This is a genomic window from Streptomyces sp. NPDC111516, from assembly GCF_055635345.1.
Map to the genome: position 1 here is coordinate 168,374 of NZ_JBVKBV010000003.1, position 56,091 is coordinate 224,464.

The 56,091-nt window shown below is 69.5% G+C and carries 53 protein-coding genes and 2 tRNA genes (1 of these 55 running past the window's edge); 25 read left to right on the forward strand and 30 right to left on the reverse strand.

Annotation, left to right across the window (positions count from 1 at the left end; translation table 11 throughout):
- A protein-coding gene (pdhA, locus tag ACZ7L9_RS08725; protein WP_471413751.1) for a pyruvate dehydrogenase (acetyl-transferring) E1 component subunit alpha crosses the window boundary here: on the reverse strand, nt 1–146 show its start. Its footprint begins 1,018 nt before the window's first position; only the first 146 of its 1,164 coding nucleotides appear in the window; the start codon lies at nt 144–146; its stop codon lies off the left edge, out of view.
- A gap of 263 nt (nt 147–409) precedes the next feature.
- Here pdhA and ACZ7L9_RS08730 point away from each other — a divergent pair, with 263 nt between their 5' ends.
- Nucleotides 410–916 carry an Lrp/AsnC family transcriptional regulator gene (locus ACZ7L9_RS08730; protein WP_389985144.1) on the forward strand — a complete coding sequence of 169 codons (507 nt, stop codon included), beginning with the start codon at nt 410–412 and terminating at the stop codon, nt 914–916.
- 146 nt (nt 917–1,062) lie between these two features.
- Here the strand turns inward: ACZ7L9_RS08730 and ACZ7L9_RS08735 are convergent, their stop codons facing one another.
- On the reverse strand, nt 1,063–1,656 hold the full coding sequence (locus ACZ7L9_RS08735; RefSeq protein WP_471413753.1) for a TetR/AcrR family transcriptional regulator: 594 nt from the start codon (nt 1,654–1,656) through the stop codon (nt 1,063–1,065).
- A gap of 123 nt (nt 1,657–1,779) precedes the next feature.
- Between ACZ7L9_RS08735 and paaN the strand changes: the two genes are divergently transcribed.
- Nucleotides 1,780–3,480 (forward strand): phenylacetic acid degradation protein PaaN, encoded by a 1,701-nt coding sequence (gene paaN, locus ACZ7L9_RS08740; protein WP_471413755.1) that lies wholly within the window; start codon nt 1,780–1,782, stop codon nt 3,478–3,480.
- A 255-nt stretch (nt 3,481–3,735) separates the two neighbouring features.
- On the opposite strand, the gene ACZ7L9_RS08745 is transcribed toward paaN, so the two are convergent.
- The 3 genes from ACZ7L9_RS08745 to ACZ7L9_RS08755 form a co-directional block, all read right to left on the reverse strand.
- Nucleotides 3,736–4,374 carry a TrmH family RNA methyltransferase gene (locus ACZ7L9_RS08745; RefSeq protein WP_471414117.1) on the reverse strand — a complete coding sequence of 213 codons (639 nt, stop codon included), beginning with the start codon at nt 4,372–4,374 and terminating at the stop codon, nt 3,736–3,738.
- A 140-nt stretch (nt 4,375–4,514) separates the two neighbouring features.
- Complete coding sequence (locus ACZ7L9_RS08750) at nt 4,515–5,804, reverse strand: HTTM domain-containing protein (RefSeq protein ID WP_471413757.1); 1,290 nt, start codon at nt 5,802–5,804, stop codon at nt 4,515–4,517.
- A complete protein-coding gene (locus tag ACZ7L9_RS08755) occupies nt 5,801–6,544 on the reverse strand; it encodes a DUF5819 family protein (RefSeq protein ID WP_471413758.1) in 744 nt (247 codons plus the stop codon). The genes ACZ7L9_RS08750 and ACZ7L9_RS08755 overlap by 4 nt, the downstream gene beginning before the upstream one ends.
- A gap of 119 nt (nt 6,545–6,663) precedes the next feature.
- Here ACZ7L9_RS08755 and paaA point away from each other — a divergent pair, with 119 nt between their 5' ends.
- From paaA to ACZ7L9_RS08785, 6 genes are all read left to right on the forward strand, one after another.
- Nucleotides 6,664–7,668, forward strand: coding sequence for a 1,2-phenylacetyl-CoA epoxidase subunit PaaA (gene paaA, locus ACZ7L9_RS08760; protein ID WP_471413760.1), 1,005 nt, complete (start codon nt 6,664–6,666; stop codon nt 7,666–7,668).
- Nucleotides 7,665–7,955, forward strand: coding sequence for a 1,2-phenylacetyl-CoA epoxidase subunit PaaB (gene paaB / locus ACZ7L9_RS08765; protein ID WP_471413762.1), 291 nt, complete (start codon nt 7,665–7,667; stop codon nt 7,953–7,955). The genes paaA and paaB overlap by 4 nt, the downstream gene beginning before the upstream one ends.
- On the forward strand, nt 7,952–8,653 hold the full coding sequence (gene paaC / locus ACZ7L9_RS08770) for a 1,2-phenylacetyl-CoA epoxidase subunit PaaC (protein ID WP_471413764.1): 702 nt from the start codon (nt 7,952–7,954) through the stop codon (nt 8,651–8,653). The genes paaB and paaC overlap by 4 nt, the downstream gene beginning before the upstream one ends.
- Nucleotides 8,647–9,153, forward strand: a complete 507-nt coding sequence (gene paaD, locus ACZ7L9_RS08775) for a 1,2-phenylacetyl-CoA epoxidase subunit PaaD (protein ID WP_471413766.1) — start codon at nt 8,647–8,649, stop codon at nt 9,151–9,153. Before paaC ends, paaD begins: the two co-directional genes overlap by 7 nt.
- Nucleotides 9,154–10,212 carry a 2Fe-2S iron-sulfur cluster-binding protein gene (locus ACZ7L9_RS08780; RefSeq protein WP_471413767.1) on the forward strand — a complete coding sequence of 353 codons (1,059 nt, stop codon included), beginning with the start codon at nt 9,154–9,156 and terminating at the stop codon, nt 10,210–10,212.
- Between the two features lie 184 nt (nt 10,213–10,396).
- Nucleotides 10,397–11,632 (forward strand): acyl-CoA dehydrogenase family protein, encoded by a 1,236-nt coding sequence (locus ACZ7L9_RS08785; protein ID WP_471413769.1) that lies wholly within the window; start codon nt 10,397–10,399, stop codon nt 11,630–11,632.
- Nucleotides 11,633–11,730: 98 nt separating this feature from the next.
- Here the strand turns inward: ACZ7L9_RS08785 and ACZ7L9_RS08790 are convergent, their stop codons facing one another.
- From ACZ7L9_RS08790 to ACZ7L9_RS08815, 6 genes are all read right to left on the reverse strand, one after another.
- Complete coding sequence (locus tag ACZ7L9_RS08790) at nt 11,731–12,075, reverse strand: rhodanese-like domain-containing protein (protein ID WP_471413771.1); 345 nt, start codon at nt 12,073–12,075, stop codon at nt 11,731–11,733.
- A gap of 46 nt (nt 12,076–12,121) precedes the next feature.
- Entirely contained in the window at nt 12,122–13,087 is a 966-nt protein-coding gene (locus tag ACZ7L9_RS08795; RefSeq protein WP_471413772.1) for a J domain-containing protein, read from the reverse strand.
- 58 nt (nt 13,088–13,145) lie between these two features.
- Nucleotides 13,146–14,606 carry a DUF2252 domain-containing protein gene (locus tag ACZ7L9_RS08800; RefSeq protein WP_471413774.1) on the reverse strand — a complete coding sequence of 487 codons (1,461 nt, stop codon included), beginning with the start codon at nt 14,604–14,606 and terminating at the stop codon, nt 13,146–13,148.
- Between the two features lie 565 nt (nt 14,607–15,171).
- A complete protein-coding gene (locus ACZ7L9_RS08805; protein ID WP_471413776.1) occupies nt 15,172–15,831 on the reverse strand; it encodes a response regulator transcription factor in 660 nt (219 codons plus the stop codon).
- Between the two features lie 28 nt (nt 15,832–15,859).
- On the reverse strand, nt 15,860–17,581 hold the full coding sequence (locus tag ACZ7L9_RS08810; RefSeq protein ID WP_471413777.1) for a sensor histidine kinase: 1,722 nt from the start codon (nt 17,579–17,581) through the stop codon (nt 15,860–15,862).
- Between the two features lie 153 nt (nt 17,582–17,734).
- Nucleotides 17,735–17,817: transfer RNA gene (locus ACZ7L9_RS08815), tRNA-Leu, on the reverse strand.
- 317 nt (nt 17,818–18,134) lie between these two features.
- Here ACZ7L9_RS08815 and ACZ7L9_RS08820 point away from each other — a divergent pair.
- The 7 genes from ACZ7L9_RS08820 (at nt 18,135) to ACZ7L9_RS08850 (ending at nt 27,426) form a co-directional block, all read left to right on the forward strand.
- Entirely contained in the window at nt 18,135–19,007 is an 873-nt protein-coding gene (locus tag ACZ7L9_RS08820) for an FhaA domain-containing protein (protein ID WP_471413778.1), read from the forward strand.
- Nucleotides 19,008–19,017: 10 nt separating this feature from the next.
- The gene (locus ACZ7L9_RS08825) at nt 19,018–19,533 is read left to right on the forward strand and encodes an FHA domain-containing protein FhaB/FipA (RefSeq protein ID WP_093895021.1); all 516 of its coding nucleotides are present in this window, start codon (nt 19,018–19,020) and stop codon (nt 19,531–19,533) included.
- 129 nt (nt 19,534–19,662) lie between these two features.
- On the forward strand, nt 19,663–21,159 hold the full coding sequence (locus ACZ7L9_RS08830) for a Stp1/IreP family PP2C-type Ser/Thr phosphatase (protein WP_471413780.1): 1,497 nt from the start codon (nt 19,663–19,665) through the stop codon (nt 21,157–21,159).
- Nucleotides 21,160–21,182: 23 nt separating this feature from the next.
- Nucleotides 21,183–22,583, forward strand: a complete 1,401-nt coding sequence (locus ACZ7L9_RS08835; RefSeq protein ID WP_471413781.1) for an FtsW/RodA/SpoVE family cell cycle protein — start codon at nt 21,183–21,185, stop codon at nt 22,581–22,583.
- On the forward strand, nt 22,580–24,037 hold the full coding sequence (locus tag ACZ7L9_RS08840) for a penicillin-binding transpeptidase domain-containing protein (RefSeq protein ID WP_471413783.1): 1,458 nt from the start codon (nt 22,580–22,582) through the stop codon (nt 24,035–24,037). The genes ACZ7L9_RS08835 and ACZ7L9_RS08840 overlap by 4 nt, the downstream gene beginning before the upstream one ends.
- 167 nt (nt 24,038–24,204) lie before the next feature.
- Nucleotides 24,205–26,175 (forward strand): Stk1 family PASTA domain-containing Ser/Thr kinase, encoded by a 1,971-nt coding sequence (pknB, locus tag ACZ7L9_RS08845; protein WP_471413784.1) that lies wholly within the window; start codon nt 24,205–24,207, stop codon nt 26,173–26,175.
- Between the two features lie 213 nt (nt 26,176–26,388).
- Nucleotides 26,389–27,426: a restriction endonuclease gene (locus tag ACZ7L9_RS08850; RefSeq protein WP_471413786.1), complete on the forward strand. Its 1,038-nt coding sequence runs from the start codon at nt 26,389–26,391 to the stop codon at nt 27,424–27,426.
- Nucleotides 27,427–27,530: 104 nt separating this feature from the next.
- Here the strand turns inward: ACZ7L9_RS08850 and ACZ7L9_RS08855 are convergent, their stop codons facing one another.
- Genes ACZ7L9_RS08855 through ACZ7L9_RS08880 form a run of 6 tightly spaced genes read right to left on the reverse strand, consistent with a single transcriptional unit; the run spans nt 27,531 to nt 32,068 of the window.
- Nucleotides 27,531–28,259: a class E sortase gene (locus tag ACZ7L9_RS08855; RefSeq protein ID WP_471413788.1), complete on the reverse strand. Its 729-nt coding sequence runs from the start codon at nt 28,257–28,259 to the stop codon at nt 27,531–27,533.
- 27 nt (nt 28,260–28,286) lie between these two features.
- The gene (locus ACZ7L9_RS08860) at nt 28,287–29,669 is read right to left on the reverse strand and encodes a class E sortase (RefSeq protein WP_471413790.1); all 1,383 of its coding nucleotides are present in this window, start codon (nt 29,667–29,669) and stop codon (nt 28,287–28,289) included.
- Entirely contained in the window at nt 29,666–30,304 is a 639-nt protein-coding gene (locus ACZ7L9_RS08865) for an aminodeoxychorismate/anthranilate synthase component II (RefSeq protein WP_471413791.1), read from the reverse strand. Before ACZ7L9_RS08865 ends, ACZ7L9_RS08860 begins: the two co-directional genes overlap by 4 nt.
- Nucleotides 30,301–30,483, reverse strand: a complete 183-nt coding sequence (locus tag ACZ7L9_RS08870) for a hypothetical protein (protein WP_266747294.1) — start codon at nt 30,481–30,483, stop codon at nt 30,301–30,303. Before ACZ7L9_RS08870 ends, ACZ7L9_RS08865 begins: the two co-directional genes overlap by 4 nt.
- Before the next feature lie 56 nt (nt 30,484–30,539).
- The gene (locus tag ACZ7L9_RS08875) at nt 30,540–31,274 is read right to left on the reverse strand and encodes a class E sortase (RefSeq protein ID WP_471413792.1); all 735 of its coding nucleotides are present in this window, start codon (nt 31,272–31,274) and stop codon (nt 30,540–30,542) included.
- Nucleotides 31,275–31,300: 26 nt separating this feature from the next.
- Entirely contained in the window at nt 31,301–32,068 is a 768-nt protein-coding gene (locus tag ACZ7L9_RS08880; RefSeq protein WP_471413794.1) for a DUF881 domain-containing protein, read from the reverse strand.
- A 141-nt stretch (nt 32,069–32,209) separates the two neighbouring features.
- On the opposite strand from ACZ7L9_RS08880, the gene crgA reads away from it, so the two are divergent.
- Complete coding sequence (crgA, locus tag ACZ7L9_RS08885) at nt 32,210–32,464, forward strand: cell division protein CrgA (protein WP_471413795.1); 255 nt, start codon at nt 32,210–32,212, stop codon at nt 32,462–32,464.
- Between the two features lie 321 nt (nt 32,465–32,785).
- Here the strand turns inward: crgA and ACZ7L9_RS08890 are convergent, their stop codons facing one another.
- Both ACZ7L9_RS08890 and ACZ7L9_RS08895 read right to left on the reverse strand, forming a co-directional pair.
- The gene (locus ACZ7L9_RS08890) at nt 32,786–33,685 is read right to left on the reverse strand and encodes a rhomboid family intramembrane serine protease (RefSeq protein WP_471413797.1); all 900 of its coding nucleotides are present in this window, start codon (nt 33,683–33,685) and stop codon (nt 32,786–32,788) included.
- Nucleotides 33,686–33,839: 154 nt separating this feature from the next.
- The gene (locus ACZ7L9_RS08895) at nt 33,840–34,367 is read right to left on the reverse strand and encodes a peptidylprolyl isomerase (protein WP_471413799.1); all 528 of its coding nucleotides are present in this window, start codon (nt 34,365–34,367) and stop codon (nt 33,840–33,842) included.
- Nucleotides 34,368–34,808: 441 nt separating this feature from the next.
- Here ACZ7L9_RS08895 and ACZ7L9_RS08900 point away from each other — a divergent pair, with 441 nt between their 5' ends.
- On the forward strand, nt 34,809–35,528 hold the full coding sequence (locus ACZ7L9_RS08900; protein WP_471414119.1) for a DUF5324 family protein: 720 nt from the start codon (nt 34,809–34,811) through the stop codon (nt 35,526–35,528).
- Between the two features lie 122 nt (nt 35,529–35,650).
- Here ACZ7L9_RS08900 and ACZ7L9_RS08905 read toward each other — a convergent pair whose 3' ends face one another.
- Nucleotides 35,651–36,424 (reverse strand): IclR family transcriptional regulator, encoded by a 774-nt coding sequence (locus ACZ7L9_RS08905; protein ID WP_471413801.1) that lies wholly within the window; start codon nt 36,422–36,424, stop codon nt 35,651–35,653.
- A 138-nt stretch (nt 36,425–36,562) separates the two neighbouring features.
- On the opposite strand from ACZ7L9_RS08905, the gene hutH reads away from it, so the two are divergent.
- Nucleotides 36,563–38,098, forward strand: coding sequence for a histidine ammonia-lyase (hutH, locus tag ACZ7L9_RS08910; protein WP_471413802.1), 1,536 nt, complete (start codon nt 36,563–36,565; stop codon nt 38,096–38,098).
- A gap of 121 nt (nt 38,099–38,219) precedes the next feature.
- Here hutH and hutG read toward each other — a convergent pair whose 3' ends face one another.
- Both hutG and hutU read right to left on the reverse strand, forming a co-directional pair.
- Entirely contained in the window at nt 38,220–39,209 is a 990-nt protein-coding gene (gene hutG / locus ACZ7L9_RS08915) for a formimidoylglutamase (RefSeq protein WP_471413804.1), read from the reverse strand.
- Between the two features lie 11 nt (nt 39,210–39,220).
- Entirely contained in the window at nt 39,221–40,906 is a 1,686-nt protein-coding gene (gene hutU / locus ACZ7L9_RS08920) for a urocanate hydratase (RefSeq protein ID WP_471413805.1), read from the reverse strand.
- Nucleotides 40,907–41,127: 221 nt separating this feature from the next.
- Here hutU and hutC point away from each other — a divergent pair, with 221 nt between their 5' ends.
- Entirely contained in the window at nt 41,128–41,895 is a 768-nt protein-coding gene (hutC, locus tag ACZ7L9_RS08925) for a histidine utilization repressor (protein WP_471413806.1), read from the forward strand.
- A 13-nt stretch (nt 41,896–41,908) separates the two neighbouring features.
- Here the strand turns inward: hutC and ACZ7L9_RS08930 are convergent, their stop codons facing one another.
- The gene (locus tag ACZ7L9_RS08930) at nt 41,909–42,715 is read right to left on the reverse strand and encodes an IclR family transcriptional regulator (RefSeq protein ID WP_471413808.1); all 807 of its coding nucleotides are present in this window, start codon (nt 42,713–42,715) and stop codon (nt 41,909–41,911) included.
- 153 nt (nt 42,716–42,868) lie between these two features.
- Between ACZ7L9_RS08930 and ACZ7L9_RS08935 the strand changes: the two genes are divergently transcribed.
- Nucleotides 42,869–44,302, forward strand: coding sequence for an amino acid permease (locus tag ACZ7L9_RS08935; protein ID WP_471413810.1), 1,434 nt, complete (start codon nt 42,869–42,871; stop codon nt 44,300–44,302).
- Between the two features lie 46 nt (nt 44,303–44,348).
- On the opposite strand, the gene ACZ7L9_RS08940 is transcribed toward ACZ7L9_RS08935, so the two are convergent.
- The 3 genes from ACZ7L9_RS08940 to ACZ7L9_RS08950 all read right to left on the reverse strand — a co-directional run bounded on the left by ACZ7L9_RS08940 (nt 44,349) and on the right by ACZ7L9_RS08950 (nt 47,175).
- Nucleotides 44,349–45,290, reverse strand: coding sequence for a tellurite resistance/C4-dicarboxylate transporter family protein (locus ACZ7L9_RS08940; protein ID WP_471413811.1), 942 nt, complete (start codon nt 45,288–45,290; stop codon nt 44,349–44,351).
- Between the two features lie 116 nt (nt 45,291–45,406).
- Nucleotides 45,407–46,090: an ABC transporter ATP-binding protein gene (locus ACZ7L9_RS08945; RefSeq protein ID WP_471413813.1), complete on the reverse strand. Its 684-nt coding sequence runs from the start codon at nt 46,088–46,090 to the stop codon at nt 45,407–45,409.
- Entirely contained in the window at nt 46,087–47,175 is a 1,089-nt protein-coding gene (locus ACZ7L9_RS08950) for an ABC transporter permease (protein ID WP_471413816.1), read from the reverse strand. Before ACZ7L9_RS08950 ends, ACZ7L9_RS08945 begins: the two co-directional genes overlap by 4 nt.
- A gap of 171 nt (nt 47,176–47,346) precedes the next feature.
- On the opposite strand from ACZ7L9_RS08950, the gene ACZ7L9_RS08955 reads away from it, so the two are divergent.
- Nucleotides 47,347–48,555, forward strand: coding sequence for a sensor histidine kinase (locus tag ACZ7L9_RS08955; protein ID WP_471413818.1), 1,209 nt, complete (start codon nt 47,347–47,349; stop codon nt 48,553–48,555).
- The gene (locus ACZ7L9_RS08960) at nt 48,552–49,187 is read left to right on the forward strand and encodes a response regulator (RefSeq protein WP_471413819.1); all 636 of its coding nucleotides are present in this window, start codon (nt 48,552–48,554) and stop codon (nt 49,185–49,187) included. The genes ACZ7L9_RS08955 and ACZ7L9_RS08960 overlap by 4 nt, the downstream gene beginning before the upstream one ends.
- Before the next feature lie 145 nt (nt 49,188–49,332).
- Here the strand turns inward: ACZ7L9_RS08960 and ACZ7L9_RS08965 are convergent.
- Nucleotides 49,333–49,405: transfer RNA gene (locus tag ACZ7L9_RS08965), tRNA-Ala, on the reverse strand.
- Nucleotides 49,406–49,577: 172 nt separating this feature from the next.
- On the opposite strand from ACZ7L9_RS08965, the gene ACZ7L9_RS08970 reads away from it, so the two are divergent.
- Together ACZ7L9_RS08970 and ACZ7L9_RS08975 are read left to right on the forward strand one after the other, a co-directional pair.
- Entirely contained in the window at nt 49,578–50,126 is a 549-nt protein-coding gene (locus ACZ7L9_RS08970; RefSeq protein WP_471413822.1) for a helix-turn-helix domain-containing protein, read from the forward strand.
- A gap of 81 nt (nt 50,127–50,207) precedes the next feature.
- The gene (locus ACZ7L9_RS08975) at nt 50,208–51,584 is read left to right on the forward strand and encodes a serine/threonine protein kinase (RefSeq protein ID WP_471413823.1); all 1,377 of its coding nucleotides are present in this window, start codon (nt 50,208–50,210) and stop codon (nt 51,582–51,584) included.
- 51 nt (nt 51,585–51,635) lie between these two features.
- Here the strand turns inward: ACZ7L9_RS08975 and ACZ7L9_RS08980 are convergent, their stop codons facing one another.
- The 3 genes from ACZ7L9_RS08980 to ACZ7L9_RS08990 all read right to left on the reverse strand — a co-directional run bounded on the left by ACZ7L9_RS08980 (nt 51,636) and on the right by ACZ7L9_RS08990 (nt 55,261).
- Nucleotides 51,636–53,060: a hypothetical protein gene (locus ACZ7L9_RS08980; RefSeq protein WP_471413825.1), complete on the reverse strand. Its 1,425-nt coding sequence runs from the start codon at nt 53,058–53,060 to the stop codon at nt 51,636–51,638.
- Nucleotides 53,060–54,895: a vWA domain-containing protein gene (locus ACZ7L9_RS08985; protein WP_471414120.1), complete on the reverse strand. Its 1,836-nt coding sequence runs from the start codon at nt 54,893–54,895 to the stop codon at nt 53,060–53,062. Before ACZ7L9_RS08985 ends, ACZ7L9_RS08980 begins: the two co-directional genes overlap by 1 nt.
- A 231-nt stretch (nt 54,896–55,126) precedes the next feature.
- Nucleotides 55,127–55,261, reverse strand: coding sequence for a DLW-39 family protein (locus ACZ7L9_RS08990; protein WP_003958712.1), 135 nt, complete (start codon nt 55,259–55,261; stop codon nt 55,127–55,129).
- A 306-nt stretch (nt 55,262–55,567) separates the two neighbouring features.
- On the opposite strand from ACZ7L9_RS08990, the gene ACZ7L9_RS08995 reads away from it, so the two are divergent.
- Nucleotides 55,568–55,939 (forward strand): DUF6344 domain-containing protein, encoded by a 372-nt coding sequence (locus tag ACZ7L9_RS08995; RefSeq protein WP_471413826.1) that lies wholly within the window; start codon nt 55,568–55,570, stop codon nt 55,937–55,939.
- Nucleotides 55,940–56,091 lie beyond the last annotated feature (152 nt).

Genomic DNA, 56,091 nt, shown 5'->3' on the forward strand with positions numbered 1-56,091 from the left:
GGGTCGGCATCGGCCACGGCGTCCGTACCGAGCACGCGGTACGGCTCGGGGTCCGGGAGCAGCGGCGCGGGATCGGTGAGCGGCTTCCAGGCCGGGGGCGGCGTGGGCCGGTAAGCGGCCGCGCCGGGCAGCTCTTGGACCGTCATGACAAGCACCTCCTGGCGTCGAGGGGTTTCGAGCGGCGTCTGTCGGCATCGGGGATCGTCCGATGCCGAGGGGTGTCGAAATACATCGAAATGTCGAGCGCTGTCCGAGGCGCGGATGCGCCGTGCCTCACCTACCGATTGTTCGGTCGCGAGCGCATTTTGGCTACAGGCGCCTTCAGCCTGTGGACAAACGGTTCTCCACAGCCTGGGATAGGGGCAGGTCGTCCAGGACAGGGAGGCGCGGGCACATGTCAGCTGAACAAATGGCCGACGGGGGCGAGGAACCCGGCCAGGTTCCGCCCGCGCGCCCGCTGGACGCCGTCGACCGCGACATCCTGCGGTTGCTCCAGACGGACGGCCGTGCCTCGATACGGTCGGTGGCCGATCGCGTCCATGTCTCCCGGGCCAACGCCTACGCCCGGATCAACCGGCTCATCGACGACGGTGTGATCCGCGGTTTCAGCGCGCGCGTGAACCATGAGCGGGCGGGGCAGGGTGCCTCCGCGTACATCACGCTCAAGATCGTCCAAAATTCCTGGCGCACCGTGCGCGAGCAGCTCCAGGCGCTGCCCGGGGCCACTCACATAGCGCTCGTCAGCGGCGACTTCGACGTCCTGCTGCTGGTGCACACCCCGGACAACCGGTCGCTGCGCGAACTGGTCCTGACCAGGATCCAGGCCATCCCGGAGGTGCTCTCCACCCGCACACTTCTGGTGTTCGAGGAGACGGACCTGGCCCCGGGCCCGGCCAGACCCACCGAGCTCACGTAACGGGACCCAGTGGACGGAATGCGGACTCCGAGCCGGAGACGGAGCTCCCCGCCCCCGTTCACACCGCCCAAGGAAGCGGTCACACCGAAGGCACGGTGTCCCAGGCCTGCCCGCTCGTCAACGTTTCCGCTCAGCGGGTGATCCGCTCAACGACTGGACCGCATCCCCTCGAAGGCCACCAGGACGAGCGTGTCCGCCAGCCGTTCCCCGTCGACGCCGCCGTCCGGCTGCGGCCGGTACCACTCCACCAGCGAGTTGACCATCCCGAAGAGCAGCCGCGTCACCAGCCGTATGTCCACGTCGGAGCGGAGATCGCCGTCCGCGACCGCCGCTCTGAGGAGCTCGGTCACCCGGTGGTCGAACTCGCGCCGCCGCTCCATGGCCCAGCGCTCGGTCTTCGTGTTGCCCCGCACGCGCAGCAGCAACGTGACGTAGGGCAGTTCGGCTATCAGCACATCGACGGTGCGACGGGTGACGTACTCGACCTGCTCGATCGCACGCCCCTGCGTCGCCCCCGGCTCGTCGAGAATGCCGAAGAGCCCGTCCAGCGCCCGGCTCACCGCACGGCGGAGCAGCTCCTCCTTGCCCGCGACATGGTGATAGATGGACGACTTGGAGATGCCCGCAGCCCGGGAGAGATGCTCCATGGACGTGCCGTCGTAGCCGCGCTCGTTGAAGACACGGACAGCGACGGTGAGGAGAGTCTCCGGGGTGTACGTGTCCCGCTTGGCCGTGGTCATGTCCGCGATCCTCCCCTACGAGTTGTCCACAGGTTTGGCGGGCCCCCTTGTCCCGACCGATCGTTCGGTTACTCTAACTCTGTCCGCCCGTCCCTGCCCAGCTCGATGAGGAGTTGGTCCGTCATGGCCGCCGAGCTCTCCCCACACCTGTTGTCCGAGAAGCACCGCCACACGCTCGACCAAGCCCTTGACGCGATCCGCACGCGCGCCTACTGGTCTCCGCACCCCGAGCATCCGAAGGCATACGGCGAGGGCGGCGCCCCTGGCAGCCTGAGCGCCGCCGAGGGCAAGGCCGCGTTCGACGCCGTGCTGCACACCCGGCTCGACCTCGGCCAGCCGGGCACAGACGGCTGGACGGGCGGAGAGATCTCTCCGTACGGGCCGGAGCTGGGAGTCGAATATCCGCACGCCGACCTGGATGTCCTGCTGCCGGCGATGCGTACGGGCATGGCCGCCTGGCGTGCGGCGGGCCCCGAGACCAGGGCCCTGGTCTGTCTGGAGATCCTCGCGCGGATCAGCGCCAGGACCCATGAGTTCAGCCACGCAGTGATGCACACCAGCGGCCAGGCCTTCATGATGGCGTTCCAGGCGGGCGGCCCGCACGCCCAGGACCGCGGCCTGGAAGCCGTGGCGTACGCGTACGCGGAGCAGATCCGCACCCCGCAGAGCGCCGACTGGTCCAAGCCGCAGGGCAAGCGCGACCCGCTCCAGCTGCACAAGTCGTTCAGCGCGGCGCCCCGCGGTATCTCGCTCCTGATCGGCTGCAACACGTTTCCCACGTGGAACGGCTATCCGGGCCTCTTCGCCTCCCTGGCCACCGGCAATCCCGTCCTGGTCAAGCCGCACCCGCGCGCCGTGCTTCCACTCGCGCTCACGGTGCAGCTGGCCCGCGAGGTGCTTGTCGAGGCGGGCTTCGACGCCAACCTGATCGCCCTGGCCGCCGAACGGCCGGGCGAGGGCATCGCGAAGTCTCTCGCGGTGCGCCCGGAAATCAAGATCATCGACTACACCGGATCCACCGCCTTCGGCGACTGGCTGGAGACCAACGCCCGCCAGGCCCAGGTGTACACGGAGAAGGCCGGCGTCAACACCATCGTCCTCGACTCCACGGACGACTACCGAGGGATGCTTGCCAACCTGGCGTTCTCCCTCTCGCTGTACAGCGGCCAGATGTGCACCACTCCGCAGAACCTGCTGATCCCCCGGGACGGCATCACGACCGACGACGGCAACAAGTCGTACGACGAAGTGGTCGACGACATCGCCGCCGCGGTGAACGGGCTGCTGGGCGACGACGCCCGGGCGAACGCACTGCTCGGCGCCCTGGTCAACCCCGATGTGAAGGCCCGCCTGGAGGCGGCAGCGGAGCTGGGTGAAGTCGCCCTGCCCTCGCGCGAGGTGGCCAACCCGGAATTCCCCGACGCCGTGGTCCGCACCCCGGTCGTCGTCAAACTGGACGGCACCAAGCCGGACGACGAGGACCACTACCTGTCGGAGTGCTTCGGCCCGGTCTCCTTCGCCGTAGCGGTCGACTCGACAGCCGACGCCGTGGAGCTGCTCCGCCGCACGATCCGCGACAAGGGCGCGATGACCGTCGGCGCGTACACCACCTCACCGAAGGTGGAACGCGCGGTGGAGGACGTCTGCCTGGACGAGTCGGCCCAGCTCTCGCTGAACCTGACCGGCGGGGTGTACGTCAACCAGACCGCGGCGTTCTCCGACTTCCACGGCTCGGGCGGCAACCCGGCAGCGAACGCGGCCCTGTGCGACGGAGCGTTCGTAGCAAACCGCTTCCGCACAGTGGAAGTCCGCCGCCAGGCATAACCGCCGCCTCGCCCTCCCGTTCTTCCCGGCCCTCGCGAACTCGTCCGCTCCGCCCCTTTTTGAGGAGCGGGGCGGTACGGGTGCGGAGCACCGGTTACGGGGAGAGGCCCGCAGAAGGAGCGGGAAGAGGAACAAGCCCGCTGCAAGGCGTTCAACCCCACAGGCACCGACACCCGCACTCGCCTCACCTACCCCAGAACCCCAGCCCACGCCGGCCCCGCCTCGGCCCCGGTCACGGCCCGCCAGCGGCCTCGCCTACCGCGCTGCCCCCGGAATATCCGCATACCGCTGCACCCACGCATGCATGGCAATCGCAGCCGCGGCCCCGGCGTTGATCGACCGCGTCGACCCGAACTGCGCGATGGAGCACACCATCGCCGCGTGCTTGCGGGCCTCTTCCGTCAGCCCGGGCCCCTCCTGCCCGAAGAGCAGCACACACCGCCGCGGCAGCTCGGTCCGCTCCAGCGGCACCGCCCCCGGCAAATTGTCGATCCCGATGATCGGCAGGCCCTCCGCCGCCGCCCACGCGGTCAGCGACTCCGTGTCGGGGTGATGCCGCACGTGCTGGTACCGGTCGGTGACCATCGCACCGCGCCGGTTCCAGCGCCGCCGCCCCACGATATGGATCTCCTTGGCGAGGAAGGCGTTCGCGGTACGCACCACGGAGCCGATATTGAAGTCGTGGCCCCAGTTCTCAACCGCCACGTGGAAGTCGTGCCGCCGGAGATCAAGATCGGCGACGATCGCTTCCCGCGTCCAGTACCGGTAGGCGTCACCCACGTTGCGCCGGTCGCCGTGAGCGAGCAGCTCGGGGTCGTACCGCTCGTCCGCGGGCCAGGGCAGCGGGTGCGGCCCGACGCCGATCTCCGTTCCGAACCCGTCGTCGTACTGCATCGGTTCCGCGGCCGGACCGGGTTCTGCCGCCGGTACGGACGCGCCGGACTGCTCCAGTCCCGGGGACACCTCGATCAGCGATTTGCCACCGGTACTGCCGGTGCCACCAATGCCGTCGATGCTGCTGCCGCTCTCACTACTCACCCGACGAGCGTATGGCCCCCGTCGTCGCTGCGCTGCGGGGCCTCCTCGTCATCTGCGGCACGCCGCGGCCTCGGCACCTTGCCCCTGCGCGAGAACAGCAGCTCCCGCCCGAGCGTCACGCGGCCGCCGAGCCACACCAGGAACACGGTCGGCAGGAAGACGGAGTCGGCGGCGATCATCGCCATCGAGAAGAAGGGCAGCCCGAGCAGCAACGCGATGCCGACGTGCTCACACATCATGGCGATGAGCAGGACATTCTTGACCCGCCGGTTGAACAGGGCGAAGGGAAAAGCGACCTGAACGATGACCGTGCCGTACGTCAGCAGCATCACCATCACACCGTTGGACGCGAGGATGTCCGACAGCCCGGGCCAGGGCGTGAAGTAATCGAGCTTGAGCGGGTAGTACAGCGCCGTGCCGTCCTGCCACCGCGATCCCTGGATCTTGTACCACCCTGCCGTCGCGTAGATCACACAGACCTCGGCCGCGATCACGACGAGGCTCGCGTTGTGGGCGAGGTTGGCGATGACATCGAGCAGGGTGCGCGCTTCACTGTCCGGCGCGCGACGATTCACGACCCACCAGGCACCGTGGCCGACCCAGAGGAGCCAGAAGAGAACCGGCAGCCACCAGGTGCCGCCGAGACCGTCTGTCACGGTGGCCACCATCAGAACCAGGCCGAGCACCACCCAGAGAACCGGACCGGCCACATCCCCCCGCACCGAACGCCGAGGACCATCGACGTCCGCATCCGCATCCACATCCGCATCAGACCGCAGTCCCGGAGTGCGGGCCAGACGGCCCGCACGAGCAGCACGCCGGGCATCCAACGACCAGACCTGCCCGCAACGCGTCAGTACGAGATAGATCGCCATCAGGTGGATGACGTTGTCGCCGCCGTCGCCCATGAAGATGCTGCGGTTCTGCAGGGAGAGCACACCGACCATGAAGAGGACCGACGCGGCGCGGGTGTGCCAGCCGACCATGAGCAGCGCGGCTGAGAGCAGAGCCACCGCGTACACGACCTCGAACCAGACCGTGCTGTCCGACCACATGAGCGTGGTGAAGGCTTGATTGCCGGATATGAGCTGCTGCGCCATGTCCCAGCGCCATGGGGCGTCGGGGCCGTACATCTCGTGGCGATGTGGGAGTTCGCGCAGCAGGAACAGCAGGTAGGTGGTGGAGAAACCGATCCGGATTACGGCGCTCTGGTACGGGCCGAGGGCCGTGGAGGTGATGCGCTGGATGCCGCGGGCGAGCCTGCGATCGAGTGCGGACGTACTCACTTGTCGGCCCCCTCGGCGCTCTCGGGGAGGTCGGCGGGGGTTACGGTCCACCACGGCAGCACCCGGTAGGACGGCTTCGTGCTGATCCTCTCCTTGCTCCAGCCGGGCGCCGCGACGGACCGCACCTCGGAACGGATCTGGATGCGCTCGACGGTGCCGCCGTAGTCGTGCTCACCGAGGCGCCGCACCGCGATGCGGCGGATGTAGCGCTCGGAGAGCTCACCGCGCAGGCCGTTCGCCCGGTTCTCGTTGTCGTGGGTACCGACGTAGAAGTCCCAGCTGCGGCGCAGCTCGTTCTGATGGATGTGGCTGGGGAGAAGATTGCCGCGTATCGCCTTGCCGTCCTCATCGGAAAGGCTCATCCAGGGGGTGGTGCGGCGGCCGTCGGCGCCGGCTATCTCGGCGCGTACGTGAACGGCCACGTTCTGCTGGAGCGGGTTCGGAGCGAAGAGCTTCCAGTTCTGTTCGAACTCGGGATAGATCCAGTCGTCGACCGCTTCGCCGTGCTGCTTGGTCAGCGTGTTGGAGGGTGCGACATGCAGAAACACCATGGCCAGCTGGCCGCATGCGAACAGCCCTATGACGGACAGCGCGATCGCGGCAACGATCTGGTACGGAAGGGACAGGGCAGCTATGCCGCCACGGGGGCCTGAACCCGGCTCCTGACCGGCGCCGGACGGCGCGTCCTCGCCCGGCCCCGGCCCCGCGCTTCCGACACCCCTGTCGTCGTACGAATCCATCCCGCCCCGATCCCCGTCGATCCCCGGTCAGTTATCCACAGGGTTGACACCCTACGGGCCACCGACTCACCATTGAAGGCAATGAACCGAACGATCGGTCGGTCGGTAGGGAGTCCGGGATGACGGCAGTGACTGCGGACCAAGCGGCGCAGGCGGGAGCAGGCAGGCCCGAAGGGGCCGACGTGGCTCTGGAAGCGGCCTTCGACGCCGCAGTGGCGGCGGACGAGCGCATCGAGCCGCGCGACTGGATGCCGGATGCGTACCGCGCCTCGCTGGTCAGGCAAATGGCTCAGCACGCCCACTCCGAAATCATCGGCATGCAACCGGAGGCCAACTGGATCTCGCGAGCGCCCTCTCTGCGCCGCAAGGCCATCCTGATGGCCAAGGTGCAGGACGAGGCCGGGCACGGCCTCTATCTGTACAGCGCCGCGGAGACCCTCGGCACCGGCCGTGAGGAGTTGCTCGACAAGCTCCACGCGGGGCGCCAGAGGTATTCATCGATCTTCAATTACCCGACGCTGACCTGGGCGGACGTCGGCGCGATCGGCTGGCTCGTGGACGGCGCCGCGATCACCAACCAGGTGCCGCTCTGCCGCTGCTCCTACGGCCCGTACGCCCGGGCGATGGTCCGCATCTGCAAGGAGGAGTCCTTCCACCAGCGTCAGGGGTACGAGCTGCTGCTCACCCTCAGCCGCGGCACGCCGGCGCAGCACGAGATGGCTCAGGACGCGGTGAACCGCTGGTGGTGGCCGTCCCTGATGATGTTCGGCCCGCCGGACGACGCATCGGCCCACTCGGCGCAGTCGATGACCTGGAAGATCAAACGGCACTCCAACGACGAGCTGCGGCAGCGCTTCGTGGACATCTGCGTCCCCCAGGCCGAAGCGCTGGGACTCACCCTTCCGGACCCCGACCTCCAATGGAACGAGGAGCGTGGAAAACACGACTTCGGGGAGATCGACTGGAAGGAGTTCCAGGAAGTCCTCAAGGGCAATGGCCCGTGCAACGAGCAGCGCCTCAGCCAGCGCCGACGGGCACACGAGGAGGGCTCCTGGGTCCGGGACGCGGCAGTCGCGTACGCGGAGAAGCACACAGGAGTACGGAACGAGGAGGCGACGGCATGAGCAGCTCGACCGAATGGCCGCTGTGGGAGGTGTTCGTGCGTTCGCGCCGCGGGCTGTCCCACACCCACGCGGGCAGCCTGCACGCCCCGGACGCGGAAATGGCCCTGCGCAACGCGCGCGATCTGTACACACGCCGCTCCGAGGGCGTCTCCATCTGGGTGGTCCCGTCCGCACAGGTCACGGCCTCCTCGCCGGACGAGAAGGACTCCTTCTTCGAGCCGGCCGGTGACAAGCCGTACCGGCACCCGACGTTCTACGAGATCCCGGATGGGGTGAAGCACCTGTGACTGCGGCCCTCGCCCTGGGCGACGACGCGCTGGTGCTCTCGCACCGGCTGGGGGAGTGGGCCGGCCACGCCCCCGTGCTGGAAGAGGAAGTGGCCCTGGCCAACATCGCCCTGGACCTGTTGGGACAGGCCCGGGTGCTGCTCTCCCTCGCCGGGGACGAGGACGAGCTGGCGTATCTGCGCGAGGAACGCGCATTCCGCAACGTCCAGCTGGTCGAGCAGCCGAACGGCGACTTCGCCCACACCATCGCCCGCCAGCTCTACTTCTCCGCCTACCAGCGCCCCCTGTACGAACAGCTGGCGGCCGGTGAGAGCCGGTTCGCCGGGCTGGCGGCGAAGGCGGTCAAAGAGGTCGCGTACCACCAGGACCACGCGGAGCACTGGACGCTGCGGCTCGGCGACGGCACGGACGAGAGCCATGAGCGGATGCAGCGCGCGGTGGACGCCCTGTGGCGGTTCACCGGAGAGCTGTTCCAGCCCGTCGAGGGTGTCGAGATCGACTGGCAGTCGCTGCGCAACGGCTGGCTGGAAACCGTCACCGCGGTGCTGGAGAAGTCCACGCTGACCGTGCCGACCGGTCCGCAGTCCGGGGCGTGGACGGCGGGAGCGGGCCGCCAGGGCATCCACACCGAACCCTTCGGCCGGATGATCGCCGAGATGCAGCATCTGCATCGCAGCCACCCGGGGGCGTCATGGTGACCGAGACCCTCCTGGAGGAAGAGCTGTACCGGCTCGCAGGCTCTGTGCCCGATCCCGAACTGCCCGTGCTCACCCTGGACGAGCTGGGAGTGCTCCGGGGTGTGGACGTACTCGCGCCCGGCAAGGTCACCGTGCGTCTCACCCCGACCTACACGGGCTGCCCGGCGATCGAGGCCATGTGCTCCGACATCGAGCGGGTGCTGCATGACCACGGCATACCGGAGGTTTCCGTGGTCACCGTGCTCTCGCCGGCCTGGTCGACGGACGACATCAGTGCGGAAGGGCGGCGCAAGCTGGCCGAGTTCGGCATCGCACCCCCGCGCCCGCACGATGCCACGGCCCCCGCAGGCGGCCCGGTGCCGCTCACGCTCTCGGTGCGCTGTCCGCACTGCGGCTCGACCGATACGGAGCTGCTGAGCAGGTTTTCCTCCACCGCCTGCAAGGCGCTGCGCCGGTGTGTGGCATGTCGCGAACCGTTCGACCACTTCAAGGAGTTGTAGATGTTCCATCCGCTCCGGGTCCGCGCGATCGAACGGCTCACGGACGATTCGGTGGCCGTCACCCTCGCCGTGCCGCCCGAGTTGCGCGAGACCTTCCGCCACCAACCCGGTCAGCACCTCAATGTGCGCTACACCGTCGATGGCGAAGAGATCCGTCGCTCGTACTCGATTTGCTCCCCGGCCACCGCGGAACCGGCCGATCCGGTGCTGCGCGTGGGCATTCGGCTCGTGGACGGCGGCGCGTTCTCCACGTACGCGCTGAAGGAACTCGCCGTCGGTGACCTGGTCGAGGCGATGCCTCCGATGGGCCGCTTCGTGCTCACGCCCCGCGCCGGACATTTCGCGGCGATCGTCGGGGGCAGCGGGATCACCCCGGTGCTGTCGATCGCGGCGACACTGCTGGCACGCGAGCCCGACGCCAGTTTCTGCCTGATCCGCAGCGACCGGACGGCGGTCTCGACGATGTTCCTGGACGAGGTCGCCGACCTCAAGGACCGCTACCCCGACCGGTTTCATCTGGTCACCGCTCTCTCCCGGGAGGAGCAGCAGGCAGGCCTTCCGTCCGGTCGGCTGGACCGGGATCGGCTCACCGACCTGCTGCCCGCGCTGCTTCCGGTGGCGGAGGTGGACGGCTGGTATCTGTGCGGGCCGTTCGGGCTGGTACTGGCGGCCGAAAGCGCGCTGCACGGCCTGGGCGTCGACCGGTCCCGTATCCACCAGGAGATCTTCCACGTGGACGAGGCCCCGAACGCGCCTGCCCTCCCCCGGGCCGAAACGCCTGCTCACAGCAGACTCACCGCGACCCTGGACGGCCGCTCCGGCACCTGGCCGGTAGAGGATGGTGAATCGCTGCTGGAGACCGTGCTGCGCAGCCGCTCCGACGCGCCGTACGCCTGCAAGGGCGGTGTGTGCGGGACCTGCCGGGCGTTCCTGGTCTCGGGCGAAGTGCGAATGGACCGCAACTTCGCGCTGGAACCCGAAGAGACGGGAGCGGGCTATGTGCTGGCGTGCCAGTCGCATCCGGTCACTCCGGAAGTGGAACTCGACTTCGACCGTTGACCGCCGACCGGCCAGCGCCGGCCACACCCCACTTCGCCCGCCCCCTCACCTCCCGTTCATCCGTCCACCCCATCTCCCACGCCTCCTCCTGACCTCCTTCTGTTCCCTTCTCGTAGAACCTGTTCTATCTTGACGCCACGTCAGGTCCGGTTACGGGAGCAGCGGTTCACGGGAGGCCAGGGCAGTGGACTTCACCTTCACCGAGGAACAGCAGGCAGCCACCGAAGCGGCGAGAGCGGTCTTTTCGGGCGTAGCGCCCGACGGGGTTCCCAGCCCCGCTCTCGTGCCGGGCGCGGTGGCCGAGGACATCGACCGGCCCCTGTGGGCCGGGCTCGCCGCAGGCGACCTGCTGGGCCTGACGCTGTCGCCGGAGCACGGCGGGGCGGGGCTCGATCTTGTCGCGCTCTGTCTGGTGCTGCGCGAGTCCGCCAAGGTGCTTGCGCGGGTGCCACTGCTGGAGACGTGCGCGGTCGCGATGGCGCTCCAGCGCTACGGCGACCCGGGGCTGGCGGCCGAGTTGCTTCCCCTCGTCGGCCGCGGCGAGCTGGTCCTCACCGTCGGGGCCAACGGCCGCTCCGGCCACGACCCGGCCGAGCTCGCCGTCACCGCGCACCGCGAAGTCCCCGCGGGGAGCGACCGGCCCGCTAACGCATCTGGCAAAGGGCCTGGCGAGGTTCCCGACGAGATCCTTGGCAATTCGACCGGAAGTGCCGATGGTGGCGCCGCGGGCTGGGTACTCGACGGGGTGCAGTCAGGAGTGCCCTGGGCGCAGGCTGCGGACTGGGTCGCGATCCCCGCCCACACGGGGGAGGGCCGGGCCGTTCTCGCCCTGATCCGGACCGCCCACGAAGGCGTCACCCTGGCCGAGCAGGTCTCCACCAGCGGTGAGCTGTTCGCCGAGGTCCGGCTGGATTCGGTAAGGATCGACAGCCGGGCGTTGATCGAGACCGCCGGGGCCTGGGAGTGGCTGCGCGCGCTGCTCACCACCGGGACGTGCGCGCTCGCGCTCGGTCTGGGCGAGGCCGTGCTCGCCATGACGAGCGAATACACCGGCAAACGCGAGCAGTTCGGCTTTCCGGTCGCGACCTTCCAGTCCGTTGCCGTGCAGGCCGCAGACCGTTACATCGACCTGCGGGCCATGGAAGTGACGCTCTGGCAAGCGGCCTGGCGGATCTCCACCGGGGCCGACAGTGCGCTGCCCCCCGAGGGCGACATCGCCGTGGCGAAGATCTGGGCGTCGGACGGCGTCCGCCGGGTCGTGCAGACCGCACAGCATCTGCACGGTGGCTTCGGCGCTGACACCGACTACCCGCTGCACCGCTTCCACGCCTGGGCGAAGCAGATCGAGCTCTCCCTCGGCCCGGCTGCGGCGCACGAGGGGGCACTGGGCGACCTCCTGGCCGCACACCTCCTCGGCTGACCCCCGGCCCGACCCCTCGACCGACGCCGCCCGAGCCGCCGAGCAGCCGCGCGGGCCGGCGGCCCAGCGACCGGGCAACCGAGCTGATGCCACCCGGCTCAGAGCACGAAAGCCGGGGTGCCGTTGTCGGTGACCATCGGACGCCCGGCACCGTCCCAGGCAAGCATCCCGCCGTCGATGTTCACCGCGTCGATGCCCTGCTGCACCAGGTACTGGGTGACCTGGGCGGACCGGCCGCCGACCCGGCACATCACATGCACGCGCTGCCCACCCTCAGCCGCTTCGGTCAGCTCACCGAAGCGACCCACGAAGTCACTCATCGGAATGTGCAGGGCGCCTTCGACATGCCCGGCCGCCCATTCGTCGTTCTCCCGGACATCCAGCACAAAGCCTTCCGACGGAACCGCCGCAACATCCACCGAGGGCAGCGGGGCGAAATTCATGGGTCATGCCTTCTCTCGTATGTACGCTCCAGAGTCACCAGGAACGCTACTGCACCAGCCCCGCCAGCTCCGCCTCGCGCTGAGCGACCTCGCCCAGCAGCTGATCGGCGATCTCGTCGAGCAGCCGGTCCGGATCGTCGGGCGCCATCCGCAGCATGGCCCCGATAGCGCTCTCCTCAAGCTCCTGAGCGAGCACGGTCAGGAGTTCCTTGCGCTGGGTCAGCCAGTTCAGCCGGGCGTAGAGCTCCTCGCTCTCGCTGAGCTCCGTCTCCGGCGCCACCGGCCCCGCCGCCCACTCCTGCGCCAGCTCGATCAGCAGTGCCTCGTCACCACGCCCGTAAGCAGCGTTGACGCGGGTGATGAACTCGTCCCTGCGCGCCCGCTCCGTCTCGTCCTGCGCCAGGTCCGGGTGGGCCTTGCGCGCCAGCTCGCGGTAGAGCTTGCGCGCCTCCTCGGTCGGCCGGACCCGCTTGGGCGGCCGGACCGTCTGCTCGGTCAGCATCGCCGCCGCCTCGGGGGACAGTCCGTCGGAGTCGATCCAGTCGTGGAAGAGCTCGTCGACGCCCGGCATCGGCATCACGATCGCCCGGGCCTCCTGCGCCTTGCGAAGGTCGTCGGGATCACCGGTCCTGGCAGCCCGGGCCTCCGCGATCTGCGCATCGAGCTCATCGAGGCGGGCGTACATCGGCCCGAGTTTCTGGTGGTGCAGCCGGGAGAAGTTCTCGACCTCGACCCGGAAGGTCTCCACCGCGATCTCGAACTCGATCAACGCCTGCTCCGCCGCCCGTACCGCCTTGGCGAGCCGAGCCTCCGGCCGAGCCCCCTCCGCATGCCCGCCGGCGGATCCACCGGTTCCATCAGCAGCACCTGCGCCCTCACCAGCACCGACACCGGCTGACCGGCCGTCCGGCGCATCCGGCGCATGCGGCGCATGCTGATCGTGCTGCCGGTCGTTGTCCTGCCGGTCATCGTCGTTCCGGGTGGTCGGCACCCCGGCGGCTTCGTGGGTCACCCGTCCAGCGTATGGCCACCTCCCGCGCCCCGATGACGCGCGGTCGGCTCAATACCCCTCACACACCCCGTTCGGCGGCTATTCGCCCCGACCCGATGGCCCGTACCAGCTCCGCGTGGTCCGCCTCCGTACGGTCCGCGTACGCCACCGCGAACGCCGCCACCGCCTCGTCCAGCTCATCGTTCTTGCCGCAGTAGCCCGCGATCAGCCGCGGATCGGCGCTGTGCGCATGGGCCCGCGCCAGCAGCGCCCCGGTCATCCGGCCGTAGTCGTCGACCTGATCGGCTGCCAGGGCCGCCGGGTCCACGCTGCCCTTGCGGTTCCGGAACTGCCGCACCTGGAAGGGACGCCCGCTTACGCTGGCCCACCCCAGCAGGATGTCGCTGACTACCTGCATCCGCTTCTGCCCGAGCACCACCCTGCGCCCCTCGTGCGCCACCTCCGGCACATCGAACCCGGCAGCCTGCAGATACGGCGCCAGCACGGAGGGCCGCGCCTCCTTCACCTGCAGTACCAAGGGCTCGCCACGGTGATCGAGCAGGAGCACCACATACGACCGGGTGCCGACGCTCCCCGTGCCGACCACCCGGAACGCCACGTCGTGGATCGCGTACCTGGCGAGGAGCGGCACCAGGTCCTCCGAGATCGTGCCCGGATAGTCGCCGAGTCCCGCCGCCACCGCCGCGGCCTCGTCGTCCGGCACCCGCCGCAGCACCGGTGGCGCGTCGATGAAACGACGTCCGCCGTCCCCGGAATCCTCGGTGGATTTGGCCGCGAAACGGGCGCTGGTGTTGTTACGGGCTTTTTCCGAGACCCGCTTCAGAGTGCCGAGCAGATCCCGCGCATCGGTGTGCGAGACCAATTCCTCGTCCGCGATGGCATTCCAGGCATCGAGCGCGGGCATTTTGGCCAGCAGCCGCATCGTCCGCCGGTAGGCGCCCACCGTGTCGTAGGCACCCTGGCGGCAGGTGTCCTCGTCCGCCCCGGCCTCCCGCCCGGCGAGCACCAGCGAGGTGGCGAGGCGCTTGAGGTCCCATTCCCAGGGGCCGAACACGGTCTCGTCGAAATCGTTCAGATCGATGACCAGGCTGCCGCGCGCATCGCCGTACAGCCCGAAATTGGCCGCGTGCGCATCGCCACAGAGCTGAGCGCCCACCCCGCTGACGGGCGTGCCCGCCAGGTCATGGGCCATCAGCCCGGCCGAGCCCCGCAGAAAGGCGAACGGTGTGGCCGCCATCCGACCCACCCGGATCGGGGCGAGCCCGGGCACCCGGCCGCGGCTCGACTCCTCGACCGCCTGCACGGCATCGGGCCGCCCGGCCGGAAGCTCCAGAGAGGAGTGAGAAGCCCTGGACACCCTCTCCCGCAAGGCCTTGCCCACATCCCTGGGCGACAGCGGCGCGCTCCTGCCCGTCGCGGCCGCCCCATCCGCCCGGTGAGCGAATCCGGGCACGACCGGAATGCGTGGATTCCTCTGCTCAGCCCGCTGAACCGGCACTGTCGCTTCGTTTTCGCCCATGGCGCGCGGCCTCCCCCACCCTCGCCCTGCGCTCCTGGCCCGACGCCCTGTCGCAGATCAATTGCGATGAAGGTACCGCCGTCCGCCGAAAGCCATCTGCCCCTGTGGAAAACTCACGTTCCGGCCTGTGGACAACACCCGTGGGCAACGCTCTGTCCTGGTCAGACGCCGACGGCCTCTTCCAGCTCCTCTTCGAGCTCTTCCTCATGGTTCACCTCGGTCCGGGATTCGGCCCTGCCGTGCCGCCCCCGCCCCTAGTGCAGCGCACCGAAGAAGCCGGGCTGCAGCTCCGGCCGGAAGATGCCATCGGAGCTGGTGAAGTTGAGCATCACGAAGGGCACCAGGCACCGTAACTCGCCTGTGTCTTCAGGTGGTTCACCGCCACTGCGCGATCGGGGACCGTGTACACACTCAGCGCACCGTCGCCCTTGTCCTGCAGCGGCTGCGCAAGCACCTGCGCGCTCGGCCCCGACCTGACCACGCCCACCCGAGAACGTCCACAATCGGGTGTTTCACGTGAAACACAGCCCAACCATCCCGACCTCACCCGCGCCCCGTGGCTGTACTACAGGCCCGCATCCCTCGCCAACAACGCAGCCTGCACCCGGTTCTCGCATCCCAGCTTCGCCAGGATCCGGCTCACATACGTCTTCACCGTCGCCTCACTCATGTACAACCGCCTACCCGCGTCCGCGTTGGAGAGCCCCTCCCCGAGCAGCGCCAGCACCTCACGTTCCCGCCCGCTGAGCGCCGCCACCCGCTGTCGCGCCTCCTCGCCCCGCACCGCCGTCCGGCCCAGGGTCAGCTGATCCACCACATGCCGGGTGGCACCGGGTGAGAGATAGGCGTCCCCGGCCGCCGCTGCCCGCACCGCCCGGATCAGTTCGGCCGGAGCCGTGTCCTTGAGCAGGAAACCGGCACCCCCCTGCTCCAGCGCCCGCAGCACGTTCTCCCGCTCGCCGAACGTCGTGAGCACAATCACACGTACCGCCGGAGCGGCCGTGCGCAGCTCCGCCAACGCCGTGAGCCCGTCCATCACCGGCATCTGAATGTCGAGCAGCACCACATCAGCGGCATGGGCACGGACCAGCTCTACGGCCTCTCGCCCGTTCGCAGCCTCCGCGACCACCTCGATGGAACGGTCCGAGGTGAGGATCATCCGTATCCCGGCCCGGATGAGAGGCTCGTCGTCAGCGATGACAACCCTGATCAGCTGGCCCGTCACTCGTACCCCCGCGCTCGTCCTGGGCGCCTCATCTGCTGGCGACCTCGTAGGACTTCTTCTCGATCAGCTTGCCGTCCCGGAAGCAGAACCGGAACACCGGCTCGGTGTCGAAGCTGTCGCCCAGCTCGGAGGACATCAGGACGAGGCACCTCGCCCCGGCCGGCTTCCTGGGTCCCTCACCGTCCAGTCCGGTCGTCATGAATGTATCCCCGGCAGGCAGTTCCTCCCGTACCTTGTCCTCCGCCGTACCGATCTTGATCGACCGGTACTGACTCGGATCGATCATCGCCTTGTCCGCCTCCGCCGCCAAGAAGTACAGGCCGAAACCGCAGGCCAGCATCAACAGCACCAGGGCTCCGGCTCCTATCCCGCAGCCCAGCGCGACCCCGCTGCCCGTACTTCTTCTGCTGCCGCTCATCGCCAACTCCCGTTCGGAAACCGTCCAGTCCATGACCGGACCACCGTTCCCCTTCGGGGCCATCCGGGACTGCTGCCGGAAGTCGTCCTCCGCATCAACCATCGGCGCGCCCGCCGCACCGCCGGGCATGCCCTCGGCGCCGTAGGGCAGCACCCCGGCCACCCGGAAGCCGCCGTCCTGGGTCCGGCCGGCGTGCACCATGCCGCCGACCAGCCGGGCCCGCTCATGCAGACCGGGCAGCCCCTGCCCGCCGCTGACCACCTCACCCGCAGACCGCGCATGCGGTCGTGGACCATTGACGATCTCGACGACGAAGGAATCCGGCTCGTAACGCAGCTCGACCGTGATCGCCGCACCCGGCGCATGCTTGTACGCGTTGGTCAATGCTTCCTGGACGACGCGGTACGCCGCATGGTCCGAGGCTGCGGCGAGCACCCGGACCCTTCCTGTACGGCGAAGCTCCACGGCGCTTCCGGCAGCCCGCGCCGCCGCCGTCAGCTCCTCGATGCCGGCGGTCCCCCGCGCCGTCGGCTGTCCGCCCTCGCCGCCCTGCGCCGGTCCCTCGACACCGTCCCGGAGAATACCGACGACCTCGCGCAGCTCATGCATCGCGTGGACCGATGCGTCCCGCAGGACCCCGACCACTTCCCGCTGCCGTGCCGTCAGGTCTCGGTCGACCTCCAGCGCTCCCGTATGAACGGAGATGAGCGCCAGTCGGTGACCGAGGCTGTCGTGCATGTCCTGGGCGATCCGCTGGCGTTCCATGAGCCGCGCCTGCCCCACGATCATGGCCCGCTCCCTGATGAGCTGCGCATTGCGCTCCTGCAGGGCGTGCAACAGGGTCCGGCGCTGCGTCCAGTACCGGCTGGCGAGGCCGGGCACGAGTGTCGTCGCCAGGAAGTAAAGGGTGGTGAACAACACCTGGGTCAGCGGCCGCATCGCCGACCAGTTCACCGCGACGGTCAGCCCCACATAGAACGCGTACGAGGCGGTGAAGGCCCCCAGAGCCCGCCCCGCCCCGGCGATCCGGCGCCCGGAACTCCAGGCCACCACCATCAGCAGCAGCGCGAATCCGCCGGACAGCCCGGCCAGGGCGGCCGTCACCACCAGCACGGTCACCGGTATCCGGCGCCTCATCAAGGACAGCGCCACGACGGCTGCCGACACCGTCCACAACCGCAGCTCTCCGCTGCGCAGCAGTTCTTCCGTCCCGGCCGAGAGCAGCCCGAGCACCGCGGCCAGCACGGCCTCCCCGGCCGTCCTGCGCCGGGACCACAGTTCCGGCGCCGCACACCACTGCCATCCGGCCCGGAACTTCGATATCGCGTACACGCCCCGCACCCTAGGCAGCCCCGCACACCCGCGACGCCTCACTTTCGTCGCACCCGCCCACGACGAAAGTTGCCACACCCGGTCCCGGCCGACGAGCACCGACGGGAACGAAGAAGCCCCACAGACCGTTTGGCCTGTGGGGCTTCTCTCTTGTGCGCGAGGGGGGATTTGAACCCCCACGTCCCTAAGGACACTGGCACCTGAAGCCAGCGCGTCTGCCGTTCCGCCACTCGCGCAAGAGTGGTGTTTCCAGACTCTCTCTCACCGTTTGGTGCGAGCGCCTGGCGACATCCGGAAGATTAGCACGCTGGACAGGGTGGATTCACATCCGTTGTTTCACCGAACGCCTGGCGGGAAGCGGGAACGCCCAGTGGCTGCCCCCACTCCTCCTCAGTGCGCCCCTCGTGCGGGACACTGTGAGGAGGCCGCCTCTACGATCCGTGTGAGAGGTGACACTCATCCACAGGGCAGACAAGGGGAACCAGCCGATTTCCCGACGCGTGGATACGATCAGTAAGCAGTACAGGGACGACTACAACGGAGGAGGTGCCCCATGGGAGTCATGAAGCGTTTCGAGCAGCGTCTCGAAGGTCTGGTCAATGGCACCTTCGCCAAGGTCTTCAAGTCCGAGGTCCAGCCGGTCGAGATCGCGGGAGCCCTCCAGCGCGAGTGCGACAACAACGCAACGATCTGGAACCGTGAGCGGACTGTCGTCCCCAACGACTTCATCGTCGAGCTCAGCACCCCCGACTACGAGCGGCTCAGCCCGTACTCCGGACAGTTGGGCGACGAACTCTCCGGCCTGGTCCGCGACTACGCCAAGCAGCAGCGGTACACCTTCATGGGCCCCATCAAGGTCCATCTGGAGAAGGCCGACGACCTCGACACCGGGCTCTACCGGGTGCGCAGCCGCACCCTGGCGTCGAGTTCGTCACAGCAGCAGGACCCCCAGGGCAGGCCAGGACAGCACGGCCAGCCCCCCTACCCGGGCACGGGGCGTCCCCCGCAGCCCACCGGCGGTTACGGCTATCCGCCCAGTTCCGCCCCGCCCATGCCCGCGGCGCCGCCGCCGGGCGCAGGCAGGCCCGGAGCGCCCAGTACCGACCGGCACCCGCCGGCCGGACCCAGCCCCCTGCCGAGCGCGCAGGTGCGGCGCTGGATCGAGATCAACGGCACCCGCCATCAGATCTCCCGCCCGACGCTGGTGCTGGGACGCAGCACCGACGCCGACGTGCGGATCGACGACCCCGGCGTATCGCGTCGGCACTGTGAGATCCGGACCGGAACGCCCTCGACGATCCAGGATCTCGGGTCCACCAACGGCATCGTGGTGGACGGGCAGCACACAACCCGCGCTACGCTCCGCGACGGCTCGCGGATCGTCGTGGGCAGCACCACCATCGTTTACCGGCAAGCCGAAGGGTGAAGCGGGGGCAATGTCAGAGCTGACCCTGACGGTCATGCGGCTAGGATTCCTGGCTGTTCTGTGGCTGTTCGTAATCGTGGCCGTCCAGGTCATCCGCAGCGACCTGTTCGGAACGCGCGTCACGCAGCGCGGCTCACGCCGCACCGCGACCGACGCACGACCGCCACAGGCACGCCAGAATGCCGCGGCACCGCCGCAGCAACGCCAACAGCCCGGCCGCCAGCGCCGGGGGGCACCCACAAAGCTGGTCGTCTCCGAGGGCACCCTCACCGGCACCACGGTGGCGCTCCAGGGGCAGACCATCACGCTGGGCCGTGCCCACGACTCAACGATCGTGCTGGACGACGACTACGCGTCCAGCAGGCATGCCAGGATCTACCCCGACCGTGACGGCCAGTGGATCGTCGAGGATCTCGGGTCCACCAACGGCACATATCTCGACCGGACCCGACTCACCACCCCGACGCCTGTTCCGCTGGGCGCGCCGATCCGGATCGGCAAGACCGTCATCGAGCTGCGGAAGTAGTACGACAATGAGCGAGCGGAGCGAGCGAGCCGCGACGGCCCGGGCAACGGACCCGGCCCGGCTCCCGACCGGAGGGTGGGCAGTGTGGCTCGAGACCGGCTGTACCCCGAGCCGACGGGCGAGGTGCGCATGAGTCTTTCCCTGCGCTTCGCCGCCGGATCGCACAAGGGCATGATCCGGGAAGGCAACGAGGACTCCGGCTACGCCGGTCCGCGCCTTCTCGCCATCGCCGACGGCATGGGTGGCCAGGCAGCCGGCGAGGTCGCCAGCTCCGAGGTGATCTCCACGCTCGTCCAGCTCGACGACGACGTCCCGGGCTCGGACATCCTCACTTCGCTCGGTACGGCGGTCCAGCGGGCCAATGACCAGCTGCGCATGATGGTCGAGGAGGACCCCCAGCTGGAGGGCATGGGCACCACGCTCACCGCCCTGCTCTGGACCGGCCAGCGCCTCGGCCTCGTCCACGTCGGCGACTCCCGCGCGTACCTGCTGCGTGACGGCGTACTCACCCAGATCACCCAGGACCACACCTGGGTGCAGCGGCTGGTCGACGAGGGCCGGATCACCGAGGAAGAGGCCACCACCCACCCGCAGCGCGCTCTTCTGATGCGTGCGCTGGGCAGTGGCGACCACGTCGAACCCGATCTCTCCATCCGTGAGGTCCGGGCCGGCGACCGCTATCTGATCTGCTCCGACGGGCTCTCCGGTGTCGTCTCCCACCAGACGATGGAAGAGACCCTCGCCAGTTACCAGGGCCCTCAGGAGACCATCCAGGAGCTGATCCAGCTCGCTCTGCGCGGCGGCGGCCCGGACAACATCACCTGCATCGTCGCCGACGTACTCGACGTCGACAACAACGACACCCTTGCCGGACAGCTCAACGACACCCCGGTCATCGTCGGCGCGGTCGCCGAGAACCAGGCCGCCCAGCAGAACGACGGCGGCGCCATGCAGACACCCGCCGGACGAGCGGCCGGCCTCGGCCGCCCCGTCCCGCCGCCCGCGGGCGGCTTCGGCCCGCCCGGCAGCGGCGACGACGTCGGCTACGGCGGAATGCCGGACGGCTCCTTCGACGCGTACACCGACGACGACTTCGTCAAGCCCCGCGGCGGCCGCAAGTGGCTCAAGCGGTCCTTCTTCATCGTGCTCGCGCTCGCCGTCGTCGGCGGCGGTCTCTACGGCGGCTACCGCTGGACCCAGAACCAGTTCTATGTCGGCGCGAAGAACGAACACGTCGCGCTGTTCCGCGGCATCAGCCAGGACCTGGCGTGGGTCTCGCTCTCGAAGGTCGAGAAGGAGCACCCCGAGATCGAACTCAAGTACCTCCCGCCCTACCAGCGCAAGCAGGTCGAGGCGACGATCGCCGAGGGCAACCTCACCGCCGCACGCGACAAGATCGGCGAACTCTCTGTCCAGGCATCCGCCTGCAAGAAGGACGCCCAGCGACGCGCGGCCGCGAAGGCCGGCTCCGACGAGGGCCAAGCCAGTGGCACGGACTCCGACGCCACCAAGACATCCGGCACCTCCGACGCCACCAAGACCAAGCCGACCGCAGCGACTCCCACTCCTGGTCCCAGCCTCTCGGAGGAAGAGAAAAAGCTGGTCCCGCAGTGCGGTAAGCAGTAAAGCCGTAGGGAGCCTTCAGCACCATGAGCGTTGTCACCAACACGACCACGATCGGCGCGATCGACGCACCGAGCCGTCGCAACACCGAACTGATGATGATGGTCTTCGCCGTCGCCATCTCGGTGTTCGCGTACGCCAACGTGGGCCTCGCCCTCAATGGCAAACTGCCCGTCGGCATGCTCGGATACGGACTCGGGCTCGCCCTGCTCGCTGCCGTTGCGCATCTCGCTGTGCGCAGATTCGCGCCGTACGCGGACCCGCTGCTGCTGCCGTGCGCCACCCTGCTCAACGGCCTGGGCCTGGCCTTCATCTGGCGTCTGGACCAGTCCGAGAGGTTCCAGGCGCTGAAGACCTTCGCGCCTGCCGCATCCAAGCAACTGGTGTTCTCCGCGGTCGGCGTCGGGCTGCTCGTCGTTGTACTGGTGGCCCTCAAGGATCACCGCATCCTGCAGCGCTACACCTACATCTCCATGGTCGTCGCGCTGTTCCTGCTGGTCCTGCCGATGTTCTTCCCCGCCGTGAACGGCGCCAAGATCTGGATCAGCATCCCGGGGGTCGGCACCATCCAGCCCGGCGAGTTCGCCAAGATCATCATCGCCGTCTTCTTCGCGGGCTATCTGATGGTCAAGCGCGATGCACTCGCTCTGGCCAGCCGCCGATTCATGGGGCTGTACCTGCCGCGTGGCCGTGACCTCGGACCGATCCTCATGGTCTGGGCCTTCTCGATCCTGATCCTGGTCTTCGAAACCGACCTGGGCTCCTCCCTGCTGTTCTTCGGCATGTTCGTCGTGATGCTGTACGTCGCCACCGAGCGCACCAGCTGGATCGTCTTCGGCCTGCTGATGTCCGCGGTCGGCGCCATCGGTGTCGCCTCGTTCGAACCGCACGTCCAGCAGCGCGTCACCGCCTGGCTCGACCCCTTCGCAGGCTGGGGCACGGAGGCCGCGAGCGAGCAGATGGCCAAGTCCCTGATGGCCTTCGGCTCCGGCGGCACGCTCGGCACCGGACTCGGCCAGGGCAACTCCGACCTGATCGGCTTCGCCGCCAACTCCGACTTCATCCTCGCCACCGTCGGCGAGGAGCTCGGCCTCGCCGGAATGATGGCGATTCTCCTCATCTACGGTCTGATCGTCGAGCGCGGCGTCCGCACCGCCCTCGGAGCCCGCGACCCCTTCGGCAAGCTCCTCGCGATCGGGCTCTCCGGCTCCTTCGCCATTCAGGTCTTCGTCGTCGCCGGCGGTGTCATGGGACTCATCCCGCTCACAGGTATGACCATGCCGTTCCTCGCGCAGGGCGGATCGTCAGTGATCGCCAACTGGGCCCTGATCGGAATCCTGCTCCGTATCAGCGACACCGCGCGCCGCCCCGCGCCGGCCCCAGCCCCATCACCCGACGCCGAGATGACCCAGGTGGTCCGACCGTGAACAAGCCCCTTCGCAGGATCGCGATCTTCTGCGGGCTGCTCGTCCTCGCCCTCCTGGTCCGTGTCAACTGGCTCCAGTACGTACGTGCCGACGAACTGAACGCGAATGAGCACAACCGCCGCGTCCAGATCGAGCGGTACGCACACGAGCGCGGCAACATCATCGTCGACGGAAACCCCGTCACCGGGTCCGTCGAGACCTCGGGCAGCGACTTCAAGTACAAGAGGGTCTGGAAGAACGGCCCCATGTGGGCGCCCGTGACCGGCTACTCCTCGCAGGCGTTCGACGCATCACAGTTGGAGAGCATCGAGGACGGAATCCTCACCGGCAACAGCGACCAGCTGTTCTTCGACCGCACGCTGTCTCTCTTCACCGGTGAGAAGAAGACCGGCGGCAACATCGTCACCACCCTCAACGCCGCCGCTCAGAAGGCCGCCTTCAAGGGGCTCGGCGACAAGAAGGGCGCCGTGGCCGCGATCGACCCGCAGACCGGTGCCATCCTGGCCCTCGTCAGCACCCCCTCGTACGACCCCTCGGTCTTCGCGGGCAATTCCCTCAAGGACGCGGAAGCCCGGCAGCAGCTCCTGAAGGACAAGGACAAGCCGATGCTCAACCGGGCATTGCGCGAGACCTACCCCCCGGGCTCGACCTTCAAGGTCGTCACCGCCGCCGCCGCGCTGGAGAACGGGCTGTACACCAGCATCGACGAGCACACCAGGTCGCCACTGCCCTACCGGCTCCCGCAGACCACCGGCAACCTGGAGAACGAGGGCAACATCCCGTGTGAGAACGCCTCGCTCCGGGAAGCGCTGCGGTGGTCCTGCAACACCGTCTTCGGCAAGATCAGCGATGACCTCGGCAACCAGAAGATGATCGACGAGGCCAACAAGTTCGGCTTCAACAAGGAGATCTTCACCCCGGTACGGGCCGACGCCAGCGTCTACCCCAAGGACAACCGGCCGCAGAACGCCATGGCCGGGATCGGCCAGGCGTCCAACCGCGCCACCCCGCTGCAGATGGCGATGGTCGCCGCCGCGGTCGCCAACGACGGCAAGCTGATGCAGCCGTACATGGTCGCCCAGCGCCAGGCCCCCAACCTCGACGTGATCTACACCCACGAGAAGGAGCAGCTCAGCCAGCCCCTCTCGGGTGAGAACGCCCAGAAGCTCCAGCAGATGATGGAGACCGTCGTCCAGAACGGCACGGGGACGAACGCCAAGATCCCCGGCGTCACCGTCGGCGGCAAGACGGGTACGGCACAGCACGGCCTCAACAACAGCGAGAAGCCGTACGCCTGGTTCATCTCGTACGCCAAGACCGACAAGGGCTCCCCGGTCGCCGTCGCCGTGGTCGTCGAGGACAGCCAGGCCAACCGCGACGATGTCTCCGGTGGCGGTCTGGCCGCCCCGATCGCACGGGATGTGATGAAGGCGGTAATCGACAGCAGAAGGTGATGCCCATCACATCGGGTGCCATACCTGCACATTGGGATACCGGTCAGATATCAGGTCCGGACTCCGGGCCGATCAGGTAGTGCACGGCCGGTAGCGTATGCGCGAGCAGCACACCGCCGGACCACACACCGGTGCGGTCGGGACTGACGGAGAGGGCTGGAACAGTTATGGAAGAGCCGCGTCGCCTCGGCGGCCGGTACGAGCTGGGCTCGGTGCTCGGCCGTGGTGGCATGGCCGAGGTCTACCTCGCACACGACACCCGGCTCGGCCGCACCGTAGCTGTGAAGACGCTGCGAGCCGATCTGGCCCGCGACCCGTCCTTCCAGGCCCGGTTCCGCCGTGAGGCCCAGTCCGCCGCCTCGCTCAATCACCCGGCGATCGTCGCGGTCTACGACACCGGCGAGGATTACGTCGACGGGGTCTCCATCCCGTACATCGTCATGGAGTACGTTGACGGGTCGACGCTCAGGGAACTTCTGCACTCCGGCCGCAAGCTACTGCCCGAGCGCACCCTTGAGATGACCGTCGGCATCCTCCAGGCACTGGAGTACTCGCACCGCGCGGGCATCGTCCACCGCGACATCAAGCCGGCGAACGTCATGCTGACGCGCACCGGCCAGGTCAAGGTCATGGACTTCGGCATCGCCCGCGCCATGGGCGACTCCGGCATGACAATGACCCAGACCTCGGCCGTCATCGGCACCGCCCAGTACCTCTCCCCGGAGCAGGCCAAGGGCGAGCAGGTCGACGCCCGCTCCGACCTGTACTCGACCGGCTGCCTGCTCTACGAGCTGCTGACGGTCCGACCGCCGTTCATCGGGGACTCACCCGTCGCGGTCGCTTACCAGCACGTACGGGAAGAGCCGCAGCCGCCGAGCAACTTCGACCCCGAGATCACGCCCGCGATGGACGCGATCGTGTTGAAGGCCCTGACCAAGGACCCCGACTACCGCTACCAGTCGGCCGACGAGATGCGCGCCGACATCGAGGCCTGCCTCGACGGCCAGCCGGTCGCCGCCACCGCGGCGATGGGCGCACCCGGTTACGGCGGCTACGACGGATACGGCAACGACCAGCCGACCACCGCACTGCATGCCGCGGACCAGAACGGCGCAGCCACGTCCATGCTGCCCCCGGTCAACCCGGACGACGACGGCTACGACGACCGACCGGACCGCAGGCGCCAGAAGAAGAGCAACACCTCGACGATCCTGCTGATCGTCGCGGGCGTCCTGGTGCTGATCGGCGCGATCCTGATCGGCCAGTCGGTGTTCAGCGACAAGGCCGACAGCGGCGAGATCAATGTGCCGAACATGGTCGGCTCGACCGTGGACGAAGCACAGGGCCTTGCGAGAAATGCCGACGTCGTCCTCAAGGTCGGCTCGAGCGAACCCTGCGAGGACCAGCCCAAGGGCAAGATCTGCAGCCAGACCCCGACCGCCGACGGCAAGATGGTGAAGAAGGAGATCGTCACGGTCGTCGTCTCCACCGGCGCGCCGAAGGTGGAGGTCCCGGACGTCACGGAGAAGTCCGAGGAGAACGCCCGCAAGTATCTCGAGGAGAAGGGCTTCACGGTGAACGTCACCACCGTCGAGTCCGAGAAGACCCCGGGCACGGTCATCAAGCAGGCCCCCGAGGGTGGCGCGAAGGCCGAGAAGAACTCCGAGGTCACGATCACGGTCGCCAAGCAGGCCCTGCTGGACCTCCCCGACGTTCGCACCCGTTCGTACCAGGATGCAGAGGCCCAGCTCAGGGGCATCGGGTTCACAACCATCTCGCGTGTCGACATCGACTCGCCCCAGCCGGTGGACACCGTGGTCGAGCAGTCCCCCGGAGTCGGCAAGCAGGCCAAGGACGTCCCGATCGTCCTGAAGGTGTCGAAGGGCCCGCAGCAGCCGGAGCAGACCACCGTTCCCGACCTGCAGAACACGACCCTTGGCGACGCGAAGGCCCGGCTGGCCCAGGCGGGCCTGCAGATCCAGGTGGTGGGACCGAATGACGACAACGCGAAGGTCGTCGCCTTCCAGCCCGGCGCGAACCAGCAGGTCGACAAGAACAGCGTGGTCAATGTCCAGACCCTGCCGGGCGGCGGAGACGGCAACTTCTTCGGCGGCCCGTCCGGCTCACGTCGGCACTGACCCCGAATCGCACCGCCCATCGGGCCCCGGTCACCGCAATGGTGACCGGGGCCCTTTGCTGTGCCCTGCCACGATGCCTCCGGCCCGGCATACCGCACATGCAGCCGTAAATCGATCGTGTCTTCATATGTGCTGATTCGTTAGATCGATGGGGTGGCGTGGGGGTCAGACCCCAACCAGCTCGAACCGACATCCGAGACGAGCCGAGAGGCCATGAACGTGATCAACGATGCAGTACTGCTGGAGTCGAGGTCTCTGCGCAATGACGTCGCCGGCCGGACCGAGGTGATCGACAAGGTCAGGTCACTCTCGCTGCTGCCGGACGGCATGCACGTGACCACGGCGATGGTCGCAGCGTATTTCGAGGTGACCGTGAAGACCCTTGAGTCCGTTATGGAGGACCACAGGGAGGAGCTGGACTCCAACGGCCTCCAGGTTCTGACAGGCACGCGACTGGCCCTCTTCAAGGGGGCCTGTGGAATTCAGTCACGTTCACGGGCGATCGCGGTCTTCTCCCGACGGACGGTACTCAACGTCGCCATGCTTCTCCGGGACAGCGAAGTCGCACGTCAGGTGCGTACTTACCTGCTCGACATGGAGTACGTGGCACGGACTCAGCCTGTGGATAACTCTGTCCACAGGGAAGCCGAGGCCCTCGACGAGCGCATCGACGACCGCATCACCCACATCCTCGGCAAGACCGTCGTCCCCATGTTCAACGCCCTCATCGAAGCTTCCGGTGAGCACCGCAAGGAGCTGATCTCGCTCCGGGACGACGTCGAGAAGGTCGAGCGAAAGCTCTGCAACCACCACCAAAGGCTCAGGCACCTTGAGCACGCCCAGGGCCCGCGCCCGTACACCGGAATCATGGCGTCCATCGACGCCATGAACTGGCGGGAGTTCGAGCACCACGTCGCCGCACTGCTCCGCCGCGACGGCTGCACGGACGTCGTAGTGCACGGCGGCCGTGGCGACCGAGGTGTGGATGTCACAGCAGTGACCGCAGACGGCCGCAGCATCGTCGTGCAGTGCAAGAGCTTCGCGCCCTACCGTCCGGTGTGGAGCGGCGAACTGCAGAAGTTCCTCGGCGCCTCTTTCGTCCAGCACGGGGCCGATGTGGCACTCTTCGTCGCCACGACCTCATTCGCACCCGACGCACGCGCCATCGCCGAAACCCACGGCATCACCCTCGTCGACCGCGCTCACCTCGAAAAGTGGAGCGCCGGAGTACCGCTCCCGATCCTGAGGTAGCCGTCGCCGGGCAGAGAAGGGGCCCGAAGTCGCAAAGAGTGGTTGCGACTTCGGGCCTTCGCCATCCTAGAACGACTGAGCTCCTCGAAGCAGCTCAGTCACGGCTAACGCAGCTCCGCCGGCTTCGTGCGGTCCTTGTCCACCTTCTCCGTACGTACCAGCTCGCCCCACACGATGTAGCGGTACTTCGACGTGTAGACCGGTGTGCAGGTCGTCAGCGTGATGTAGCGGCCGGGCTTCTTCGCTCCCGACCCCTTCGGCACCGCCTGCAGTACATCGACGTTGTACTTGGACGTCTCGGGAAGCTCGTTGAAGACCTTGTAGATGTACCAGGTGTCCCTGGTCTCGAAGACGACCGCGTCCCCCGTCTTCACCTTGTCGATGTTGTGGAACTTGGCACCGTGCCCGTCGCGGTGTGCCGCCAGGGTGAAGTTGCCCTTCTCGTCCCAGGGGAGAGCCGACTTCACCGGGTCCGTGTAATAGCCCGCGATGCCGTTGTTGAGGTTCTCGGTGTCGGTGCCCTTCTTGACGAGCACCTCGCCGTTCTTCATCGACGGAACGTGCAGGAAGCCGATGCCGTCCTTGGTGTCCAGCGCACCCGGTCCGCCCGCCCAGCGGTCGCGGACGGTGTGGCCCTGCTTGGTGGCCTCGCGGTCGGCGAGCACGTTCGTCCACCAGAGGGAGTAGACGACGAAGAGTCCCAGCACCAGGCCTGCGGTGATCAGCAGTTCGCCGAAGAAGCTGACCGCCGTCGCGACGGGATGGCGTTGTCTGCGCCGCGGCGGGGGCGCGGACTCGCCGATTCGCTCTTCGTGCTCGGTCCTCGCTGTCACCGCACCCGTCCCTGTCGTGATGATGTTTCAGCCGACGAGCGCGTCGGGCTTGCCCTTGCTGCGCGGTCGTTCGTCGACCATCTTGCCCCAGACGATCAAGCGGTACGTACTCGTGAATTCCGGCGTACAGGTCGTCAGGGTGATGTACCGGCCCGGCTTGGTGAACCCCGAACCGGGCGGCACCGGGCCGATCACCGAGACGTTGGACGGCGAAGTCTGCGGAAGGGTCCTCGTCGCCTCGTACGTGTAGTACGCGTCCTGCGTCTCGACCACGATCAGGTCACCGGGGTGCAGCCTGTTGATGTAGCGGAACGGCTCGCCGTGCGTGTTGCGGTGGCCCGCCAGCGCGAAGTTGCCCTTCTTCGCGGACGGCATCGCGGTGCGCAGCGTGCCTTCGCTGTAGTGGCCGACCATGCCCCGGTCGAGGACCTTCTCCTTGCTGATGCCCTCGGCGATCGGAGCGACCACATCCAGTTTGGGGATGTGGATGATGGCGAATCCCTGCCCCGCCTCGAACGCGCCCGGGTTGCGGTCGCCGTTCTCCCAGTCGTCCTGGATCTTGTGCGTCTCCTTGCCGGCGTACAGGTCGGCGCGCACATTCGTCCACCACAGCTGGTACGTGACGAACAGCAGCATCAGCACACCGAGCGAGATGAAGAGCTCTCCGACGACCCGGCTGGCGACAACGGCCGGGCTGTCCTTGGCCGCGCGCGCCGCGCGCCGCGCCTCGACGCGCGACATCGGCTTGGCGGCCGACGCCGATGCCGTGGCCGACGCCGTGGTTTCCGGCCGCGGTTCGGCACGTCGGCGGCCACGCCCCTTCGCGGCGCGCCGGCGCTCGGCACGGCCTCCGGTACGCGGTTCCGGACCGGATTCCTCGGGCCCCGCGCCCGACTCCGCACCCAGGCCCGGCTCCGACACCGGCTCCGGCCCGGGAACCGGCTGCCGGGCCGTCGGCGCCTGATCGGCCAGGTGGCGGGGGCCCGCAGTCCGCAGGCCCACCGTCTCGTCGTCCGGCGGGAGGGGGACGGGGGCGGGGACGGACTGCGCCCGGGGCACCGGCGCGGGCGCCTGCTGCCCGTACCAGTCCCGTTCGAACCCCTCGGGGTCGTACCACTCCCACGGGGTCTGCTCGGGCGTCTGCGCCCCTTGTGGCGCCTGTGACTGTACCTGTCCTTGCGTCTGCGCCCGGGGTGGCTGATCCGGCGCCCGGTGCAGTCCCCGCCCCTGCTCCTCGGGCGGGATGCCGCCGGACCGGGACCACGGCGAGGCATGCTGCCCGGGCAGCGGATCGTTCAGCGGATCCGCCAGCTGGTCGACCGCCGCCTCGAACGCGCCCGCGGCCTCGTACGCTCCTTGCTCGTACGGGCCGTCCTGTCCGGCGTCGTGTTCGGGACGGAGTGCGGTCACGCGGCGGCCTTGCCCACCACCGGCGCGAGCCCCGCCGACCTCGCGACGGCTCCTGTGTCGCCGCACTGTGCCAGCCAGTTGGCCAGCATCAGATGGCCGTGCTCGGTCAGCACCGACTCCGGGTGGAACTGCACGCCCTCCACCGCCAAATCCCGGTGGCGCAGCCCCATGATGATGCCGTCGGCGGTGCGCGCCGTCACCTCCAGCTCGGCCGGGACCGTGTCGGGTTCGGCGGCGAGCGAGTGGTAGCGGGTCGCGGTGAAGGGGGACGGCAGGCCGGTGAAGACCCCGGTGCCCTCGTGGGTCACCAGCGAGGTCTTGCCGTGCAGCAGCTCCGGGGCGCGGTCCACCACACCGCCGTACGCCACCGCCATCGACTGCATCCCGAGACAGACCCCGAAGACCGGGACGCCCGTGGCCGCGCAGTGTCGGACCATCTCGACGCAGACACCCGCCTGCTCGGGGGTGCCGGGGCCGGGTGACAGCAGAACCCCGTCGAAGCCGTCCTGGGCGTGTGCCGTGGTCACCTCGTCATTACGCAGCACTTCGCACTCGGCGCCGAGCTGGTAGAGGTACTGGACGAGGTTGAAGACGAAGCTGTCGTAGTTGTCCACGACGAGGATGCGGGCGCTCACTGGCCGCCCCCCGTTCCGGTCGAGCCGTCGACCGTCACGTCGCCGAACGGAAGCAGCGGCTCCGCCCACGGGAAGACGTACTGGAAAAGCGCGTAGACGACAGCCAGCGCCAGCACGAGCGAGATGAGCGCACGCACCCATGCGTTGCCCGGCAGATGCCGCCAGATCCAGCCGTACATGCTGTCCCCTCCATTCGGTACGGGACCAGACTAAAGGGCCGGGGCACGAGCGTGGGTCAGCTGTGGAAAGCCGCCGGCCTGCCGTCGCTCACGGGCTGGGTCGCGTCGAGGTGCGCCCAGGCGATCAGCCGGTGGCTGCTGCCCCATTCGGGGTCGCAGGTGGTCAGCGTCAGATAGCGGCCGGGCCCGTCGAAACCGGAGCTGCGGGGTACCGGGTCGATGACCCCGATGTCGCTCGGCACCGTCCGGTAGGGCTTCTTGTCGATGCGGTACGTGAACCACGTCGTCCCGTCCGTCAGCAGCACCGCGTCACCCCGGCGCAGCTTCGGGAAGTCCTTGAACGGGTCCCCGTACGTGCGGCGGTGTCCGGCCACCGCGAAATTGCCCGTCGCTCCGAGGCGGGCGGTCCCGCGGTAGTGGCCGAGCCCCTTCTGCAAGGTCCTGACCTCGGTGTTCTCCAGGACGGGCCACTCCCAGCCCTTGCCGAAGCGGGGGATGTACAGCATCGCGAACGGCTTGCCGTCCCGGTACGCCGCGGGGGCGGGCGGCGCCGACGGTGTCGGGGAGGTGCCCGGTGTCGGGGAGGTGCCCGGTGTCGGGGAGGTGCCCGGCGCAGGGGCGGACACCGTGCCCCGTGCCCACTGGTTCTGCAGGCTCTCGATCTGCCCCTCGGTCGCGTCGGCGGCCTTCACTCCGGTCCAGAACAGCACGTACACCACAAAGAGCACGATCAGGGCGCCGACGGTGATACAGAGTTCGCTGAACGTCCTCACGATCAGTCGCACCGACACCGTGTCGGCCTCCCCACAGCTGCTCGCTACTTCGCCGGCTCCGCATAGTGGAGATCCACTGTGCCCGAGTAGCCGGGAAGAGTCACCGCCTTGTGCTCATCGACTTGCCAGCCGAGCCCGTACGCCTTCACATACAGCAGGTAGTTGTTGATCGCCGGGGAGTCGTCGATTGCCTGCTTGAGCGCGGCCGGGTCACCCACTGCGGTGATCTTGTAGGGCGGGGAGTAGACGCGGCCCTGGAGGATCAGGGTGTTGCCGACGCAGCGGACGGCGCTGGTGGAGATGAGCCGCTGGTCCATGACCTGGATGCCCTGGGCGCCGCCCTGCCAGAGGGCGTTGACGACCGCCTGCAGGTCCTGCTGGTGAATGACCAGGTCATTGGGTTGCGGGTCGGGGTAGCCGGGGTTCGCGGTGGCATTGGGCGGGGCATCATTGAGCGTGACGGACACGGACCGGCCGGAGAGCTTTGCGGTGCCCGCGGTCCGCGCCAGCTCCTTGAGCCGGGCGTCCTCCGCCTCGGTGCTGCCGTGGTCCCGCCGTACGAGGGCATCGATGTCCTCGCGCGCGGTGGCATTGGTCTCGTCCAGGTGGGCGTTCTTGCCACTGCGCTGCTGGATGAGGTCGGAGAGCTTCAGCAGCGAGGAGTCGGTGCGGATGTTGGTGCCCTTGGCCGTGTTGGCGCTGGTGACGAAGATCAGTCCGGCGAGGGCGAAGACTGTGGCGGTGAGCACCCGGACCGGGTGCCGGAAGGTGCGCCGGACCGGTCCTCGGGGGGAGTCGGCAGAATTGCTCAACGTACCCTTATCTCCTTCGACGCCACGGAAGCACTACGCTAACGGACGCCCGGGGGAGACAGCATTCCCCCTCGCGCCCCGCCCCGGCGCCAGCCACAGTTCCCTGCGCGGTCACGCAGCGCATCGACAGGAGAGTTCCTCGTGCCGAAGTCACGTATCCGCAAGAAGGCCGACTTCACGCCCCCTCCGGCGAAGCAGGCAACCAACATAAAGCTGACCAGCCGCAGCTGGGTGGCGCCGGTGATGCTGGCGCTCTTCCTGATCGGTCTGGCCTGGATCGTCGTTTTCTATGTGACCGACGGCGTTCTGCCGGTCAAGTCGCTGGGGAACTGGAACATCGTCGTCGGCTTCGGCTTCATCGCCGGCGGCTTCGGTGTCTCCACGCAGTGGAAGTAGTGCCGCAGGGCGCCTGACCCCACAGCGAGGCCCGGTTCCGCAACCCTTGCCCCGAGTTACCCACAGCGTTATCCACAGGCAGGGGAAAAGGTCAGACGATCTGTGGATAACTCCCTGGCTGTTGACGCCGATGTGACTGCAGCCTCCCTCATCGAGGGATGGCACGCCCCTTGTCCCTGCTGGAAAAACCCAGCTCAGCGACAAGGGGCACAGTTGTTCCCACAGAATGCACAAGATTTGACACGCGCTGTGGACAAGTGAGGCTGTGGACAGCCGGATGAGCGAAGATCCCCGGGGAACCGGGTCCGTGGCGGCGTCCGCTCAGGTGAGCGCGGCCGTTCTGGCGACGACGATGGCGACCACGGCCACCAGGACCAGGGCGCAGGTGCCGTACTGCACGAGTGCGCGCCGCTCACGGGGAGCGTGCACCATGGCGATCGCGATCAGCGTGCCCGCGATCAGACCGCCGACGTGTGCCTGCCAGGCGATCCCGCCCCAGGGGTTGAAGGTGATGACCAGGTTCACCGCGAGAAGCGCGAGGACCGGGCGCATGTCGTAGTTGAGCCGGCGCATGAGCACGGCGGTGGCGCCCAGCAGGCCGAAGATCGCTCCGGAGGCGCCGAGCGAGCCCTGTACGGGTACGGAGAGCCAGTAGGTGAGGGCGCCGCCCGCCAGGCCGGACAGCATGTAGAGCGCGAGGTAGCGGGCGCGGCCGAGCGCCGCCTCCAGCGGCCCGCCGAGCCACCACAGCCCCAGCATGTTGAAGACGATGTGCCACAGCTCCTGGTGGAGGAACATCGACGTCACCAGCCGGTACCACTGGCCCTCGGCGACGCCTTCGAGCGGGCCGCCGAAGTGGGTCGTGGCACGGCCGAGCAGCAGCAGCTCGTTGACCAGCTCGCCCTTCGCCAGGACGGCGATGTACACGGCGACGTTGATGCCGAGGATGATCTTGGTGACGAGCCGGGGGTCGGCCGCGATGCTGCCGCCCGCGACGGTCCGCGGCTGGTTGGCGGCCGGCCCGTGCCCCGTACCGGATCCCTGGCGGACGCAGTCCGGGCACTGGAAGCCGACCGAGGCGTTGACCATGCACTCGGGACAGATCGGGCGGTCGCAGCGGGTGCAGCGGACGTGCGTACCGCGACCGGGGTGGCGGTAGCAGTTCAGCGAGCCCTCCGTGGCGGCGGACCGGTCCTGGTCTCCCGGCGGCTGCTGGTCCATCGGTCCCATGGTGTCCCGGTCCCCTCGGTCCTCGTCGTGGCGGCAGCGCGGACGACGCCGCCCTGCTCATCCGCTATGTAACAAGTACGGACGACCAGGGCGGTTGGTTCCCGAAAGAAGAATCAGAACGTGATCACGAGATGACCAATGGTGATCATCGGTTCTCGACGACGACCGATTCGATGACGACGTCCTGCAACGGGCGGTCGGTGCGGGCGTTGGTCGGGGTGGACGCGATGGCGTCCACGACCTTCTGGCTGGCGGGGTCGACGACCTCGCCGAAGATGGTGTGCTTGCCGGTCAGCCAGGCGGTCGGCGAGACCGTGACGAAGAACTGCGAGCCGTTGGTGCCCGGGCCGGCGTTGGCCATGGCCAGCAGGTACGGCTTGTTGAAGGCGAGTTCGGGGTGGAACTCGTCACCGAACTCGTATCCCGGGCCACCGGTGCCATTGCCCAGCGGGTCGCCGCCCTGGATCATGAAGCCGCTGATGACGCGGTGGAAGACGGTGCCGTCGTACAGCCGGTCCGTGGACTTCTTGCCGGTCTCGGGATGCGTCCACTCACGCTCGCCCTGGGCGAGCTCGACGAAGTTCTTGACCGTCTTGGGCGCGTGGTTCGGCAGAAGCCGGATCTCGATGTCGCCCTGATTGGTCTTCAAGGTGGCGTAAAGCTGCTCAGCCACGATCTGCCTTCCGTGAGTCTTCGGTGAGTCTTCGGTGACGTCGGGTCCGCGATGGGTGACGTCAGGTCCGCGGTGACGTTCCACCGATCCTCGCACGGACCTTCCGCTCCGGCGCCCGGCCGCCACCCCGAACGCACTCCGCTCACCTCCTTGCCGGACAGGGCGCCTGGCGCGCCGAGGCCGTGTCCGCCCCCTTCGCCTGCGGCTTCCCCGAAGACCCTTGCGTGCCGCTCCCCGCAGGAACAAATGCGTCCAAGCGCGTGACCAACCGGCGCGGGCTGTACCGAACCGTGGCATTGTCGTCGGCAAGCTCCCCTTGCACCGCTCATGACCCGGATGACCCGGATGCCTGCCCCGCATGCCGTACAGGCCTTCGGCAGGCATGATCTCGAAATGGGTGGAAAGGCGGAGTACCTACCCGCCACCAAGGAGGAGGATCCCGTGACCCGCATCGACAGCGTGCGCGCCGCAACCGACTCGGCCAAGGACAGCGTGCAGCACGCCGCGGAAGTGGTGGCGCCCTACGCCGGCTCGGCCAAGGACCAGGCCGCACATCTCGCGTACGAGACCCGCACACGGCTCGCGCCAAAGGTGTCGAAGGCAGCCCAGCAGGCCCGCGTCCAATACGGCGCGCATCTCGCGCCACGTATCGACCAGGCCCGTGCCCATGTGCCCCCCAAGGTCGACGAGGTGGCCCACCGCGCCGCGCTACGCACCCGGCAGGTCGCGCGCAGCGCCGCGGACTACACCGTTCCGCGCGTCGAGCACGCGATGGCCGTCGCCCAGCCCGTGGCGGAGGAGGCCTCGGTCCGCAGCGCCGCGGCGCTGGAGGCGCTCCGCGGACAGGTCACCGCGAAGGAGATCAGGCAGCTCGCCAGGAAGCACGAGCGGCGGGCGAAGGCAGGCCGGCTCCTCAAGGGGTTCGCCGTGGCCGGCATCGTGGCGGGTGCCGCCTACGCCGCCTGGAGGTGGTGGGACAAGCAGGCCAACCCGGACTGGCTGGTCGAGCCGCCCGCCCCCACGGAGGTCTCCGACCGCGCACCGCTGACCTCGGTCGACGGCAGCGGTCCGTCTTCGCTCGACGACGCGGAGAACGAGGAGAGCAAGGGGACGGACGGTCCGGAGGGCGTGGACGGCACCGATCGCGACGACCGCCGCTGAGCAGTACCCGCACGGCGGAGCGGGCGTCGGAAGGCCTTGAGGTCTTCCGACGCCCGCTTTCGCCGTCCGCGGAGTCCGCGGGATGCGGAAGCGGACAGCTCGCGGGGCCGGGCCGCGTGGCGTTATCGGGGTGTTTTCGCAACGCCGCCGACGCGGCGGGTCAGTTCTCGGGCGGTCTGCGCGACGTGCCCCGCGATCTCGTGGCGTTCGGCGGCGTTCCCCGGCCGGCTCGGGAACGTGACGCACACGCCGGCGATCGGATGGGCGTGGTGATCGAACACGGGGGCGGCGATGGAGGACAGGCCGACGGTGATTTCGCCCTCCTCGGTGGCGTACTGCCGACGGCGCACCTCGGCCAGCAGGGCGCGCAGCGCGGTCAACGAGGTGGGCCCCGCGTCGTTGCGCTGGATGAAGGACGACCGGTCCGGGAAGAGCGCCCGCACCTGCGCGGCCGGCAGATGGGCCAGCACCGCCCGGCCGCTGGCGGTCAGCTGGGCCGGCAGCCGCACACCCACCTCACTGACCAGGGGGGCGCGGCCGGGGGCCCGTTCCTCGATGACGTAGATGACCTCGCGGCCGTGCAGCACCGCGAGGTTGGCGTTGTGCCCGGTGCGGTCCACGAGCTTGGCCAGCGGCACCCGGGCCAGCCGCTGGAATGGCTCCTGCCGCGCGTACCCGGAGGCGAGCTCGAAGGCGCTGACGCCGAGACCGTAGCGCCGCTCCTCGGGCAGGTGGGAGACGAAGCCGTCGGCGGCCAGGGTGTCCAGCAGGTGGTAGGTCGTCGAGCGGGGCAGCCCGACATCGCGGCTGATGGCCGCCGCGGGCACCGGGGCGGCCTGGGTCGCCAGATAGCGCAGCACGGCCAGCACCTGCGCGGCAGCCGGGACGATGCTCATGCTCCGACGATAGACCCGGCGTCGCGTGGACCAGGTGTCTGGGATTCCAGACACGTGCCGGGCATGTGTCTGGGATCCCAGACACAACCTTCGGGCAGCCCGTCGCGGTGCGGCCCCCGCAACCTGCTTCATGGAGACATGACTGTTGATGTTGGTGTCGGCCCGCTCTCTGCCGACGATGTTGTGTCCGTTGCCCGCCTGGGAACTCCGGTGGCCCTGTCGCCGGAGGCATTGAAGGAGATCGCCCGCAGCCGTGAGGTGATCCGCGGCCTGGCCGACGAGGTGGTGCCGCACTACGGCGTCTCCACCGGATTCGGGGCGCTGGCCACCCGCCACATCCCTGGCGAACTGCGCGCGCAGCTGCAGCGCAGCCTGGTGCGCTCGCATGCCGCGGGTTCCGGCCCCGAGGTCGAGCGCGAGGTCGTCCGTGCGCTCATGCTGCTGCGTCTGTCGACGCTGGCGACCGGACGTACCGGTGTGCGCACGGAGACCGCCGAGGCCTATGCCGCGCTGCTCAACGCCGGTATCACCCCCGTCGTCCACGAGTACGGCTCGCTCGGCTGCTCCGGCGACCTGGCCCCGCTCGCCCACTGTGCGCTCGCAGTCATGGGCGAGGGCCGGGTCCGCGACGCCGAAGGCACGCTCAAGCCGGCCGCCGAGGCGCTCGCCGCCGCCGGGATCACCCCGGTCGTGCTGGAGGAGAAGGAGGGTCTCGCGCTGATCAACGGCACCGACGGCATGCTCGGCATGCTGGTGCTGGCCGCCCACGATCTGCGCCGGCTGCTGCGCACCGCCGACATCGCCGCCGCCATGAGCGTCGAGGGCCAGCTCGGTACGGACGCCGTGTTCGCGGCCGACCTCCAGGCGCTCCGCCCGCACCCGGGCCAGGCCGACAGCGCCGCGAACCTGCGGGCCCTGCTCGCCGACTCGGGCATCGTCGCCAGCCACCGCACGCCGGAGTGCACGCGGGTACAGGACGCGTACTCGCTGCGCTGCTCGCCGCAGGTGCACGGCGCGGTCCGCGACACCCTCGCACACGCCGAGCTGGTGGCCGCCCGGGAGCTGGCGAGCGCCGTCGACAACCCGGTGGTCACGCTGGACGGCCGGGTGGAGAGCAACGGCAACTTCCACGGTGCGCCGGTCGCCTGTGTGCTGGACTTCCTCGCCATTTCCGTCGCCGACCTGGCCTCGGTCGCCGAGCGCCGTACGGACCGGTTCCTGGACCCGGCCCGTAACCACGGTCTGAACGCCTTCCTGGCGGACGACCCGGGCGTCGACTCCGGCCACATGATCGCCCAGTACACGCAGGCTGCGATCGTCTCCGAACTGAAGCGGCTGGCCACCCCCGCCTCCGTCGACTCCATCCCCTCCAGTGCCATGCAGGAGGACCACGTCTCCATGGGCTGGTCGGCGGCCCGCAAGCTGCGCCGCGCGCTGGACGGCCTCGGCCGCGTCCTCGCGGTGGAGGTCTACACCGCGGCCCGCGCGCTGGACATGCGCGCCCCGCTGACGCCGTCGCCCGCCACCGCAGCGGTACGCGGCGGCCTGCGCGAGACGGTCCAGGGCCCCGGACCCGACCGCTGGCTCGCTCCCGAGATCGAGGCGACCGTGCAGTACGTCGCCTCCGGCGGCGCGATCGCCGCAGCCGAGTCGGTCACCGGCCCCCTGGCCTGAACCACCTGTGCGCGCTGCCCGGCGAGTGACTTTCCGGGCAGCGCGCACAGGCCCCACGGGGCGTCACCGGCGCGCCGGTTCGCGGGGGCGGCGCGCCGGTTCGCGCCGCCCCCGCGGGCGGTCATACCGTGCGGGGCGCCGTGCTCCGCGAGGTCACCATGCGGTGGATCAGGCGCGCGCCGGCGCGCGCCGTGCGCTGGTCGACATCGAGGTCCGGGTTCAGCTCGGCGATGTCGCACACGACGAGCTTGCCGCTCGCGGCCACCTTGGCGCAGACGCGCTCGATGACGTCCATCTGCACGCCGTAGGCGGCGGGGGCGCTGACGCCCGGTGCGACGGCGGCGGGGAGTACGTCGAGGTCGATGCTCAGATGCACGACGTCACAGCTCGCGAGGAAGTCGTCGACGAACTTCTCGGTACGCGGCAGGTCGAGCAGCCCGCACCCGGTGTCCGGAAGGTAGCGCACCCCGAGTCGGTCCGCGGTGCGGAACAGCCGTTCCGTGTTGCTCGGCTGGCTGACGCCGAGCACCCAGTAGTTCAGTTGCCGCCCGTACCGTTCCTCGCTCTGTGCCATCTGGAGGAACGGCGTGCCGGAGCTGGGCCGGACGTCGTCGCGAAGGTCGAAGTGCGCGTCGAGGTTCAGCACGCCGAGACGGCCGCCCTCGCGCAGCGCGCGCGTCTGCGCCAGCCCGCAGTAACTGCCGTACGCGACCTCATGGCCGCCGCCCAGCACCATCACCTGGTGGCCGCGGTCGACGAGCGCCGCGACCGCACGGCCCAGGCGCTGCTGCGCGGACTCCAGGTCGCGCCCGGCGACCTCGACGTCGCCGGTGTCCAGCGCGCGCAGCGGTTCCGGCAGTGCCATCGACGCGAGGGCACGACGCAGGGCGCCCGGACCGGCCGCCGCGCCCCGGCGTCCCTTGTTGCGGCGTACCCCCTCGTCGCTGCGGAAGCCGACGAACGCCACGTCCCCCGGTTCGGCCCGGTCCGGGTCGAGGTGGACGGCGCGGTGCCAGCGCAGGTTGTCGGCGCCGGCCCCGTCGTCCCGGCCGGTCCATGGCTCGGGCTCCACGTCCGTGAGGCCCTTCCCGGTCTCCGTCCCCGTGCTCACGCCCCCCGTGGTCACCGTGTGCACGGCGCTTCGGCCTCCGTCATCGGGATCCGCACCCCGCGTTCCCCGGCCACCGAGGTGGCGTGCGGGTAACCGGCGTCCACGTGCCGGATCACGCCCATGCCGGGGTCGTTGGTCAGGACGCGGGCCAGCTTCTGTCCGGCCAGCTCGGTGCCGTCGGCGATGCAGACCTGCCCGGCGTGGATGGAGCGGCCCATGCCGACGCCGCCGCCGTGGTGGATGGAGACCCAGGACGCGCCCGAGGCGGTGTTCACCAGCGCGTTGAGCAGCGGCCAGTCGGCGATCGCGTCGGAGCCGTCGAGCATGGACTCCGTCTCGCGGTACGGCGAGGCGACGGAGCCGGAGTCGAGGTGGTCGCGGCCGATGGCGAGCGGTGCGGACAGCTCGCCGGAGGCCACCATTTCGTTGAAGCGCAGGCCGGCGCGGTGCCGGTCGCCGTAGCCCAGCCAGCAGATGCGGGCCGGCAGCCCCTCGAAGGCCACCCGCTCGCCGGCCATCCTGATCCAGCGGTGCAGGTGTTCGTTCTCCGGGAAGAGTTCCAGGAGAGCCTTGTCGGTGGCCTCGATGTCCTTGGGGTCGCCGGACAGCGCGGCCCAGCGGAACGGGCCGAGGCCCTCCTCGAACAGCGGGCGGATATGGGCCGGAACAAAGCCCGGGAAGTCGAACGCGCGCTGGTAGCCGGCCTTGCGGGCCTCGTCGCGGATGGAGTTGCCGTAGTCGAAGACCTCGGCGCCGGCGTCGAGGAAGCCGACCATGGCCTCGACGTGCCGGGCCATCGACGCGCGCGCACGGTCCGTGAAGCCCGCCGGGTCCTCGGCGGCCTGCTCGTGCCACTCTTCGAGGCTCACGCCGACGGGGAGATAGGCCAGCGGGTCGTGGGCCGAGGTCTGGTCGGTGACGATGTCGATGGGCGCGCCCATCTCCAGCAGCGTCGGGAACACCTCGGCGGCGTTTCCGGTGAGCCCGATGGACAGCGGCCGGCGGGCGTCGCGGGCCTCGGTCGCGAGCTGCAGCGCGTGGTCCAGGTCGTCCGCGGCGACGTCGAGGTAGCGGTGTGCGATCCGGCGCTCGATGCGCGTCGGGTCGCAGTCGACACAGATCGCGACGCCGTCGTTCATCGTCACGGCGAGCGGCTGAGCGCCGCCCATGCCGCCCAGCCCCGCGGTGAGGGTGATGGTGCCGGCCAAGGTGCCGCCGAACTTCTTGCGCGCGACGGCGCCGAAGGTCTCATAGGTGCCCTGAAGGATGCCCTGACTGCCGATGTAGATCCACGAGCCGGCGGTCATCTGCCCGTACATGGTCAGCCCCTGGGCCTCCAGCGACCGGAACTCCTCCCAGTTCGCCCAGTCGCCCACCAGGTTGGAGTTGGCGAGCAGCACGCGCGGCGCCCACTCGTGGGTGCGCATGACACCGACCGGCTTGCCGGACTGGACCAGCAGCGTCTCGTCGTCCTTGAGCGTCTTGAGGGTGCGGACGATGGCGTCGTAGGCGGGCCAGTTACGGGCGGCCTTGCCGGTACCGCCGTAGACGACCAGATCCTCCGGGTGCTCGGCCACCTCGGGGTCGAGGTTGTTCATGAGCATGCGCAGGGCGCCCTCCTGCTGCCAGCCGAGGCAGTTCAGTTCGGAGCCGCGCGGGGCGCGTACGCCCGGTGCCTTCAGGGAATTTCCGGTCATGCTGCACTCCTGGGGGGAGGGAGACGTAAAGGCTGTTGCGTCTGCCATGACACGTGACCGGCGGATGCGGAGCCAGCGACGTTCCGCCGGTTTCTCGGATCCGAGACCCTGACCGGCGTCCGGCCGCCGCGGAGGGGGTCTCCTCTAGGATTCCGATGCGGGTGCCGTGTGTTGGGGGTGCCTCCCGCCGGAGGCGGGCGGAGCGGCAATGGCTGACGAGGATGGTGAATGGCTTGGTCGTCGAGGCGGCGGAACTCACCCGGCTGTACGGGCAGCGGGCGTCCGGCTCTGCTCCCGCGTACCAGCGGGTGAAGGACCTCGTGGCCGAGCAGGTCGCCACCGGCCACTGGGCCGAGGACGACGCCCTGCCGTCGGAGAGCCAGTTCGTCGAGGCACTCGGCCTGTCCCGGATGACGATCAACCGCGCGCTGCGCGAGCTGGCCACGGAAGGCGTGATCCGCCGGGTGATGGGAGTGGGCAGCTTCGTCGCTCCGAGAAAGGGCAGCTCAGCCCTTGCGGGGGTGCACAACATCGCCGACGAGGTGCGCCGCCGTGGTCATCGCTATCGCGCGCGGGTGCTGTCCGTAGGGGAGGAGCGGGCCGATCCGAAGGCCGGCGCCCAGCTCGGTCTCGGTGCGGGAGGCGCGGTCTTCCACTCCCGCGTGGTGCATTACGAGGACGACGTGGCGGTCCAGCTGGAGGACCGTTACGTCAACCCGGCCTTCGCCCCCGGCTATCTGGAGCAGGACTTCACCCTGCAGACTCCGTTCGCCTTCCTGTCCAAGGTCGCGCCGCTCGGCAAGGGCGAACACATCGTGGAGGCGGTGCTGGCGTCCGCGGAGGAGTGCGCGATTCTCGGTGTCGCACCGTCCGAGCCGTGCCTGCTGATTCAGCGCCGCACCTGGTCGCGGGACGCCCTCGTCAGCATCGCGCGGCTCCTGCACCCCGGCTCGCGCTATCGCCTCGAAGGCGCGTTCGACACGCACTGACCGCTCGGGCCCGCTACGGCCCGGGGGCCCGGCCGGAAACGGCCGCGGTGAGCCGGGCGGCGCCCCGCACCAGGATGTCCCGCACCTGATCCACGTCGTGCCGGCAGTGGTGCCGGCGCCAGGTGCTGCTGATCGCAGCGACCGGCCGCTCGTTGTGGTCGAACGCCGCCACGCCCATCGAGCGGAACCCTTCGGAGACCATCTCGACCTCCTGCGACCAGCCGCGCTCACGCTCCTGTGCAAGGGCGCCCGCCAGCCCCGCCAGCGTGCGCGGGCCCCTGCCGGTGCGGGTGGTGAGGTCGCCGGGCCGGGGGAACAGAGCCCGCAGTTGCGCGTCGGACGCGTGCGCGAGGATGGCGCGTCCGTTGGCCGTGAGATGGGCCGGCAGCCGTACGCCGATGTCCGTGACGAGGGTGATGTCGACGTCCCCTGTCCTGCCCGAGGGCGGCCGCTCCTTGAGCAGATAGACCGTCTCCGCGCCGTCGAGGATGCCCATGTGCACCGTCTGGCCCAGGCGGTCGGCCAGGGTGCGCAGGATGGGGCGCGCGAGCCGCTCCAGGGGCTCGTGCCGCAGATAGGCGGAGCCGACCTCGAAGGAGGTGACCCCCAGACCGTACGCCTGGTCCTTCGGCACGTAGGTGACGAAGCCGCGGTCGGCCAGGACGGAGAGGATGTGGTACGCGGACGAGCGGGGGATGTCCAGGTCACGGGCGAGCGCTGCGGCCCGCACCAGTCCAGGGCGTCCGGCGAGGTACACGAGGATGTCCAGCGCCCGCCCGACGGCCGGCGACGCACTCGACGCCACTGCGCGTTCACTCACCGGACCACCTCTTGACGCTCCTGTATATGCAGGAATATACAGGCCTCTCCGTTCGCCGCACAGGTATCCGGCGAACGGATCACTTGGCCGGTGACCAGCGCCCCGCGGCGCACTCTGAACCCCGCCGCGCACTCTGAACAGAGAGGCAATCGTTTGAGCACCGACACTCCGGGCCTGAGCAGGGGGCTGCGGTCCCGGCACATCCGCTTCATCGCCCTTGGATCCGCGATCGGCACCGGGCTCTTCTACGGCTCCTCCGAATCCATCAAGGCGGCCGGGCCCTCGGTCCTCCTGGCGTACCTGATCGGCGGCGCGGCGGTCTTCCTGGTGCTGCGGTCCCTGGGCGAGATGGCGGTGCGTTCCCCATGCGCCGGCTCGTTCGGTGAGTACGCGACGAAGCACCTCGGACCGCTCGCCGGTTTCACGACCGGGTGGACGTACGCCTTCGAAATGGTCATCGTCTGCATCGCGGACATCACGGCGCTGGGTCTCTACATGGGCTTCTGGTTCCCGGACGTCCCGCGCTGGACCTGGATGCTCGCCGCCATCCTCGTCATCGGCGCGCTCAACCTGCTGAGCGTCAAGGTCTTCGGCGAGCTGGAGTTCTGGCTCTCCCTGCTGAAGATCGTCGCCATCGTCGCGATGATCGTGGCAGGCATCGCCGTGATCGTCTTCGGTCTCGGCAGCGGTGACGGCCACCATGTCGGCGTATCGAATCTCTGGAACAACGGCGGCTTCTTCGCCAACGGCGCCCACGGATTCGTGATCTCGTTCGCCGTGGTCATGTTCGCCTTCGGCGGCACGGAGATCATCGGCGTCACCGCCGGCGAGGCCGAGTCCCCGGAGAAGACCATCCCGAGCGCGGTCAACTCCATCCCCCTGCGCATCATTCTCTTCTACGTGCTGACCCTCGCGGTCATCATATCGGTCAACCCCTGGCAATACGTCGACACGTCGGGGAGTCCCTTCGTCGAGATCTTTGCCGGTATCGGTCTCAAGTCCGCGGCCACCGTGCTGAACGTGGTGGTCCTCACGGCCGCTCTCTCGGCGATCAACAGCGACATCTTCGCCGCCGGCCGCATGATGTACGGCATGGCCCAGCGCGGGCAGGCGCCCGCGGTCATGCGGCGGCTCACCCGCAACGGCGTGCCGTGGATGACCATCGTCATCATGATCGGAGCCCTGCTGTTCGGCGTCCTGATGAACTATCTGATGCCCGACAACGTCTTCCTGATCATCTCCTCGATCGCGACATTCGCCACGGTCTGGGTGTGGCTGATGATCCTGCTGACTCAGGTGAAGGCGCGGTGGCGGATGACGCCGCAGGAGGCGGCGGCCCTGAAGTTCCCGGCCCCCTTCTGGCCGTACGGCCAGCTGGCCGCCATCGTCTTCATGATCGGCATCATGATCGTTCTCGGCTTCTACGACAGCACCCGGATCGCCCTGGTCGTCGGCGTCGTATGGCTCGCGCTCCTCACGGGCGTCCACTACCTGTGGATGCGGTCGCGGCGCGCCCAGCCGGAGCCGCCCACCTCCGCGGAAGCGGAAAGGGAGGCCGTTCCCACGGCGGCCCCGCGACGGGGATAGCCGCAGCCACCCGTCGGCGGCCCGCTCGCGACCAGGAACACACCGCTCATCCGTCTGCTCCCCGCCGGATCTGCCGCAGCAGTCCGGCAAGGGTGAGCAGCCACGCGAGGGCGGCGATCCACAGCAGAGCGCGGCCTGCCGTCGCGAGCTGGTGGATGCCGGTGGCCGAGGCGGAGGTGAGGGAGGCGACGGCGGTCATGCCCAGGGGGAAGACCGTGGACCAGCGGCGGATGTCGTAGTGCGGGCGGGGGCGGGCGAGCTCGGCGGCGGCCAGGACGAGGTACCAGGCGAAGGCGAGAGCGAGCAGCCCGAGCGTCGTCGCGCGAAGCGCGGTGTGGGCACTGCCGGTCCAGACGGGGGACGTCAGGAGTTTCGCCCCGGCCAGGGCGGAAATCGCCGACGCGCCCCCGGCGACCCACTGGTCGCCGCCCCCGGTGACGACCTGCCGGAGAGCGAAGTGGTGGAGCGCCGCGAGGTAGAGGAGCACGCCGAGGCAGAACAGCGCGAACCCGGCCCTGGCGAGCCAGGTGCCGTACGCCGGGGCGAGCGTGCCGGCCAGTACGGCGAGGCCTTGGGTGGCGACGCAGACGAGGAAGACCGCACCCGGCATCCGCCGGCGCCAGTGGCGGATGTCCGCGAGCAGCAGCCCCGGCCACGCGAGCGCCGCGACGGCGAGCAGGGAAGCGGCGAGGACGTACCGGTCGAGCAGGGCCACGCGGGTACCGAGTACGCAGGTCGCGGCGACGGCGGTGACGGCGGGCGGAGTGCCGGCCCCGGCGATCCAGCGGGCCCGGTCGCACAGCAGCCGCCGGCTGAAGTCCACGGCGAGCAGCAGCCACAGCCCTACGGTCGGCGCGAGCAGGATCGCGGAGAGAACGGGGTGGCCGGTCAGCGACAGGCCTACCGAGATGATGCCGGTGGCCATCACTGCGGCCCCGGCAGCGGGGGGCAGCTCGGCCCACCGGTGCGAACGGCGGTGCTTCGTCACCCGTCCATCGCATCGCGCCCGGAGCGGCACCACCATCGGGCAGGTCCGCACGGGTCCGGCCGCGGCCTGCCGGCCGTCGCGCCCGGCCGCGCGGACCGCCGTCGGCGTCGGTGTGGTCAGCGGGCGGGTGCGGGCAGGGTGAGGCGTCCGTCGTGGACTTCGGCGATCTGGTCGACGGCGGTGAGGTGGGTGCGGTCGTGGGTGACGAGGACGGTGGCGGTGGCCTGTTGGTGGGTGAGCCGGGTGATCAGGTCGATGACGGCGGCGCCGCGTTCGTGGTCCAGGGCGCTGGTGGGTTCGTCGACCAGCAGGACGGTGGGGTCGTTCATCAGGGCGCGGGCGATGTTGATGCGCTGGCGCTGGCCACCGGAGAGCTGGTGGGGGCGTCGGCCCGCCTGGTCGGCCAGGCCTACGGAGTCCAGCAGTTCCATCGCGCGCGGGCGGGCCGCGGACGCGGAGCAGCCGTCTATCCGGGCCATGACCTGGAGCTGTTCGGCCGCGGTGAGGGAGGGCAGCAGGTTGGGCTGCTGGAAGACGATGCCGATCTTGTGACGGCGCAGCTCGGTCAGTTCACCGCGGGTCATGCCGGTGGTGCTGACGCCGTCGATGGTGACGGTGCCGGCCTCGGGGGTGATGAGGGTGGCGGCGACGGCGAGGAGGCTGGACTTGCCGGAGCCGGAGGGGCCGACGACGGCGGTGAGGCTGCCCTTGGGGACGTCGAGGCCGACCTGGTCCAGGGCGGTGAGGCGGCTCTCGCCGTCGGGGTAGGTCAGGGTGATGTCGGTCAGGTTCAGGCTCATCGTGCGCTCCCCAGGGCGGTCAGCGGGTCGACGGAAGTGATGCGGCGGATGGACAGGGCGGCCCCGAGCGCGCCGAGAAGGATCATCACGGCGGCCGGGACGAGGACGGTTGCCGGGGTGAGCAGGAAGGGCACGGCCGAGCCGGACAAGGCGGCGCCCACAGCGGCGGCGATACCGGTGCCGAGCAGGGTGCCGCCCGCCAGGAGGACGACGGCCTGGCCGAGGGCGTCCTTCAAGAGGTCTGCGGTGGAGGCGCCCAGGGCCTTGAGGACGGCGACATCACCGCTGCGCTGGATGGTCCACACCGTGAAGAACGCACCGATGACCAGGGCGGAGATGGCGAACAGGAAGCCGCGCATCAGCTGCAGGGAGCCGTTCTCGGAGGTGTAGGAGCCGATCGCGGACAGCGAGTCGTCCTTGGACACCGTCTTGGTGCCCACGGCCTCGTCGGTCGCGTTCACCTCGGCGCCCGACGTGGTCTTGAGTGCGATGACGGTCGCGGCGGGGCCGCCGGAGCCGCCGGTGGGCGGGGCGGTCTTCTGCCAGGTGGTGAGGCTGGTCCAGATGACGGGGGTGTGGCTGAAGGAGGCGTCCCCGCTCGTGGCGGCGACGGTCAGCCGCCGGCCGGCGACGGTGACCGTGTCGCCCGGCTTCGCACCGAGGTCGTCGGCGGCGGCGGTGGACAACACCACCGACCGGTCGTCGATCTTCCCGCTGTCGGGAGCCAGGCCGGAGCCGGGCCGGACGCCGAAGACGGACACACCCTCGCTCCGGTCGCCCGCGGTGGCCTTGGTGGTGGAGATGCCCAGCGGCTCGGCGCTGCTCACCCCGGGTGCCTCGGCCCACCGCTCCCACTGCTCACGGGTGACCGTGGAATTGGCGTACGAGACGTCCTGCCCGCTGCTCGGAGCGGCGAAAGCGATCCTGTCGGCGGGCAGGCCCGTGATCGCGGAGATGTTCTGCCGGCCGAGCCCGGCGGTGAGCCCGGACAGCAGCCCGACAAGCAGCGTGATCAGCACGATGACGGTTCCCATCAAGGCGAAACGCCCCTTGGCGAACCGGAGGTCTCTCCAGGCGACGAACATGTTCCGGCCGGGCCCTTTCACGTGGTGGAATCGGTACGTCCCCACTTTCGCCGCCGCCCCCGTGCCGAGGCATCGCGCCCAGGATCGGACTTTTGGAATCAAAGGACAGCGCCCGCCCTCCACCTTTTGATTGATGGCCGGTATGGACCGTTTCCGTAGACTGGGTGCCTCATGAGCACCCTCACTCCCACCACCAGGGCCCTGGCCTGGTGCCTGCACCTGCTGGTCATCGGCCTGCTCGCCCTGACCGTGGTCCGGGCCCTGGGCACGGGGGAATCCCGGGCCGGCCTCATCGTCGCCGTCTGTACGGCGCTGGGGCTGGCGTACGCGGTGGGCCCGCTGCTGCCCCGTATCAGCCGCTCCCGCCGGGACGCCGCGCTGTGGCTGGCCATGGTGGGCGCCGTCTGGCTGGTTCTGCTGGCCCTGACCGCCGACGCGGTGTGGCTGGCGTTCCCGCTGTATTTCCTCCAGCTCCATCTGCTGCCTCGCCGCAGTGGCCTGATCTCGGTCGTCGCCACCGCCGTCGCGGCGATCACGGCCTTCTCCGCCCACCAGGGCACCTTCGCGGCTGCCACCGCGATCGGCCCGGCACTGGGCGCGGCCGTCGCCGTGGCCGTGGTGTGGGGCTATCAGGCCCTGTACCGGGAGAGCGAACAGCGCCGACGGCTGATCGAGGAACTCACCACCACCCGCGCCGACCTGGCCGCCGCCCAGCACACCGCCGGCGTCCTGGCCGAACGCGAGCGCCTCGCCCGCGAGATCCACGACACCCTCGCCCAGGGCCTGTCCAGCATCCAGTTGCTCCTGCGCGCCGCCGAACGCGCCCTGCCCGCCCGGCCCGAGGCCGCCGGCCGCTACATCGACCAGGCCCGCCAGACGTCCGTGGACAACCTCGCCGAAGCCCGCCGGTTCGTCGCAGCCCTCACCCCGCCCGCCCTGGAAGGCACCACCCTGGCCGGAGCCCTGGAACGGCTGTGCGCCACGACCAGCACCCAGCAACCCCTCACCGTCCGCTTCCACCTCACCGGTGAACCCGTGCCCCTGCCCACCGCCCACGAAGTCGCCCTGCTGCGCATCGCGCAGTCCGCGCTGGCCAACACCGTCCGTCACGCACACGCCACCACCGCCGAGGTGACTCTCAGCTACCTCGACGACGAGGTGGCCCTCGACGTCGTCGACGACGGCACCGGCTTCGATCCCACCCGCCTGCCCGCTCCCGATCCGGCCACCGGCGGTTTCGGACTGGCCGCCATGCGCGCCCGCACCCACGCCCTCGGCGGCACCCTCAGCATCGAATCCGCCCCCGGCCGCGGCAGCGCCCTCGCAGCGCAGCTCCCCGCCCACCCCGCACCCCGACCAGACGACGAGGCCCAGCCGTGACCGACACCCCCATCCGTCTGCTGCTCGCCGACGACCACCCCGTCGTACGGGCCGGACTGCGTGCCGTACTGGAGACCGAACCGGACTTCACCATCGTGGCCGAGGCCGCCACGGCCGAGGAGGCGGTCACCCTGGCCGGCGAACTCGACATCGACGTCGTTCTGATGGACCTGCAGTTCGGGCAGGGCATGAACGGCTCCCAGGCCACCGCCGCCATCACCGCCCGCCCCGGCGCACCCCGGGTCCTGGTCGTCACCACCTACGACACCGACGCCGACACGCTGCCCGCCATCGAAGCGGGCGCCACCGGTTACCTCCTCAAGGACGCCCCGCCCGAGGAACTGGCCGCCGCCGTACGGACCGCCGCCGCCGGACGCACCACCCTCGCCCCCACCGTCGCCGACCGGCTCATGAACCGCCTGCGCACCCCCCGGACCGCCCTGACCCGCCGCGAGACGGAAATCCTCGGTCTGGTCGCCGACGGCCTGTCCAACCAGCGCATCAGCGACCGGCTCAGCCTCACTCAGGCCACCGTCAAGTCCCACCTGGTCCACATCTACGCCAAGCTCGGCGTCGACTCCCGCACCGCCGCCGTCGCCACCGCCACCGACCTCGGCCTCATCCGCCGCTGACGGCCGGCACATGACGGCCGGCGGCCGGCCGTCGTGCCCGCTCCGTGCGAGGCCGCGACGAGACGGGCCCGTCACCCGACACGTCATGAACACAAAGGGTCCCCTGGCCCGCGTTTCCGCAGCCCAGGGGACCCTTCTACCGATGTGGAGCCTAGGAGATTCGAACTCCTGACATCTGCCTTGCAAAGGCAGCGCTCTACCAACTGAGCTAAGGCCCCGAAAAACGGACAGCACCGGACGTTTCAGCGTCTCGGCGACCGCCGCAGACCAGAGTACCGGGTACCCCCCGGAATCTTGCAAAAAAACAGGGACTCCCGGTCGGCGACCACGCTCCGTAAGATGCTCGACGAGGTTCGCAGCAGCGAAGCCGCAGCGAAGGGGAGACGCGCCATGGATGCAGCTCAGCAAGAGGCAACAGCAAGAGCCAGGGAACTTCAGCGCAGTTGGTACGGAGAGCCTCTCGGGGCGCTCTTCCGCCGGCTGATCGATGACCTCGGCCTGAACCAGGCCCGGCTCGCCGCGGTCCTCGGGCTGTCCGCCCCCATGCTCTCCCAGCTGATGAGCGGCCAGCGGGCGAAGATCGGCAACCCGGCGGTCGTCCAGCGTGTCCAGGCGCTCCAGGAACTGGCCGGTCAGGTCGCCGACGGCAGCGTCAGCGCGGGAGAGGCCACCGACCGCATGGAAGAGATCAAGAAGTCCCAGGGCGGTTCCGTCCTCACCGCCACCGGCCAGACCTCCAACACCGGCGGCGCCCCGACCGTCCGGCGCGTGGTGCGCGAGATCCAGTCGCTGCTGCGGTCCGTCGCAGCCGCCGGTGACATCATCGATGCCGCCGACTCCCTCGCCCCGACCCACCCGGAGCTGGCAGAGTTCCTCAAGGTGTACGGCGCGGGGCGCACCGCGGACGCGGTGGCGCACTACGAGGGACACCAGAGCTAGGGCCTGTCCGACGGGTTCTAGGGCACTATCCCCGAGAGCCGGGCACGAGCCGGAACAGGAACTGGGAGCGGGCGCAGCGCAATGGGTGAGGTCTTCGCCGGTCGGTACGAACTGATCGATCCGATCGGACGTGGTGGGGTCGGCGCCGTCTGGCGCGCCTGGGACCACCGGCGCCGCCGTTATGTGGCGGCCAAGGTCCTCCAGCAGAGCGACGCGCACACACTGCTGCGCTTCGTCCGCGAGCAGGCGCTGCGGATCGAGCATCCGCATGTCCTCGCCCCGGCCAGCTGGGCCGCGGACGACGACAAGGTCCTGTTCACCATGGATCTGGTGAGCGGCGGTTCACTGGCCCATGTCATCGGCGACTACGGGCCGCTGCCCCCTCGTTTCGTCTGCACGCTGCTCGACCAGCTGCTGTCCGGGCTGTCGACGGTGCATGCGGAGGGCGTCGTGCACCGGGACATCAAACCCGCCAACATCCTGATGGAGGCCACCGGCACCGGGCGACCGCATCTGCGGCTGTCCGACTTCGGCATCTCCATGCGCAAGGGCGAGCCGCGCCTCACCGAGACCAACTACGTGGTGGGAACTCCGGGTTACTTCGCGCCGGAGCAGATGATGGGCGCGGAACCCGACTTCCCCGCGGACCTGTTCGCGGTCGGCCTGGTGGCGCTGTATCTGCTGCAGGGTAAGAAGCCGGACGCGCAGGCCATCGTCGAGCACTTCGCCGCGTACGGAACTCCCGGCGCCCCGGAGGGGATCCCCGAGCCGCTGTGGCAGGTCCTCGCGGGGCTGCTGCAGCCGGATCCCCAAGCCAGGTTCCGTACGGCCACGGGCGCGCGCAAGGCGCTGACGGCCGCGGTCGACATGCTGCCCGAGCCCGGCACCGACGACGAGCCGGTGGAGGTCTTCGACCAACTCGGGCCGCTGCCCGCCGGCTTCGGACCCGACGGACCGGTCACGGCCCCCAGAACGGCCGTGCAGGACGCGCGCCCCGGACAGCCCGTACACCCCAACCCCACGGCTCAGCACCCCGTACAGCCCGTACACCCCGGCCCCGCGGCTCAGCACGCCGGACAGCAGCCCGACACCCCGCCTCCGGTCCCGATGTCGGAGACGGGCAGCTTCCACCTTCCGCCGCCTCCGCAGCCGCCCGCACCGCTGCCCCAGCAGGCACAGCCGGCCACGCCTCCCACTCCGCTCCCGGCGCACACGGCTGCTCCGTTCGCCGCGCCCGCACCGCATCCTTCGCAGGCCCCCACGGCCGCGGTGCACCCTGAGCCGGCTCTCACCCGGGCGTACACCGCCGGGCAGCCGCAGGTTCCCGCCGCGGGATCAGGATTGGCCGCGCACGTGCCGCAGAGGCGTCCGGGACCGCCCCCGAAGGTGACGGTCCCGGTCCTGCTGGTGGCACTGATCTGCTTCGCCGTGGGTGTCTGGGCCCTGACCCAGAGCTGAGCGGGCCGTCGGCCGGAACCGCCGCCGCGTACGGCAGCGGTTCCGGCCCCGCTACCAGGCCTGCGGCGGGCCTCCGTAAGGCGCTTGTCCGCCCCCGCCCGGTACGCCCCCGCCCGGACCGTTCGAACCGGGCGGAACCGCCGGTACCACCGAAGCCGCCGAAGCCTCCGGACCCGCCATGGCCTCCGGACCCATCGGCGCCGCCACCGCGCGGCGCCGCGCCAGCAGCGTCCACATGCCGAGCCCGAGCACCAGCACGGCACCCGCACTTATCCCGGTCACGCCGACCGCCCTCATGGTGTTGCTCCTGGCCGCCTCGGAATCGCTCCGGCCGCTCTTGGCCATGTCCCTGTCGTCCTGCGTGACCGAGAAGATCCCCGCGCCGCCCGCGTACGGCGACTTCTCCGCCTTCCCCTCCACCTTGATCTTGAGGATCAGCGGAATCGCCTCGTCACCGTACGACTTCGCGACCTTCGGGCTGAGCGTCACCGACAGGTAGTACCAGCCGGCGAACCGCATGGCGCTGACGCTGCTGGTGTAGTCGTGACGGTTCTCGTACGCCACCGGAGGCAGCGGATCCAGCGATACGGACGCGGGCTTGCCGGAGTACGACAGCGGGCTCACGTCGTCGACGTGGCCGTGGGCCGGATTGTCCAGGGACATCGCGAGCGCGTTGCCGATGTACTCGTTCGAGGCGTTGTTGTTGCTGAGGTCGGCGGTGGCGAAGATCTGCTGGCCCCAGTCCACCGGCACCCGGTAGAAGCGGGTCTGCCCCGGCGCGATGTCGTCGTGCCACTCGCCCGTGTCCAGGCTGGTCGCGGTGGAGTAGCTGGTGCCGCCCGACCGCTTCTGCGGGGCGGCGGTGGGCGGCTCGGGGGAGGCCGACGGCCAGTTCTTCGGTGCCTCGGTCGGCATGGAGCCGGCCGAATCCGGCTGTGGTTCCGACTCGTAGCGCAGCTCCAGGTCCCACTCGCCGGGTGACGAGGTCGCCTTGCTCTCCCGCTCGATCAGGACGTTGTACGTGCCCGCTTTCTGACAGGTACTGCTGCCCTTCTCGATGTTCCGATAGGCGTACGCCGCGATCGGACGCGGGAACTCCGCGGACTCGAACCGGGCGTCCTCCGAGCTGCACTGCAGGTCCGTGCTGTCCCTGATACTGACCGTGATGCCGTCACCGTAGGCGACCTGGCCGCCGCCCTTGGGCACGGCCACCGCCGAAACGTACGCGTCCGTCTTCGCGTCGAGGTTCAGGCGGTAGTAGAGCTTCTCGCCGCGCTTGATCGAACTCTTGTAGACCGATCCGGGCGTGAGCGCCGACGCCTCGGTGCTGACCTCCGCGCCGCTGATCTCCTTCGCTCTGGGATCGAAGGTGTACGCGGCGTCGTCCCCGGCCGCGTACGCCTGCCCCGGCACCGCCGCCGCGCACATCGCCGCGACGGCGGCCAGCGCCACCCGGCCCCTGTTGCGCTGCCTCATCACGCGCTTCCCCTCGTCGTCTGTGCGGCGCGCCCGCGACGCCCGCGCACGAACACGAACCCCGCGATCACCACCACCACGGCGCCCGCCCCGGCAGCGGCCGCAATGCCGGTCCATCCTGCCCCGCCCGTACCGCTGCTGTCTCCGACGCCGCTCGAATTACCCTTCTTGTCCCTCTTCTCGGCCACGACAGCAGCGTGGTGCTCGGGACCGGCCAGCTCGTCGCCGAGCACCGACACCCGCAGCACCACCCCGATCCGAGCGTTCTCCGCGATCTCGGCGGCCCCCGCCCCCAGCGTCACCGAGATGTAGAAGTCGCCCCCGGCGTGCACGGGTTGGACGGCGGCTCGGTACTCGTACCGATTGGTCCAGGCGACCGGCACCCCGCCCATCCTGACCACCGACGGACGGCCGTTGTACATGGTCCTCGGGGTGAACTCGCCGCCCCCGGTGAGCGGGAACCGAGCGGGAGTGAACAACTGCGTCGCACCGTACGAGTACGTGGAGGCGCCGCTCCCCACCGTGGGCTCGTTCGCGAACTCCACGTCGTAGCGCACCTGCTGGCCCCAGCCTGCCGGGACCTTGTACCAGACGGTCTGCGACGGAAGGATCCGGTCGCGCCATACGCCCGGGCCGAGTTCCTCGGCGTCGTTGAAGCCGGTACCGCCCCGCACATCGCTGGGGTCGCCTGCGGGCAGCACGGCGTCCTTGCCGCCCTTGCCGTACTCCGGCTGCGACTGGGCGGGCGTGACCCCCTGCTGCAGCGGTGCCTCCACCCCGTGGACGAGTTCGAGCGGCCAACGCGCTGCGTCGGAGCCCTTCTTGCTCTCCCGCTCCACCACCAGCCAGTACCGCCCCGCCCGGTCGCAGGCCCGGGTGCCCTGCTCCGCCGGAATACGGGCGACGGCCGAGGTCAGCGGGGTCGCGCCCTCCTTCTGGTTGAAGTGCGCGGTGTCCGTCACGCACGAACCGTCGGTGCCGTACGCGATGCTGGTGCGCAGCGCGTCGAACGTGTCGACGGCCGCCCCGGGCTGCGGCACCGCCGTCGCCGAGAAGTCCGCCGTCGAAACGGCATCCAGACCGACGGCGTAGTACCGCTTCTCACCGGGCCCGATGGTGTCCAGATACTGCCCGGGTACGAGCACGGGCGCCCCCGCGCGCGTCGCCGCGCCCTCGACCCGCTCGCCCCGGAACCGGTAGCCGTCCGCGGAGAGCTGGGACGCCCGTTGCAGCTGCCGGGCCAACGACGCGGCGTCCGGCGCGTCGTAGTAGCGGCCGTTGCCCGCCGCCGCGACGCATTCGAGCTGCTCGCGGGCGGCGCCCTTCACCTGGAAGCCGACCGTGTCGATCCGCAGCCCGGTCCCCTCCCTGGCCAGCTGCTCGGCGACCTCGCAGGGCCGCGGCGCACCGCAGTTGTCCTCGCCGTCGGAGATCAGCAGGATCGTGCGCGTACCGACGGCTCCGCCCGCGGGCCACGGAAGGTCCTCGGCGGCCCTGCGCAAGGACAGCCCGATGGGAGTGTCGCCCCTGGGCTCCACGGCCGCCACGGCCTGCTTCACGGCCGCCCGGTCGAGCCTCCGGACCGGCTGTACGAGCCTGGTGTCCGCGCAGCCCCGGGGGCGGTCGGCGCCGTACACCCGCAGCCCGGTCGGATATCCGTCGGGGAGGTGGTCCACGACGGTGCCGACGGCCGTACGGGCACTCTCCATCCGGGTTCGCCCCGTACCGTCGTCGTCCGCCATGGATCCGGACGAATCGAGCACCATGACCAGGCTGCCGCCCGGGCCGGCGCTCGTCTCCCGCGAAGCGCCGGGTGCGGCCGCCGCGGCCGGCATCGTCCCCGCCACCAGGGCGAGCAGCGCCCCGCCGACCCATGCCCCCGCAACCGCAGTGCGGCGGTGATCCTGTGTCCTCACGCGTGCCCCCCGACCGAAAAAGCCGAACCTTTTGCTCCCGCAACCTATTGATTTGCTTAGGTGAACTCAAGAGCACAGGTGTCACGGTCCCGCAACAGCACGAAGCCCCGGCCGCTCAGCGACCGGGGCCCGCAATCAGGCTGTTCTGTCTCACACACCCGAACCTGCGGGCACGGAGTCGGTCGCCTCCGTCCACAGATCCTGCTCGGCGCGATCCGCCTGGATCTGGCGGTACACGAGGAGCCCGCCGATGGCGGCCAGTGCGACCAGGAGAAGCTTCTTCACCGCGCGACCTCGTCTTTCCTTGACGTAGGGGACTTCTGCCGCCCGACTATACACACCGGCCGATATCGATCGGTGACCTACCTGCGGCCCAATTGGCGCCCAGGGAAAAGCGATCACCGAGAATCGCTCCGGCCGGAGATCACGCCGGCGCCGGCCGCCCCTCGCAAGCCCGTCGAGGCCGGTTGCACCAGATGAGTGGTGTTCATCTGAAGATCGACGGATCCGCGGCGTCGGTCCACGAAATCAAGGGCCACATCCACATCATCAGAAAGGTAAGCAAACCGGACTACCCGAAAGCGAGGGGCCATGAGCACCTTCAAGGCCAAGAACATCTGGACCGCCTTCATCACCGCCTTCTTCGCCCTCCTCGCCGCACTGGGGCTCATGAGCACCCCGGCGGCGGCCACGGAGCCGAACGCCCCGGATCCGACCACCACGAGCCACGAGCACACGGGGGCGACCGCGGCAACCGCGACCACTCCGTCGGTCCGCTGGACCCTTCCGCGTGACAGGGCGCTGCCACCCACGATGAAGCAGCGCATCCGTGCCGAGGCACACGGCTCCTCATCCGCCGCCTGGCAACTGTCCGAGGACACGACGGACGCCACGGAATCCAGGAACACCGCCCACGCCACCCACGGAGCTCCGGCGGGGGACGCGTCCCTCCTCCCCCCGTGAGCGCCGCACAACTGACGTACAGAGCCCCCGGGGCCGGTTCACACCGGACGGGGGCTCCTTCGTACGCTCCAGGCCCCTCCTGCCCCTCCTGCCCCTCCTGACGCGAAGACAGCAGAGGACAGCAGAACCTCCTCGGCCCGACGCACCCCACG

Excerpts from the sequence above, each read along its gene's own strand:
- ACZ7L9_RS08790 (WP_471413771.1), bottom strand. The coding sequence starts at position 12,075 with ATGAATTTCGCCCCGCTGCCCTCGGTGGATGTTGCGGCGGTTCCGTCG.
- ACZ7L9_RS08835 (WP_471413781.1), top strand. The coding sequence starts at position 21,183 with ATGAGCGTTGTCACCAACACGACCACGATCGGCGCGATCGACGCACCG.
- ACZ7L9_RS08905 (WP_471413801.1), bottom strand. The coding sequence starts at position 36,424 with ATGAGCATCGTCCCGGCTGCCGCGCAGGTGCTGGCCGTGCTGCGCTAT.
- paaA (WP_471413760.1), top strand. The coding sequence starts at position 6,664 with ATGACGGCAGTGACTGCGGACCAAGCGGCGCAGGCGGGAGCAGGCAGG.
- hutC (WP_471413806.1), top strand. The coding sequence starts at position 41,128 with ATGGTGAATGGCTTGGTCGTCGAGGCGGCGGAACTCACCCGGCTGTAC.
- ACZ7L9_RS08825 (WP_093895021.1), top strand. The coding sequence starts at position 19,018 with ATGTCAGAGCTGACCCTGACGGTCATGCGGCTAGGATTCCTGGCTGTT.
- paaN (WP_471413755.1), top strand. The coding sequence starts at position 1,780 with ATGGCCGCCGAGCTCTCCCCACACCTGTTGTCCGAGAAGCACCGCCAC.
- ACZ7L9_RS08850 (WP_471413786.1), top strand. The coding sequence starts at position 26,389 with ATGAACGTGATCAACGATGCAGTACTGCTGGAGTCGAGGTCTCTGCGC.
- ACZ7L9_RS08985 (WP_471414120.1), bottom strand. The coding sequence starts at position 54,895 with ATGCCGGCCGCGGCGGCCGCACCCGGCGCTTCGCGGGAGACGAGCGCC.
- ACZ7L9_RS08955 (WP_471413818.1), top strand. The coding sequence starts at position 47,347 with ATGAGCACCCTCACTCCCACCACCAGGGCCCTGGCCTGGTGCCTGCAC.
- ACZ7L9_RS08870 (WP_266747294.1), bottom strand. The coding sequence starts at position 30,483 with ATGTACGGCTGGATCTGGCGGCATCTGCCGGGCAACGCATGGGTGCGT.
- ACZ7L9_RS08735 (WP_471413753.1), bottom strand. The coding sequence starts at position 1,656 with ATGACCACGGCCAAGCGGGACACGTACACCCCGGAGACTCTCCTCACC.
- ACZ7L9_RS08970 (WP_471413822.1), top strand. The coding sequence starts at position 49,578 with ATGGATGCAGCTCAGCAAGAGGCAACAGCAAGAGCCAGGGAACTTCAG.
- paaD (WP_471413766.1), top strand. The coding sequence starts at position 8,647 with ATGGTGACCGAGACCCTCCTGGAGGAAGAGCTGTACCGGCTCGCAGGC.
- ACZ7L9_RS08945 (WP_471413813.1), bottom strand. The coding sequence starts at position 46,090 with ATGAGCCTGAACCTGACCGACATCACCCTGACCTACCCCGACGGCGAG.
- ACZ7L9_RS08950 (WP_471413816.1), bottom strand. The coding sequence starts at position 47,175 with ATGTTCGTCGCCTGGAGAGACCTCCGGTTCGCCAAGGGGCGTTTCGCC.
- ACZ7L9_RS08780 (WP_471413767.1), top strand. The coding sequence starts at position 9,154 with ATGTTCCATCCGCTCCGGGTCCGCGCGATCGAACGGCTCACGGACGAT.
- ACZ7L9_RS08830 (WP_471413780.1), top strand. The coding sequence starts at position 19,663 with ATGAGTCTTTCCCTGCGCTTCGCCGCCGGATCGCACAAGGGCATGATC.
- paaB (WP_471413762.1), top strand. The coding sequence starts at position 7,665 with ATGAGCAGCTCGACCGAATGGCCGCTGTGGGAGGTGTTCGTGCGTTCG.
- ACZ7L9_RS08730 (WP_389985144.1), top strand. The coding sequence starts at position 410 with ATGGCCGACGGGGGCGAGGAACCCGGCCAGGTTCCGCCCGCGCGCCCG.
- pknB (WP_471413784.1), top strand. The coding sequence starts at position 24,205 with ATGGAAGAGCCGCGTCGCCTCGGCGGCCGGTACGAGCTGGGCTCGGTG.
- ACZ7L9_RS08980 (WP_471413825.1), bottom strand. The coding sequence starts at position 53,060 with ATGAGGCAGCGCAACAGGGGCCGGGTGGCGCTGGCCGCCGTCGCGGCG.
- ACZ7L9_RS08975 (WP_471413823.1), top strand. The coding sequence starts at position 50,208 with ATGGGTGAGGTCTTCGCCGGTCGGTACGAACTGATCGATCCGATCGGA.
- ACZ7L9_RS08755 (WP_471413758.1), bottom strand. The coding sequence starts at position 6,544 with ATGGATTCGTACGACGACAGGGGTGTCGGAAGCGCGGGGCCGGGGCCG.
- ACZ7L9_RS08745 (WP_471414117.1), bottom strand. The coding sequence starts at position 4,374 with ATGCAGTACGACGACGGGTTCGGAACGGAGATCGGCGTCGGGCCGCAC.
- ACZ7L9_RS08890 (WP_471413797.1), bottom strand. The coding sequence starts at position 33,685 with ATGGACCAGCAGCCGCCGGGAGACCAGGACCGGTCCGCCGCCACGGAG.
- hutU (WP_471413805.1), bottom strand. The coding sequence starts at position 40,906 with ATGACCGGAAATTCCCTGAAGGCACCGGGCGTACGCGCCCCGCGCGGC.
- ACZ7L9_RS08800 (WP_471413774.1), bottom strand. The coding sequence starts at position 14,606 with ATGGGCGAAAACGAAGCGACAGTGCCGGTTCAGCGGGCTGAGCAGAGG.
- hutH (WP_471413802.1), top strand. The coding sequence starts at position 36,563 with ATGACTGTTGATGTTGGTGTCGGCCCGCTCTCTGCCGACGATGTTGTG.
- ACZ7L9_RS08820 (WP_471413778.1), top strand. The coding sequence starts at position 18,135 with ATGGGAGTCATGAAGCGTTTCGAGCAGCGTCTCGAAGGTCTGGTCAAT.
- ACZ7L9_RS08995 (WP_471413826.1), top strand. The coding sequence starts at position 55,568 with ATGAGCACCTTCAAGGCCAAGAACATCTGGACCGCCTTCATCACCGCC.